Below are 56,697 nucleotides of genomic sequence, written 5' to 3' on the forward strand. Positions count from 1 at the left end.
GCCAGGACGGGATGATCGCCATCCCCAAGGCGTCGGATCCCGCCCACGTCCGCGACAACCGGGCCGCCGCCGATTTGCGGCTGGACGAGCAGGATCTCGCGGACCTCGACCGGGCCTTCCCGCCGCCCCGCGAGCCGCGCCCGCTGGAGATGCTGTAGCGCGGCGAAGCGCCGCGCTTGCGGTGGCGGACTCGATTTCCCTGGCCGAATGGCCTATGTATGCTGCATTGCGGAATCAGGCGTGCCTGAGCCCGCTATCGGTTTATCCGGGAATCGAAGCATGCTCGCCATCGTTCTTCTGTCCATGCTGCTGTCGGGCTTCGCCATCGTCGTGGCGCGGATTCTGACCGCCGAGGTCGCCACCGCCGGCATGCCGGTCCGCGATCCCTGGTCGCCCCGGCATCTCCGCCGGGTGAAGAAGGCGCGCAGGGTGCAGGAGGAGATCGAGGGCGGCCCGTCCTGGGCGTCCTTCCCGCGCGGGCTCTGACCGTTTCCCAAGAACTTTTTTCCCCACAAGCAAATCGGGCCGGGAAATTTCCCGGCCCGATTGCGTTCGTGTGCTGATGGTGCGTCCGGTGCCTTACTGGGCCGGCTCCGCCGCCAGCTTCGAGGTCGGCAGGCTCTCGTTGATCTGGCGGGCGCGCATCGGCTTCAGGACGAAGATGGCCAGCAAAGCGGCGATGCCGTTCACCGCGGCGGCGAAGAAGAACACCGCCTGCCAGCTGCCGGTCGAGGCCACCGCCACGTTGGCGAAGGGAACGACCAGCGACGCGGTGCCCTTGGCGGTGTACAGCAGGCCGGCGTTGGTGGTGGCGAACTTCGAGCCGAAGGAGTCGCCGCACAGCGCCGGGAACAGGCTGTAGATCTCACCCCAGGCGAAGAACACCAGACCCGTCAGGATCACGAAGGCGACGGGGTTGTGGCCCCACTGGTTCAGCGCCAGGATGCCGACGCACTCCAGGGCGAAGGCGATGAACATGGTGTTCTCGCGGCCGATGTGGTCCGACACCCAGCCGAAGAAGGGGCGGGTGACGCCGTTCAGCACGCGGTCGATCGACAGGGCGAAGGTCAGCGCCGGCAGGGTCAGGCCCATGATGCTGACGGGGACGCCGTCCAGGTGGAAGTCCTTGGCGATCGGGCCGAGCTGCGCGGTCGCCATCAGGCCGCCCGCCGCCACCATCACGAACATGGCGTACATGACCCAGAAGACCGGGGTCTTCAGCATCTGGACGGGGGTGTAGCTCTCGCGGGTCTGCGACACCGCCGAGCGGGTGACCTCCGGAACCTGCCCCTTCTTCGGCGACGCCAGGAACCACGCCAGCGCGAGGATCACCGCGCCCTGGCCGATGCCGAAGGTCATGAAGGTGGCTTCGTAGCCCGAGGAGTGGATCATGTTGGCGATGGGAACGACCGTGAGGGCCGAACCGGCGCCGAACCCGGCGGCGGTCAGGCCGGCGGCGAGGCCGCGGCGGTCGGGGAACCACTTCAGCGCGTTGCCCACGCAGGTGCCGTAGACGCCGCCGGCACCGATGCCGCCCAGCGCCGCGCCCAGATAGAGCATGGCGAGCGAGTCGGCCACCGAGTTGACCGCCCAGGCCACGGCGCAGAGCACGCCGCCGATCAGGACGACGATGCGCGGGCCGAACTTGTCGACGAACCAGCCTTCGACGGGAACCAGCCAGGTTTCCATGACGACGAAGATGGTGAAGGCCACCTGGATGGCCGCACGGCCCCAGCCATGCTTCTGGTCGATGGGCTCGACGAACAGAGTCCAGCCATACTGCAGGTTCGCGATCATCGACATGCAGATGACGCCGATGACGAGCTGGAACCAGCGGCCACCGAGGGGCCCCTTCGGGGCCTCCGTGAGGGCTTGGTGCATTTCTCTCCTCCTAGAAGCGATCTCTTTGCGAAGCGGTCTTTTGCTTTTTTGAGTCGGGTTGTTTTTGTTTTTTGACCGGAGGCGTTCCCGTGGTGTGCCGGGTCGTCTCCATTACCTTGGCCTGACCGTGGAACCGGCCGCTTGGTGTGGGCGGCTTGAACTCACGGGATGAGCGTTTTTGGCATTAGAGATATGGTATGCCAGATACAGTTTCCGGCGCAAGCTGTTTGTCAGCGTAACAAACAGACCAAGCGCGAGAGGGCCGGCCTACCACCTCCGGAAGTGTTGATAGCCCTTGTTCAAATGGGGACTCGCGGCGCTTGTCGGTGGGTAGCGCTGACGGTTCGTTAGCAAAGCGATTTTGCCCATTTTGGTATCTGGTATACATATAAGGCAAGGGCGCGCGTCGACCCGGTGTGCATGCCGCTCCCGCGCCGTCGCGCAATCACCCAGTTTCCAATGATTCGGTACAGGGGAGGAGACGACTCGATGACCACTGCCATATTCACCCATCCGGACTTCCTGGCGCACGACACCGGCCCGGGGCACCCGGAGCGTCCGGAGCGAATCGCCGTGGTGTGGGAGGTTCTGGACCGCGACGAATTCCGCGATCTGCCCCGCTTCGAGGCGCCGGAAGCAGAGGTCGAGCAGCTCCGCTGGGTGCATGACCCGGCCTATGTGGACGCCGTGCTGAACGCGGTACCGGACAGCGGCCATGTCCGGCTGGACGCCGACACCGTGCTGTCGCCCACCTCGCGCTCGGCGATCCTGCGCGCCGCCGGAGCGGTCTGCGCGGCGGTGGACGCGGTGCTGGACGGGACGGCGACGAACGCCTTCTGCGCCGTCCGCCCCTGCGGTCACCACGCCGAGCCGGCCCGCGCCATGGGCTTCTGCGTCTTCAACAATGTGGCGGTTGGCGCGGAGCACGCCCGCAAGCGGCGGGGCCTGACACGGGTGGCCGTGGTCGATTACGACGTGCACCACGGCAACGGCACCCAGGCGATGTTCTGGGACGACGCCGACCTGTTCTTCGCCTCGACCCACCAGTCGCCGCTCTATCCCGGCACCGGTGCGATGAGCGAGACCGGAGTCGCCGACAACATCGTCAACGCGCCGCTGCCGCCCCACGCCGGGACGGTGGAGTTTCGTCAGGCCATGGAGCGCCGCATCCTCCCCGCGCTGGAGGAGTTCCGGCCGGAACTGATCCTGATCTCCGCCGGATTCGACGCCCACGCCCGCGACCCGCTGGCGTCGCTGAACTTCACCGGCCCGGATTTCGAGTGGGCAACCCGCAAGCTGGTCGAGGCGGCGGACCGGCTGTGCGGTGGCCGCGTCGTGACGGTGCTGGAAGGCGGCTACGACATGGTGGGGCTCGCCGAAGGCTGCGCCGCCCATCTTCAAGCCCTGATGCGCGCCTGATCGCGGTTCGAACGGCGAAGCCCGGCTGATTTCGAGGGACTTTGCGCAGCCGCGTCATAAGGTCGGTTGCTTCCAGCACGGATTATCTGGTATACCAAATACCAGAGAGACGAACAGAGTCCCTCGAACACCAAAAAAAACGGGAGTTACGCACGATGGACCAGCGGATCGCCGAACAGAACGCCGCTCAGAACGCTGCCGACCAGCCCACCATCGAGATCACCCTGGCGAAGTCCGACGCCGACATCGCCGACAGCTACGCGGTGGTGAAGGAACTGCGCACCCACATGACCGACCCCGACGCCTACGCCGCCCAGATCCGCCGCCAGATGGAGGACGGCTACAACCTCGCTCTCCTGCGCATCGACGGCGAGGTGGCCGGCTGCGGCGGCTTCCGCGTTCACGAGACGCTGTCGCGCGGTCGCTATATGTATGTTGAGGATCTCGTCACCTCGCCGAAGCACCGTTCCTTCGGTCTGGGCGACAAGCTGTTCGATTGGCTGGCCGGTCAGGCCCGCGAAAAGGGATGCGCCCAGATGGAGATCATCTCCGGCGTCCAGCGCGGCGACGCGCACCGTTTCTATCACCGCAAGCGCATGACGGTTAAGGCGTTCCAGCTCGTCCTGCCGCTCACCTGATCCAGCGCACCGGATGGACCCGCGAACCGGGCGTCCGGACGGGCCGGGCGTCCGGTTTTCCATGCTCGAACTTTCGTTGGAAAACCCAGGATTCTCGCCCGATTCCGGATCATGTCCCTCCCTCGACAGGGTCTATTTTGCCAGTTGACATCTGGTATCTGGTATACCAAACTCCGTATTTGTTCGGTGTGCTGATTGATTGGGGTTACTGCAAAGGCTGCGCGGCGCGTGGCCGATAATTGGGGGAGAGGAAACGGGTTATGAAGATCTGCATCTTTGGGTCCGGGGCCATCGGCGGGTATCTGGGTGTGCGTCTCCACCAGGCCGGCGCGGATGTCAGCCTCGTGGCGCGCGGCGCCCATCTCACGGCCATGCGTGAGAACGGCGTGAAGCTGATCGTCGGAGAGGAAGAAACGGTCGTCCACCCCCGCTGCACCGACAACGCGGCGGAACTCGGCCCGCAGGACTACGTCATCATCGGTCTGAAGGCCCACTCCGTTCCCAGCGTCGTCGACGCCATCCAGCCGCTGCTCGGCAAGGACACCGCCGTGGTCACCGCGGTCAACGGCATCCCCTACTGGTACTTCTACAAGAACGGCGGAGAGTTCGAAGGCCGCGTGCTCGACACCGTCGATCCGGGCGGCATCCAGTGGAACGGCCTGGGGCCGGAGCGCGCCATCGGCTGCGTCGTCTACCCCGCGACGGAGGTCGTCGAACCCGGCGTCATTCAGCACATCTACGGTGACAAGTTCTCGCTGGGCGAACCGGACGGCAGCCAGTCCGACCGCGTGAAGAAGCTCAGCGCGGCCATGGAGGCCGGCGGCCTGCGCGCCCCAGTGCTCGACCGCATCCGCGACGAGATCTGGCTGAAGCTGTGGGGCAACCTCTGTTTCAACCCGATCAGCGCGCTCACCCACGCCACGCTGGACGTCATCTGCTCCGATCCGGAAACCCGCGCCGTCGCCAAGTCGATGATGCTGGAGGCCAAGGAGATCGGCGACCGTCTGGGCGTGCATTTCCGCGTGGATGTGGAGCGCCGCATCAACGGCGCCGGTGCGGTCGGCGCGCACAAGACCTCGATGCTTCAGGATCTGGAGCGCGGCCGCCCGATGGAAATCGACGCGCTGCTGTCGGTGGTCCAGGAGATGGGCCGCATGGTCGGCGTGGCGACCCCGACCATCGACGTGGTCCTGGCGCTCGTCCGCCAGCGCGGCGAGATCGCCGACTGCTACAGCCGCCCGCAGCGGGCATCGTCCGAGGCCGCACCCGCGGTCGCCGCCCAGTAGGGCGGACACCGTCCGGCCCCGCACACAGAAACCAACGCCCCCAACGACGCAGCGAAGCAACGCCGAGGGGCCGGACAATCGCTTCACAGGAGGAGCGTCATGAGGGTTGAAGACATTCTCCGCCGGAAGGGGACGCGCATCGGCACGGTGCGCATCAACGAAACCGTGGAAACGGCGTTGCGTCTTCTGAAGGCCGAAAACACCGGCGCGCTGGTGGTCAAGGACGTCTGCCGGACCGAGGGCAACACGGTCGTCGGGGTGATCTCCGAACGCGACATCGTGCGCAGCCTGACCGACCGCGGGCCGGGCATCCTGTCCCTGCCGGTCACGGCGGTGATGAGCCACCATCCCGTCTGCTGCACGCCCGGCGATTCCGTCCGCCGCGTGCTCCAGCTGATGGACGAGCATACCATTCGTCACATCCCCGTTCTGGACGGCGCCTCGCTCGTCGGCGTGGTCAGCGTGCGCGATCTCATTAAGGCGCAACTCGACGCCGCCCCGCCGGACGCCGAGCCGGGCGAAGTCGTCAGCTATCCCGTCGCCGCGGCCCAGTGACGGACGACGGCGTCCCGGGCCGTTGTGCCTGGGGCACCTTCCCATGACGGCGGCGGTGATCCGGAGGCGGTCACCCGCATCCATCCCGGGTGACCGCTCCGCCGCCCCGCGGACCAGACGCCGGACCATGCTCCGGCACCGACATCATTCGAGAATTTGACCGGCGGGCCGCCCGCCGAGGCCGCCCGCCGCCGAGGCCGGAGCGCTGACGCCTCGTCCTGCCGATTGCTTTGGGAGGCAATCAACAACCATGAAAATCGCCATACCCAGGGAGCGGCGCGCGGGCGAGAATCGCGTCGCGGCGTCTCCGGAAACCGTCAAGAAGATCAAGGGTCTCGGTCTCGACGTCGTGGTCGAGGCCGGCGCCGGTCTGGGCTCGAACCTGCCGGACCGGGTGTACCAGGACGCCGGCGCGGAGATCGCGCCGGATGCCGCGTCGGCGCTGGCCGACGCCGACATCGTGCTGAAGGTGCAGCGCCCGCTGCTGGCCGGGGAAGGGGACCTCGACGAGCTGGCGCTGATCAAGCGCGGTGCGCTGCTGTTCGCCATCCTCAACCCCTACAACAGCCGCGACCATGTGGCGGCCTACGCCGCGGCCGGAGTGAACGCCTTCGCCATGGAGTTCATGCCGCGCATCACCCGCGCCCAGGTCATGGACGTGCTGTCCTCCCAGGCCAACCTCGCCGGCTACAAGGCGGTGGTCGACGCCGCCAGCGAGTATGGCCGGGCCTACCCGATGATGATGACCGCGGCGGGCACCGTGCCGCCGGCGCGTGCCTTCATCATGGGCGTCGGCGTCGCTGGTCTGCAGGCGATCGCCACGGCCAAGCGGCTGGGCGCCATCGTCTCGGCCACCGACGTGCGCCCGGCGGTCAAGGAGCAGGTGCAGTCGCTGGGCGGCAGCTTCGTCGCGGTGGAGAACGAGGAGTTCAAGCAGGCCGAGACGGCGGGCGGCTACGCCAAGGAGATGTCCGACGACTACAAGCGCCAGCAGGCGGCGCTGGTGGCCGAGCACATCAAGAAGCAGGACATCGTCATCACCACGGCGCTGATCCCCGGGCGCAAGGCGCCGATCCTGGTGACGCGCGAGCATGTCGCGTCGATGAAGCCGGGCTCGGTGATCATCGATCTGGCGGTGGAGCAGGGCGGCAACGTTGAGGGCTCGGAACTGGGCAAGGTCGTCACCACGGAGAACGGGGTGAAGATCGTCGGCCACGCCAACTACCCCAGCCGCATCGCCGAGAGCGCCTCGCTCTTGTACGCCAAGAACCTCCTCGCTCTGCTGCAGTCGCTGCACGACAAGGAAAAGGGCATCGCCCTCAACTGGGACGACGAGATCGTGAAGGCCATCGCGCTTACCCGCGATGGGCAGGTCGTCCATCCCGCCTTCGCGGACGCGGTCCGCGAAGTCCAGACCGTCTGAGGAGGCGGCTTCCATGGAACATCCCGATCCCGCGAGCCAGATTGAGGCCTTCCGCCACTCGCTCCTCACCCTGACCAACCAGACGGCGGAGCTTCAGGTCCAGGTCGCCCAAATGACCCACGCGATGCCGATCCCGGCGCCCGTCCTGGAAGCGGCGAGCCACGGCAACTTCTTCATCACCGGACTGACGGTGTTCGTGCTGGCCTGCTTCGTCGGCTACTACGTGGTGTGGCGGGTGACGCCGGCGCTGCACTCGCCGCTGATGGCGGTGACCAACGCGGTGTCCTCGGTGATCATCGTCGGCGCCCTGATCGCCGCCGGCCCGGCCGGCTTCGGCTTCTCCAAGATCATGGGCTTCCTCGCGGTCATCCTGGCCAGCGTCAACATCTTCGGCGGCTTCCTGGTCACCCAGCGCATGCTGTCGATGTTCAAGAAGAAGGGCAAGTAACCATGGAAACCCTGTCCGCCCTTCTCTATCTGGTCGCCTCGGTCTGCTTCATCATGGCCCTGCGCGGCCTGTCCAGCCCGGAGACCTCCCGCCAGGGCAACTTCTTCGGCATGGCCGGCATGACCATCGCCGTGCTGACCACGCTGGCCCTGCCCATCGTCCAGTCCTACTGGATGATCGTGCTCGGCATCGCCATCGGCGGCGGCATCGGCTACGTCATCGCCAAGAAGATCGAGATGACCGCCCTGCCGCAGCTCGTCGCCGCCTTCCACTCGCTGGTCGGTCTGGCCGCGGTGTTCGTGGCGCTGTCGGCCTTCTACTCGCCCGAGGCCTACGGCATCGGCGTGCCCGGCGCCATCGCCAAGGGCTCGCTGGTCGAGATGGCGCTGGGCACCGCCATCGGCGCCATCACCTTCACCGGCTCGATCGTCGCCTTTGCCAAGCTGCAGGGTCTGGTCACCGGCAAGCCGCTGGTCTTCCCCTTCCAGCACCACCTCAACGCCGGCCTCGGCATCCTCACCATCCTCCTCATCGTCTGGCTGGTGCAGAGCAACGCCGATGCCCCGATGTGGCTGATCGTCGCCGTGTCGCTGGCGCTCGGCCTGCTGCTGATCCTGCCGATCGGCGGCGCCGACATGCCGGTGGTGATCTCGATGCTGAACAGCTACTCGGGCTGGGCGGCGGCGGGCATCGGCTTCACGCTGCAGAACAACCTGCTGATCGTCACGGGCGCGCTGGTCGGCTCGTCGGGCGCGATCCTGTCCTACATCATGTGCAAGGGCATGAACCGCTCGATCTTCAACGTCATCCTGGGCGGCTTCGGCGGCGACAGCGGGGCGGCGTCGGCGGCGGCCGGCGGCGGTGAGCGCGGCACGGTCAAGGCCGGCTCGCCGGAGGACGCGGCCTACATCATGAAGAACGCCCAGTCGGTGATCATCGTCCCCGGCTACGGCATGGCGGTGGCCCAGGCCCAGCACGCGCTGCGCGAGATGGCCGACCTGCTGAAGAAGGAAGGCGTCGAGGTCAAGTACGCCATCCACCCGGTGGCGGGACGCATGCCCGGGCACATGAACGTGCTGCTGGCCGAGGCCAACGTGCCCTACGACGAGGTGTTCGAGCTAGAGGACATCAACCGCGACTTCAGCACCGCGGACGTGGCCTTCGTGATCGGCGCCAACGACGTGACCAACCCGGCGGCCAAGACCGATCCGCAGTCGCCGATCTACGGCATGCCGATCCTCGACGTGGAGAAGGCCAAGACGGTGTTCTTCATCAAGCGCGGCATGGCCGCCGGCTACGCCGGCGTCGAGAACGAGCTGTTCTTCCGCCCCAACACCATGATGCTGTTCGGTGACGCCAAGAAGGTCACCGAAGAGGTCGTGAAGGCCACCGAGTAAAGCTCGGCCGAAAAGAAAAGCCCCTTCCTGGACGAACCGGGAAGGGGCTTTTTTGTTGCCGCATCGGCGATTGGCTCAGAAGCCGACCGCGCCTTCGGCGACATGATCCACGATGATCAGGTGATTTTCCACGCGGGTGACGCCGGGCGTATTCTCCGCGGCGACGCGAATGGCGTCACGCTGCGCCTCGGTGCGGACGCTGCCCCAGAGATGCACGACGCCGTTGCGCACCACGATGTTTTCGCTGATCTCCGGTGCCCAGGGCTGCGCCCGCAGGGTTTCCAGAAGCCGGTCGCGCACGACGCGGTCGTCCGCGGCGGCCGGGGAGACGTCCGGCGCGATGCTGGCGAGGACGTGCAGCAGGTTGGCGCGGCTGACGATGCCGACCAGCTTGCCGTTGTTCAGCACCGGAACGCGCTTGATGCGGTTGCCCTCCATCAGGCGGACCACCTCGTCGAGCGGGGTCTCCTCCGTGACGGAGATCAGCGACTCCGTCATCGCGTCGCGCACATGGCGGCCGTGGGACTTGGTGTAGTCGGCGGCCTGGTTCGGCGCGCCAGCGAACATGGCGAGCCACCAGGAGGCCCGGCGGACCGTGCCGGTCTCTGTCCGGCGCAACAGGTCGCCTTCGCTGATGACGCCGAGCAGGCGCCCGTTCGAATCGCAGACGGGCAGGCCGCTGATCCGGTTCTCCAGCATGCGCTTCGCGGCTTCGGTCACCGTGGCGTCGGGACCGATGGTGACCACCTGACGGGTCATGATGTCCGCAGCTTTCATGGCTTTCCTCCGTTTGCCTGATTCGTTGACCCAGCCAACATACACACACGAGAAGTGCGGTGAAACTGTCTGGTGTACGGTATACCAATTTGCCGCAGGGCGAAGTCCGCGGCGGGGCAAATTTTACAGGCGGGAAAAAAGAAGGCTCCGCTGGCAGGAAGCCGCGGAGCCGTCAGGTGGGGGAATCTACAGGGAGGAATGCGTGTAGTTCCAAGGACGTTTGTACCCCCAGCGATCCGCCTCAACCACAGTGGATTCGGTATACCAGTCATGCAGCATGTGGATACCGTATACGGTATTCCAAAAGGGCCTTAAGAGAGCAGACTTTCCAGGCTGCAGCAGAGGAATGGCCGCGTCGTCGTTCATCGAAGAAACAGTCCGCGATCCGAACATATCTGCTTGTCATGAACTGGCATCTGGTATACCGTATCACCAATCCAAGCCGCTTCCCTCTCCGGGGCAATGAAAGCGCGGCCCGAACCCCGTCAACCGGGGGAAACCCCGGATCATTCCGGGGCGGAGAGAGAGGGACGGGAACGCCAATGCAGATGATGAGTTTCTCGGTCGCACCCCTGGATCAGGGGATGAGCTTCAAGGCCAAGGCCTACCAGGCGCTGCGCCAGGCCATCACCCAGATGGACATCTACGGCGGGCCGAGCGAGATCCGCCTCGACGAGCGTCAGCTCTGCGAGGCGCTGGGCGTCAGCCGCACCCCGGTGCGCGAGGCCATGGCGCTCCTGGAGCAGGAGGGCTTCATCCGCTCCATGCCCCGGCGCGGCATCTTCGTCGTGCGCAAGACCAAGGCGGAGATCATCGAGATGATCACCGTCTGCGCCGCGCTCGAAGGCATGGCCGCCCGCCTCTTCGTCGAGCGCGCCGACGAGCGCGGCATGGCCGACCTGCACGCCACCTTCGACCGCTTCGCCGAAGGCGAGCTGGCCGACCACGTGCTGGAGTATTCCGACGCCAACGTCGCCTTCCACCAGTCGATCATCCAGGCCTCGGGCTGCACGCTCATCGCCGACCTGACCGACCGCTTCTTCATCCACATGCGGGCCATCCGCCGCGTCACCATGCGCCGCGGCGGCCGGGCCGAGACGTCCATCGTCGAGCACCGCGACATCATCGACGCCCTGACCCGGCGCGACGCCGACCTCGCCGAGCGGCGGGTGCGCGAGCACACGCTGGGGCTGGCCCGCCATGTCGAACAGCACTGCGATTTTCTCGATTGACCGATCGTGAACCGAATAAGAGTCGGGGAGGAGTAACCCTTATGTCAGCCGTCACAGTCCTCAACAACCAAGCCACGGCCGCCACCGATGCGGAACCGGCGCTGACGGATGGTTTCCAGCTCGTCATCGATGCCCTCAAGCTCAACGGCATCGAGAACCTCTACGTCGTGCCGGGCATCCCGATTTCCGACCTGCTGCGCATGGCCCAGGGCGAGGGGCTGCGGGTCATCTCCTTCCGCCACGAGCAGAACGCCGGCAACGCCGCCGCCATCGCCGGCTTCCTGACCAAGAAGCCGGGCGTGTGCATGACCGTCTCGGCGCCGGGCTTCCTCAACGGCCTGACCGCGCTGGCCAACGCCACCACCAACTGCTTCCCGATGATCCTGATCTCCGGCTCGTCGGAGCGCGAGATCGTCGACCTCCAGCAGGGCGACTACGAGGAGATGGACCAGCTGGCCATCGCCAAGCCGCTGTGCAAGGCGGCCTTCCGCGTGCTGCACGCCCAGGACATCGGCATCGCCGTGGCCCGCGCGATCCGCGCCGCGGTGTCGGGCCGGCCGGGCGGCGTCTACCTCGACCTGCCGGCCAAGCTGTTCTCGCAGGTGATGGACGCCGCCGAGGGCGCGCGCTCGCTGGTCAAGGTGGTCGACGCCGCGCCGGCGCAGCTGCCCTCGCCGGACTCGGTGGCGCGCGCGCTTGAGGTGCTGAAGGGCGCCAAGCGGCCGCTGATCATCCTCGGCAAGGGCGCCGCCTACGCCCAGGCCGACGAGGCGGTGCGCGAGCTGGTCGAGAAGAGCGGCATCCCGTTCCTGCCGATGAGCATGGCCAAGGGTCTGCTGCCCGACACCCACCCGCAGTCGGCGGGGGCGGCGCGCTCGATGGTTCTGAAGGACGCCGACGTGGTGGTCCTGGTGGGGGCGCGTCTGAACTGGCTCTTGTCGCACGGCAAGGGCAAGACCTGGGGCGAGCCGGGGTCGAAGACCTTCATCCAGATCGACATCGAGCCGCGCGAGATGGACAGCAACGTGGCGATCGTGGCGCCGCTGGTCGGCGACATCGGGTCGTGCGTGTCGGCGCTGACCGCCGGGATGGCCAAGGGTTGGACGCCGCCGCCGGCGGAATGGACGGGGGCCGTGGCGGCGCGCAAGGAGGCGAACATCGCCAAGATGGCGCCCAAGCTGATGAGCAACGCCTCGCCGATGAACTTCCACGGGGCGCTGGGCGCGCTGCGCCGGGTGGTGCAGGAGCGGCCGGACGCGCTGCTGGTGAACGAGGGTGCGAACACGCTGGACCTGGCGCGCGGGATCATCGACATGCACCAGCCGCGCAAGCGCCTGGACGTCGGGACCTGGGGCGTGATGGGCATCGGCATGGGCTTCGCGGTGGCCGCGGCTGTGGAGTCGGGCAAGCCGGTGCTGGCGGTTGAGGGCGACAGCGCCTTCGGCTTCTCGGGCATGGAGGTGGAGACGATCTGCCGGTACAAGCTGCCGGTGTGCATCGTGGTGTTCAACAACAACGGCATCTACAAGGGGACGGACGTGAACCCGACGGGCGGGTCGGACCCGTCGCCGATGGTCTTCGTACCGGACTCGCGCTACGACAAGATGATGGAGGCCTTCGGCGGCGAGGGCGTCAATGTGACGACGCCGGACGAGCTGTACCGGGCGGTCAGCGCGGCGATGGACAGCGGAAAGCCGACGCTGATCAACGCGGTGATCGACCCCAACGCCGGGTCGGAGAGCGGCAACATCGGCAGCCTCAACCCCACCAGCGCCGTCCGCAAGGGGCCCAAGACGTAACGATCAAGCGTTAACCAAGGACGCCGGTTCTCCGGTTCCAGGCCGGGCGGCCCTGCCAGCGAGGGGTGGGGCCGCCCTTTTCAGACACAGAGCACCACCGGGAGGAACGACGATGGGAAAAGCTCTTGAAGGCGTGCGGGTTCTGGACTTTACCCATGTTCAGTCGGGTCCGACCTGCACGCAGCTTCTGGCGTGGTTCGGCGCCGACGTGATCAAGGTCGAGCGTCCGGGCGAGGGCGACATCACGCGCGGCCAGCTCCGCGACGTGCCCGAGGCCGACAGCCTCTATTTCACCATGCTGAACCACAACAAGCGGTCCATCACGCTGGACACCAAGAACCCGGACGGCAAGCGCGTCCTGGAGGATCTGGTGCGCATCTGCGACGTGATGGTCGAGAATTTCGCCCCCGGCGTGCTCGACCGCATGGGCCTCACCTGGGAGCGCATCCAGGAGCTGAACCCCCGAATCATCGTCGCCTCGGTCAAGGGCTTCGGCCCCGGTCCCTACGAGGACTGCAAGGTCTATGAGAACGTCGCGCAGTGCGCCGGCGGCTCGGCCTCGACGACCGGTTTCGACGACGGCCCGCCGATGGTCACCGGCGCCCAGATCGGCGACAGCGGCACCGGCCTGCATCTGGCGCTGGGCATCGTCACGGCGCTCTACCAGCGCACCCAGACCGGGCGCGGCCAGAAGGTGCTGGCGGCCATGCAGGACGCCGTGCTGAACCTCTGCCGCGTCAAGCTGCGCGACCAGCAGCGGCTGGAGCGCGGCCCGCTGAAAGAGTACCCGCAGTACCCGAACGGCGAGTTCGGTGACACCGTGCCGCGCGCCGGCAACGCCTCGGGCGGCGGCCAGCCGGGCTGGATCCTGAAGTGCAAGGGCTGGGAGACCGATCCCAACGCCTACATCTACTTCATCACCCAGGCGCCGGTGTGGGCGAAGATCTGCGACGTCATCGGCAAGCCGGAATGGGTCACCGATCCCGACTACGCGACGCCCGCCGCGCGCCTGCCGCGCCTGAAGGACATCTTCGCGACCGTCGAGGAATGGACCATGACCAAGACGAAGTTCGAGGTCATGGAGATCCTGAACAAGTACGACATCCCCTGCGGCCCCATCCTGTCGATGAAGGAGCTGGCGGAGGACCAGTCGCTGCGCGAGACCGGCACCATCGTCGAGGTCGATCACCCGACGCGCGGCAAGTACCTGACGGTCGGCAACCCGATCAAGCTGTCGGACAGCCCGACCGAGGTCACGCGGTCGCCGCTGCTGGGTGAGCACACCGACGAGATCCTGCGCGAGGTGCTCGGCTTCGACGAGCGGCGCATTTCCGAGGTTCGCGACAGCGGCGCTCTGGGGCTGGTCGTTCCCCGCATGGCCGCCGAGTAAAGACAGCCGTGGCAGGGGCGTCCCGACGGGACGCCCGCTCCATGAGAGGCCGGTCCGCCGGCGCGCCGTCCCGGAGGTAGGACGCGTGGCCGCGGGCGTCCGGCGAGCCATCGGCTTACCCGCCCATTCTTCCACAGATTCAGCACAGGACGCAGGGTGCCGGCGCGGGACGCGTCAGCGCCGATGCCGGCCTGCGCCCCGCACCCTTCCATTTTAAACACCCGAAGACAGCCATGAACATCCATGAGTATCAGGCCAAGGGCCTGCTGAAGACGTACGGCGTCGCGGTGCCCCGCGGCGGCGTCGCGTTCTCTCCCGAGGAGGCCGAGGCCGTTGCCCGCGAGCTGGGCGGCCCGGTGTGGGTCGTGAAGTCGCAGATCCACGCGGGCGGCCGCGGCGCCGGCCGGTTCAAGGACAACCCCGAGGGCAAGGGCGGCGTCCGCGTCGTCAAGTCCGTCGAGGAGGTCGGCAAGAACGCCGGCGAGATGCTGAACCACGTGCTGGTCACCAAGCAGACCGGTCCGGACGGCCGCGAGGTCAAGCGCCTCTACGTCGAGGAAGGCGCCGACATCAAGCGCGAGCTGTATCTCGGCATGCTCGTCGACCGCGCCACCGGCCGCGTCACCATCATGGCGTCCACCGAAGGCGGCATGGAGATCGAGGAGGTCGCCCACAACACGCCGGAGAAGATCGTCAAGGTCGCCGTCGACCCGGCCACCGGCATCCAGGGCTACCACACCCGCAAGGTCGCCTTCGCCCTCGGCCTCGAAGGCAAGCAGGTCGGGGCGGCGGGGAAGTTCCTGACCGCCATGTACCGCGCCTTCACCGAGCTGGACTGCGCGATCGTCGAGATCAACCCGCTGATCGTCACCGGCTCGGGTGACATCCTGGCGCTCGACGCCAAGATGGCCTTCGACGACAACGCCCTGTTCCGCCACAAGAACGTGGCCGAGCTGCGCGACGTCGCCGAGGAGGACCCGGCCGAGGTCGAGGCCGCCAAGCACGACCTGAACTACGTCAAGCTCGACGGCAACATCGGCTGCATGGTCAACGGCGCCGGCTTGGCGATGGGCACCATGGACATCATCAAGCTGTACGGCGGTGAGCCGGCCAACTTCCTCGACGTCGGCGGCGGCGCCACCAAGGAGCGCGTCACCGCGGCCTTCAAGCTGATCCTCTCCGATCCCAATGTGAGCGGAATCCTGGTCAACATCTTCGGCGGCATCATGCGCTGCGACGTCATCGCCGAAGGCGTCGTCACGGCGGCCCGCGACGTGAAGCTGCATGTGCCTCTGGTCGTCCGTCTGGAAGGCACGAACGTCGAGCTGGGCAAGAAGATCCTTGCCGAGTCCGGATTGCCGATCCTGTCGGCCGACAACCTCGCCGACGCCGCCGAGAAGGTGGTCAAGGCCGTGAAGGAGGCCGCGTAAGATGGCTGTTCTCGTCGATAAGAACACGAAGGTGATCTGCCAGGGCTTCACCGGCGCCCAGGGCACCTTCCATTCCGAGCAGGCGATCGCCTACGGCACCAAGATGGTCGGCGGCGTCACCCCGGGCAAGGGCGGCACTAAGCACCTCGACCTGCCGGTCTTCGACACGGTGGCCGACGCGGTCGAGAAGACCGGCGCCAACGCCAGCGTCATCTACGTGCCGCCGCCCTTCGCGGCCGACGCCATCCTGGAGGCGATCGACGCCGAGATCCCGCTGGTGGTGTGCATCACCGAGGGCATCCCGGTGCTCGACATGGTGCGCGTCAAGCGCGCGCTGGGCAACTCCAAGACCCGGCTGATCGGGCCGAACTGCCCGGGCATCATCACGCCCGACGAGTGCAAGATCGGCATCATGCCGGGCCACATCCACAAGCGCGGCAAGATCGGCATCGTCTCGCGCTCGGGCACGCTGACCTACGAGGCGGTGGCGCAGACCACCGCGGCGGGGCTGGGCCAGACGACCTGCATCGGCATCGGCGGCGACCCGGTCAACGGGACGAACTTCGTGGACAGCCTGGAGCTGTTCCTGAAGGACCCGGAGACCGAGGGCATCATCATGATCGGCGAGATCGGCGGTGACGCCGAGGTCAAGGGCGCGGAGTTCATCCGCGACTCCGGGACCAAGAAGCCGGTCGTCGGCTTCATCGCCGGGCGCACCGCGCCTCCGGGCCGCCGCATGGGCCACGCCGGCGCGGTGATCTCCGGCGGCAACGACACCGCCGACTTCAAGATCGAGTTCATGAAGTCCGTCGGCATCGCCGTCGCCGACAGCCCCGCGAGCCTGGGTTCCACCATGCTCAAGGTCTTCAAGGGCTGATCCGTTTCCGTCGCAGTGGTGTTTCCCCGAAGTGACTGGCCGCGCCGGCAACGGCGCGGTTTTCTTTGTTGTGTATTCGGGCAGGGGAGGGGGCTGTTTCCGCAATGTGGAAAGCTGATAAAGAGGCGTTGCGGCGAGTGGTCTGACCAGTCATCTTGGTCTTGCACAGGGTGCTTCACCCTTTGTATCGGGCGGGTTGTTGCTCTGCATTTATGCGAGCCTCTCGAAATCACTGGCCGTGCTGGCAACAGCACGGCCATTTTTTTGCTCTTACCGATCGATTGTCCGGGCAAGGGTGAGGAAGCCGGCGATGTAGTCCACGCCCTCCTCGCCGCGGCGGACGCCGAGATGAATGCTCTTGCCGATCCCCTCGCTGCCCAGCCGCAGGCTGCGGACGGGTAGGCCGGCGCCGTCCTCCCGCACCAGCCAGTCCGGCAGAACGGTGACCCCGCGCCGGGCGGCGACGAGCTGGAGCATCAGGTCCGTCGACTCCGCGGTCTTGTGACGACGCGGCCGGCAATGGGCGGGGACGAGGAAGCGGGTGTAGACGTCCAGCCGTTCCAGGCTGACCGGGACCGTGATCAACTCCTCCGCACGCAGGTCTTCGGGCTGCGCCGCGCCACGCTCGGCCAGCGGATGCGTCTCGTGCACAACGAGGACGAGTTCGTAGTCGAAGACCGGCGTGAACAGGACGTCGGCGGTCTCGATGGGGTCGGGCGTGATCAGCAGATCAATCTCGTTGTCGAGCAGCGCAGCCAAGCCGTCGAAGCGGAAGGCGGTACGGACCTCGAAATCCACGTCCGGCCAGTGCGTGAGATAGCTGGCGGTCATCCGCATCAGCCAAGCCTGGCAGGGATGGCATTCCATGCCCACCCGGAAGGCTCCGCGGCGGCCCGATGCGAAATCGGCGAGAACCCGTTCGGCGTGCTCGAACTGCGGCAGCAGGCGTTGCGCCAGGACCAGAAGATGCTGCCCAGCCTGGGTGAAGCGGAGGCTCCGCCCCTTCTTCGTCCAGACCTCCACGCCGCAACGCTCCTCGAACTTGCGCACCGTGTGGCTCAGCGCCGACTGGCTGAGGTTTAGGCGTTCGGCAGCGGCGGTGACGCCGCCCACCCGGTCTACTTCCCGCAGGATCGTGAGAATCTGACGGTCAAGCATTCATGATCTCTGTTCATCCAATCATGAGAACATACCATTTTCATTCATGATGGCGGGTCGGTAGGTGTGGGGCAACCATCACTGAGCGATTTCCGGACACCGTCATGAGCCAAGCCGACAGCAACCCTTACACGCATGGTCCTTACGCGCATGGGACGGCGAACGTTCTGCGGCTGGCCACAGCGCAGGCGCTGGCCGGCGCCAACGCGGTGGTCGTCTACGCGACGGGGGCCATCGTCGGGAACACGCTGGCGCCCAGCCCAGCGCTGGCCACTCTGCCGCTCTCCGTCTTCGTTGTGGGCATGGCGGTCTGCACCATTCCCGCCGGGGCCATCGCCCGACGGTTTGGGCGTCGGGCCGCCTTCCTGGCGGGGACTGGCTGCGGCGTGCTCGTCGGGCTGCTCTCCGCCCTGGCGGTGCTTCTGGGGAGCTTTTGGCTGTTTTGCGCAGCGATGGTCCCCGGGGGCGCCTACGCTGCCGTGGTCCTGTCCTTCCGCTTCGCCGCCACCGATTGCGTCGAACCGGAGCGGCGGCCGAGAGCCATGTCGGCGGTGATGGCCGGCGGGGTGTTCGCCGGGGTCATCGGACCGCAGCTCGTCACCGTCACCATGGATGTCTGGCCGCCGCACCTGTTCCTGGCGACCTTCCTAGCCCAGGCCGCCGTGGCGGCGGTGTCCGCGCTGGTGCTGATCGGCGTGCGGCTGCCGATGCCGACCGCGGCGGAGTCCGCCGGGGGACGACCGCTCGGCGTCATTGTCCGCCAGCCGCGATTCCTCACCGCCGTGCTGTGCGGGGTTGTCTCCTATCTTCTGATGAACTTCATCATGACGGCGGCCCCGCTGGCGATGCGGCTGTGCGGCCTGTCGCAGGAGGTGTCAAACCTCGGTCTGCAGTGGCATGTGATCGCCATGTACGCCCCGAGCTTCGTCACCGGGCGGCTGGTTGAGCGCTTCGGCGCGTCTCGCATCGTGTTCGCCGGCTTGGGCCTGATCGCCGCCTCCGCCGTGGTCGGGCTGGGGGGCGTCGACGTGGCGCATTTCTGGGTCAGCCTGATCCTGCTGGGGGTCGGCTGGAACTTCGGCTTCCTCGGGGCCTCCACGCTCGTTCTGGCGTGCCACCGCCCGGAGGAGAAGACGCAGGTGCAGTCGCTCAACGACTTCATCGTGTTCGGCACGATGGCCCTGGGGTCCTTCGCGTCCGGCGGGCTGCTGGCGGCGTTCGGTTGGGATTCGGTGCTCTGGGTGTCCTTCGTGCCGCTGGCGGCGGCCATCGCGGCGCTTGCCATCACGGCCTCCTCCCGCGCCGCGTCCGCGACCGCCTGATGTCGGTCGACGCCTCGCTCATCCGGTCGTGAGAACGCCATGAGCCCCGCCCACGAGGCGGGGCTGACCCTCTCGGCCGTCCGGTTTTCCAAAGCCAGAAAAATTTTTGGATGAAAAGCGCGACGCGGCAAAAGTTCGTGTTGCCAACAATCATGTCTCTGGCATACCATATGCCGTATCTGGAGCGCCACGAACGCAGGGACGGCGTGACCGGCTCTCCAGCTCATCATTGAAGCATGACTCGCATCGGCACGGAACAAGGCCGCCCATGACGCGGCGATGCGGACGCTCGCTCGGACACCGCCTCGCCGGCTCAAGGGGACCCTCATGCCCGGTATCAAAGCGTCGCAATCCCACGGGAGGGAATGATGGTTGGATCGACAGAATCCCAGAGGCCAGCTTTTAACAGTTCCGGCGGCTCGCAGGCGCCCATTTCCGAAGGCGCGCGCTGGATGCAGATCGTCGTCGGCATCGTCTGCATGGTCGCCGCGGCCAACATCCAGTATGCCTGGACGCTCTTCGTGCCGGAAATCCAGGCCACCCATGGCTGGACCCGCGCCTCGATCCAGACCGCCTTCACCGTCTTCGTCGTCGTCCAGACCTGGCTGACCCCCATCGAAGGCTACTTCATCGACCGCTACGGCCCCCGCGCCATCGTCGCCTTCGGCGGCGTGATGACCGGCCTCTCCTGGATCATCGACAGCTACGCCGGCTCGCTCGGCATGCTCTATGTCGGTTCGGCCATCGGCGGCATCGGCGTCGGCTGCGTCTACGCCACCTGCGTCAACAGCGCGCTCAAGTGGTTCCCGGACAAGCGCGGCCTCGCCGTCGGTCTGACCGCGGGCGGCTATGGCGCCGGCTCGGCCGTGACGATCCTGCCGATCGCCAACATGATCCACTCCTCGGGCTATCAGGCGACCTTCTTCTGGTTCGGCCTGCTGCAGGGCACGATCATCCTCATCGCCGCCTTCTTCCTGCGCGCCCCGCAGAAGGATCAGGTGAAGGCCTCGACCAAAGTCCTGCAGTCCCGCCGCGACTACACGCTGAAGGAAGCGCTGCAGACGCCGGTCTTCTGGGTCATGATGCTGATGTTCATCTGCACCGTGTCGGGCGGTCTGATGGCGGTGGCCCAGCTCGGCGTGATCGCCCACGATCTGGGCGTGAAGGAAGCCCCGATCAGCCTGTTCGGCATCACCATGGCGGCGCTGCCCTTCGCGCTGATGCTCGACCGCGTGATGAACGGTATTTCCCGTCCGCTGTTCGGCTTCGTCTCCGACCACATCGGCCGTGAAGCGACCATGTTCATCGCCTTCACCTTCGAAGGCCTCGGCATCCTGATGCTCAGCCGCTTCGGCCACGACCCGATCATGTTCCTGATCCTGTCGGGTCTGGTGTTCCTGGCCTGGGGCGAAGTGTACAGCCTGTTCAGCGCGACCTCGGCGGACACCTTCGGCACCAAGCACGCGGCGAAGATCTACGGCGTGCTGTACTGCGCCAAGGGCGTCGCGGCGCTGCTGGTCCCGCTGGGCAACCTGCTGATGGAAGCCACCGGCACCTGGGCGACCGTGCTCTACATCTGCGCCACCATGGACCTCATCGCGGCCTTCTGCGCCATCGCGGTCCTGCGGCCCATGTTGCGCAAGCATCATGCCCGCAACGCCGAACTCGCCGCCCAGCAGGGTGCGGGTGGGCTGGCGGTGCAGCCCGGCCACTGATCGGCCCGCGAAGCTTCAGTTTCTTGTCTCGGACGACTTTATCTCGGATGACGGCCGCCGCGCGCACCCCGCGCGGCGGCCTTCTTTCATTCCAGGAAGAAGGGACGGTTGTGGCCCTCGCCGGACTGGTTGAAGCGGTCCGACGACCACAGGCCGTCCGGCTGCTCGTCCTGCGGATCGGAATTCCACTCGTCGTCCTCCCGCATCAGCAGGGTGAGGCCATGGCCCATCAGGCCGGCCAGGGCGACGAAGGCGATCAGTTGGGACTCGAGCATGGGACGGGCTCCGGGCACTCGGGAGGGGGCTTTGTTTTTTGTTGTGATGCAGCATAGCGGGCCGGCTCAGGCTGCGCAATAGGATTTTGTATACCAGATAATGGATACCAGAAGCACGCCAACTGCATTGATCGGGTGGGATTCGCCGTGAATAGCGCCGTGAATAGCGTTGACGTGGGTGGGGCGGATGGTTCAGCATGGCGACGTTCCAAGGGGAGCCCCATAGCACGGGGCTGAGATGATGCCGTAAGGCGCCGAACCCTTTGAACCTGATCCGGGTCGTACCGGCGTAGGGACAGGAACAAACGGGCCACGGTCATGCGCATCCCCATCGCGCACCTCTCCATGGGGACCGCTCCGGTCGTCCGTTCTGCCGCTCCGTCACACCCGGGTCTCCAACGATCCTATGTGCGATGGAGATCCACAGCAGATGCCCGACACTCTTCCCCCCGCTTCCCAGAAAGCCGCGCCGTCCGACCATTTCTCGGTGACGACCGGCCCGCTGCCGTCGTCCAGCAAGGTCCATGTGGCCGGGGAGCGCTTCCCCGACCTGCGCGTGGCGATGCGCGACATCCATGTCGGCGGCGGCGAGCCGCCGGTGCGCGTCTACGACACCTCCGGCCCCTACAGCGATCCCGCCGTGCAGACCGACATCCGCCGCGGCTTGGCGGAGTTGCGCCGCTCCTGGATCGAGGGGCGCGGCGACGTGGAGGCCTATGAGGGCCGCGAGGTCCGTCCGGAGGACGACGGGCTGCGCGCCGGCGAGACGCGCGCCGTGCCGGTCTTCGACCGCGCCGGGCGGCGTCCGCTGCGCGGCAAGCCGGGCCGGGCGGTGACGCAGATGGCCTACGCCCGCGCCGGCATCGTCACGCCGGAGATGGAGTACATCGCCGTTCGCGAGAATCTGGGCCGCCAGCGCCTGGCCGAGGCGGCGGCGCGGGACGGTGACGACTTCGGCGCCTCCATCCCCGACCATGTGACCCCGGAGTTCGTCCGCGACGAGGTGGCGCGTGGGCGGGCGATCATCCCATCCAACATCAACCACCCCGAATCGGAGCCGATGATCATCGGCCGAAACTTCCTCACCAAGATCAACGCGAACATCGGCAACTCCGCCGTCGCGTCCTCGGTGGGGGAGGAGGTCGACAAGATGGTCTGGTCGATCCGTTGGGGCGCCGACACCGTGATGGACCTGTCCACCGGCCGCAACATCCACACCACCCGCGAATGGATCCTGCGCAACAGCCCGGTCCCCATCGGCACCGTGCCGATCTATCAGGCGCTGGAGAAGGTCGGCGGCAAGGCCGAGGACCTGACCTGGGAGATCTTCCGCGACACGCTGATCGAGCAGGCGGAGCAGGGGGTGGACTATTTCACCATCCACGCCGGCATCCGTCTGGCGCACATCCCGCTGACCGCGAAGCGCACCACCGGCATCGTGTCGCGCGGCGGCTCGATCATGGCGAAATGGTGCCTGTCCCACCACCGCGAGAGCTTCCTTTACGAGCGGTTCGAGGAGATCTGCGAGATCATGAAGGCGTACGACGTCGCCTTCTCGCTGGGCGACGGGCTGCGCCCCGGCTCCATCGCCGACGCCAACGACGCCGCCCAGTTCGCCGAGCTGGAGACGCTGGGCGAGCTGACCAAGATCGCCTGGAAGCACGACGTGCAGGTGATGATCGAGGGGCCGGGCCATGTGCCCATGCACAAGATCAAGGCCAACGTCGACAAGCAGCTGGCGCTGTGCGGCGAGGCGCCCTTCTACACGCTCGGGCCGCTGACCACCGACATCGCGCCGGGCTACGACCACATCACCAGCGCCATCGGCGCCGCCATGATCGGCTGGTTCGGCACGGCGATGCTCTGCTACGTCACGCCGAAGGAGCATCTCGGGCTGCCGGACCGCGACGACGTCAAGGTGGGCGTGGTCACCTACAAGATCGCCGCCCACGCCGCCGACCTCGCCAAGGGCCATCCCGGCGCCCAGGAACGCGACGACGCCCTGTCACGCGCCCGCTTCGAGTTCCGCTGGCGCGACCAGTTCCACCTGTCGCTCGACCCGGAAACGGCGGAGCGCTTCCACGACCAGACCCTGCCGGCGGAGGGGGCGAAGGTCGCGCATTTCTGTTCGATGTGCGGGCCGAAGTTCTGCTCGATGAAGATCACGCAGGAGGTGCGGGAGTACGCCAACTCCGGCATGGCCGAGATGTCGGAGAGCTTCCGCGCCAAGGGCGGGGAGATCTATCTGGAGGAGGGGCAGGCGGCGGAGTAGCGTCCGAATCGAAAAGGGGGCGCCCTCGCGGGCACCCCCTCGCTTCGGCTCCTTCCCCAAGGCGGGGGGAGGGGAAGAGAGCGTCAGGACATGGCCTTTACGCGTCGGCCGTCACGCTCCGGCCGCTGTGCGCACCCAGCGACTCGGCGGCCATGCGGTTGCGCATCGGACGCAGGACGAAGAGCGCCAGGACCGCGGCCAGCGCGTTGACCGCGGCGGCCAGCAGGAAGACGGCGTGCCAGCTTCCTGTCGCGTCGGCGATGATGTTGGCGAAGGGGATCAGCAGCGCCGCCGTGCCCTTGGCCGTGTAAAGCAGCCCGGCGTTGCTCGCCGCGAACTTCGACCCGAAGGTGTCGGCGCAGCAGGCCGGGAACAGGCTGTAGATCTCGCCCCAGGCGAAGAAGACCAGACCGGTCAGCAGCACGAAGGCCACAGGGTCGCGGCCGTAGAGGCTGAGCGCGACGATGCCCACCGCCTCGATGGCGAAGGCGATGAACATGGTGTTCTCGCGCCCGATGTGGTCGGACACCCAGCCGAAGAAGGGGCGGGTCAGCCCGTTCAGCACGCGGTCGATCGACAGGGCGAAGGTCAAAGCGGGCAGGGTCAGGCCGAGGATGCTGACCGGCGCGTGGGCCAGCCCGAAATCCTGGGCGATCGGGCCGAGCTGCGCCGTTGCCATCAGCCCGCCGCCGGCCACCATGACGAACATGGCGTACATGACCCAGAAGACCGGCGTGCGGACCATCTGGCTCGGCGTGTATTGCCGCTGCGCGGGCGGGGCGGCGAAGCCGCCGCGGGCGAGGGGAGCGGAGGGCGGGGCGACCAGCAGCCAGGCGAGCCCGAAGACCACCAGCCCCTGGCCCAGACCGAAGGCCATGAAGGTCGCCTCGTAGCCCGAGGTCTCGATCATCGTGGCGATGGGCACCACCGTCAGGGCGGAGCCGGCGCCGAAGCCCGCCGCGGTGATGCCGGCCGCCAGACCGCGCCGGTCGGGGAACCATTTCAGCGCGTTGCCCACGCAGGTGCCGTAGACGGCGCCCGCCCCGATGCCGCCGATGGCCGCCGCGACGTAGAGTACGAGCAGCGAGTCCGCCACCGCGTTCAGCGCCCAGGAGGCGGCGCAGAGCACCGAGCCGAACAGTACGACGATCCGCGGGCCGAAGCGGTCGACGAACCAGCCCTCGACGGGCACCAGCCATGTTTCGGTGACGATGAAGATGGTGAAGGCCACCTGGATGGCCGCACGGCCCCAGCCGTGCTTGTCGTCGATGGGTTCGACGAAGAGGGTCCACCCGTACTGGAGATTGGCGATCATCGACATGCAGATGACGCCGGCAAGCAACTGCATCCAACGCCCGCCGACAGGCAGGGCGCTCCGCGCACCGGTTTGGCGCATATGGTTCCTCCCGGATGGGTCCGCTATCTCGTTTTTGTCCTGGCGCGCGCGGGGTGCGTTCGGTGCCCGACCGCTTCGCTTTGTCCTTCGAACGGGCCTGTCTGGTTGCATGATGTTGGCATGCCAGACGCCGTATTCGTGATGCCTTGACGATGAGTGTGGCGGATAATCCGTGGAGTCAGCAACAAATTTTCGTGAGCGGGCGCCGCTCTGGCCATAAGTGATATATTAAATCGGCCGGCGGCGCCCCGCCCTTCAAAGGACCAGGACGGCGCGGAAGTCGTTGACGTTGGTCAGGGTCGGTCCGGTCACCAGCAGGTCGCCGAGCGCGCTGAAGAAGCTGTAGCCGTCGTTGTCGGCCAAGCGCTCCTTGGCATTGACGCCGGCCTCGGCGGCGCGGGCCAGCGTGTCGGGGGCGAGCAGGGCGCCGGCGTTGTCCTCCGTCCCGTCGATGCCGTCGGTGTCGGCGGCCAGGGCGTGGACGCCCTTCATCCCGTCCAGTGCCACGGTCAGCGCCAGCAGGAACTCGGCGTTGCGTCCGCCGCGGCCCTTGCCGCGCACGGTCACCGTGGTCTCGCCGCCGGAGAGCAGGACGCAGGGCTTGGCCGCCGGCTGGTCGTGCTCGACGATCTGGCGGGCGATGCCGGCGTGGACGAGCGCCACCTCGCGCGACTCACCCTCCAGCGCGTTGCCGAGGATGACGGGGGTGACGCCGGCCTTGCGGGCGACCTCCGCCGCGCGTTCCAGCGCCATTTGCGGGGTGGCGACGAGGATCGTGCTGACGCGCTCCAGCCGCGGGTCGCCGGGCTTCGGGCTCTCGTCGCGCCCGGCCAGCAGATGGTCCATGACCGGTTGCGGCGGGGTGATGCCGTACTTCTCCAGCACGGCCAGCGCGTCGGCGTAGCTGGTCGGGTCGGGCACGGTGGGGCCGGAGGCGATCACCGACAGGTCGTCGCCCGGCACGTCGGAGATGACCAGCGAGACCACCCGCGCCTTGGTCGCCGCGGCCAGCCGTCCGCCCTTGATGGCGGACAGGTGCTTGCGCACGCAGTTCATCTCGGTGATGTTCGCGCCGGAGCGGAGCAGCGCCTTGGACACCGCCTGCTTGTCGGCCATCGAGATTCCGGGGGCCGGCAGGGCGAGCAGGGCGGAGCCGCCGCCGGAGATCAGGCAGAGCATCAGGTCGTCGGGGCCGAGCGACGCGGCGATGTCGAGAATGCGCTTGGCGGCCTGCTGGCCGGCCTCGTCGGGGACGGGATGCGACGCCTCGACCACCTCGATCCGCTCGCAGGGCACGTTGTGGCCGTAGCGGGTGACGACCAGACCGGACAGCGGACCCTTCCAGTGATCCTCCACCGCCTTCGCCATGGAGGCCGCGGCCTTGCCGGCACCGACGACGACCGTGCGGCCCTTCGGCGGTTCCGGAAGATGCGGCGGCACGCACAGCGCCGGCTGCGCCGAAGCGACGGCGGCGCGGAACATGTCGGTCAGGAGCGCGCGGGGGTCGGTGGTCGTCATGGTCTGGTTCTGTCCCTTCCCTAAGCCGCGCCGTTCACCGGCGCCGGTCCTCATGTGCTGGGAATGCTAACGGATTTGGCGCGGGGGGCAATGGGGAGGGTGAGGGGGATGTGCGTGGCGGTACGTCCGGCACAAGCGCAACCCCCTCACCCCAACCCTCTCCCCAGGGGGGAGAGGGAGATAAAGCGCAGCCTCACTCCGCGGGTTCGGTCACGCGGTGGTTCTGGCCGATCTCGTGGTTGGCGAGCAGCTCCAGCGCGCGGACCATGCCGGAGTGGTCCCAGGCCTTGCCGCCCTGGGCCGCGCAGGCGTTGAACAGCTCCTGGCAGGTCGCCGTGTTGGGCAGCGACACGCCGAGCGCGCGGGCGCCGGACAGGGCCAGATTCAGGTCCTTCTGGTGCAGCTCGATGCGGAAGCCCGGATCGAAGGTGCGCTTCACCATGCGCTCGCCGTGCACCTCCAGGATGCGCGAGGAGGCGAAGCCGCCCATCAGGGCCTGACGAACCTTCGCCGGGTCGGCGCCGGCCTTGGACGCGAACAGCAGGGCCTCGCCCACCGCCTCGATGGTCAGGGCGACGACGATCTGGTTGGCGACCTTCGTCGTCTGGCCGTCGCCGTTGCCGCCGACCAGCGTGATGTTCTTGCCCATCTTCTCGAACAGCGGCTTCACCGTCTCGAAGGCCTTGTCGGGACCGCCGACCATGATGGTCAGCGAGGCAGCCTTGGCGCCGACCTCGCCGCCGGACACCGGGGCGTCGAGGTAGTCACAACCCAGCTCGTTGATGCGCTGGGCGAAGGCCTTCGTCTCGATCGGGGAGATGGAGGACATGTCAACCACGATCTTGCCGGCCGACAGACCCTCGGCGACGCCGTTCGGACCGAACAGGGCGGCCTGCACATGGGGGGTATCGGGGACCATCGTGAAGACGATGTCGGCCTTCTGCGCCACCTCGCGGCTGGAGCCGCAGGCCGTGGCGCCCTTGGCGAGGAGGTCTTCCGGGGCCGGGTTGATGTCGTAGACGAACAGGGTGTGGCCGGCGTCGGCCAGATGACCGGCCATGGGGCGGCCCATGATGCCGAGACCGATGAATCCAACGTTCATGGCTGTGTCCTCAAATCTTCTGTGTTCGGGCGGTCGAAATGGGGTGGGCGATCAGGTGGCGGCCATTAGGCGGCGGCCCTCAGGCAGCTACGGTCTCGCCGGGGGTGGCGGCGCGCATCCAGCCCAGCCCTTCGCTGGTCCCCTTGGCCGGCTTGTACTCGCAGCCGACCCAGCCGTCGTAGCCGATCCGGTCGAGCGCCGCGAAGACGAAGGGGTAGTTGATCTCGCCGGTGCCCGGTTCGTTGCGGCCCGGATTGTCGGCGATCTGGACATGCGCGATCTTCGGCAGCAGGCGCTGGATGGTCGGGACGAGATCGCCCTCCATGATCTGCATGTGATAGACGTCGTACTGGATGAAGAGGTTGTCGGAGCCGACGGCCTCGAGAATCCGTTCCGCCTGCGCGGTGTTGGTCAGGTAGAAGCCCGGAATGTCGCGGGTGTTGATCGGCTCGATCAGGAAACGGATGCCGGCCTGCTTCAGCGCCTTGGCGGCGAAGGACAGGTTGTCGACGAAGGTGCGCTCCAGCGCGTCCGCCGCCGCGCCCGCCGGGGCCTTGCCGGCGAGGCAGTTGATCTGCTTGCAGCCCAGCGCCGTGGCGTATTCGATGGCGCGGCCCACCCCGTCCTGGAACTCGCCCACGCGGTCCGGCAGGACGGCGATGCCGCGCTCGCCCGCGTCCCAATCGCCCGCCGGCAGGTTGTGCAGGACCTGGGTCAGCCGGTTGGCGGCCAGCCGCTCGGCCAGCGCGTCCTTCTCGAAGGCGTAGGGGAACAGATACTCGACGCCGGTGAAGCCGTCCTTCGCCGCCGCGGCGAAGCGGTCGAGGAAGGGCAACTCGTTGTAGAGCATCGTCAGGTTGGCGGCGAACTTGGGCATGTCTCTCTCCCGGATGGTCGTTTCGGGCTTGGCCGTTTGGCTCAGGATCGGAGGGTGATGGCGGAGGCGTCAACGCGACGGCCGCCTTTTTTCACCCTGCGGAACTGTGGATCTGGGGAGGCTGCTTGCCCCCTCCCTGACCCTCCCCCGCTCACGCAGGGGAGGGGATTTGAGTCCCTCCCCTGCGTGAGCGGGGGAGGGAGGGGACCCACGAAGTGGGGAGGGTGGGGGCAATCGGCTGCCGATCAGACCCGCACCAGCTCCGGCTCGTCCGCGGGCACGTCCAGCACGTCCTCGAACTCGGTGATGTTGTTGATCTCCGTGCCCATGGCGATGTTGGTGACGCGCTCCAGGATGACCTCGACGACCACCGGGACCTGGAACTCGTCCATCCACTGCTGCGCTTGCGCGAAGGCGGATTGCAGGTTGTCCGGGTCGGTGACGCGGATCGCCTTGCAGCCCAGCCCCTCGGCCACCGCGACGTGGTCCACGCCGTAGACGCCGATCTCCGGGGCGTTGATGTTCTCGAAGGAGAGCTGGACCTGGAAGTCCATCTGGAAGGCGCGCTGCGCCTGCCGGATCAGCCCGAGATAGCTGTTGTTCACCAGGACGTGGATGTAGGGCAGCTTGAACTGGGCGCCGACCGCCAGCTCCTCGATCAGGAACTGGAAGTCGTAGTCGCCGGACAGCGCGACGATCTTGCGCTTCGGATCGGCCACCCGCACGCCGAGCGCCGCCGGCAGGGTCCAGCCGAGCGGGCCGGCCTGGCCGCAGTTGATCCAATGGCGCGGCTTGTAGACGTGCAGGAACTGCGCGCCGGCGATCTGCGACAGGCCGATGGTCGAGACGTAGCAGACGTCCTCGCCGAAGGCGCTGTTCATCTCCTGATAGACGCGCTGCGGCTTGATCGGCACGTTGGCGAAGTCCGACTTGCGCAGCATGGAGCGCTTGCGGACCTGGCAGGTCTTCACCCACTCCGACCAGTCGCGCAGCTTGCCGGCGGCCTTCCATTCCTTCGCCACCTCGATGAAGAGGTCGAGCGCGGCCCCGGCGTCGGACACGATGCCCAGGTCCGGCGCGAAGACGCGGCCGATCTGGGTCGGCTCGATGTCCACATGCACGAACTTGCGGCCCTTGGTGTAGACGTCGACCGAGCCGGTGTGGCGATTGGCCCAGCGGTTGCCGATGCCCAGCACGAAGTCCGACGCCAGCATGGCGGCGTTGCCGTAGCGGTGGGCGGTCTGCAGGCCGACCATGCCGGCCATCAGCGGGTGATCGTCCGGAATGGCGCCCCAGGCCATCAGGGTCGGGATGACCGGCAGGCCGGCGACCTCGGCGAACTCGACCAGACGGTCGCTGGCGTCGGCGTTGATGATGCCGCCGCCGGCCACCAGCAGCGGACGCTCCGCCGCGTTCAGCATGGCCAGCGCCTTCTCCACCTGGGCGCGGGTCGCCGCCGGCTTGTAAGTGGGCAGCGGCTGGTAGGCGTCGGGATCGAACTCGATCTCGGCCATCTGCACGTCGATCGGCAGGTCGAGCAGCACCGGGCCGGGCCGGCCGGAGCGCATCAGGTGGAAGGCCTGCTGGAAGGCGTAGGGGACCTGCCCAGGCTCCAGCACGGTGACCGCCCACTTGGCGACCGGCTTGGCGATGGACGGGATGTCCACGGCCTGGAAATCCTCCTTGTGCAGGCGGGCGCGCGGCGCCTGGCCGGTGATGCACAGGATCGGAATGGAGTCGGCGGAGGCCGAGTAGAGGCCCGTGATCATGTCGGTGCCGGCGGGGCCGGAGGTGCCGATGCAGACGCCGATGTTGCCGGCCTTGGCGCGTGTGTAGCCCTCGGCCATATGGGACGCGCCCTCGACATGGCGCGCAAGAACGTGGCCGATGCGGCCGTTGCGTTGCAGCGCCGCGTAGAACGGATTGATGGCCGCTCCGGGGACGCCAAAGCAAACGGACACGCCTTCCTTTTCCAGGACGTGCACCGCCGCTTCAATCGCCATCATCCTAGCCATGGCTTGGTCTCCTCCCTCGCGTAACGGGTCGCTGTTGCGTTGGATTGAGCTTTCATCAGCGGGGCGGCTATTGGCAAAGTGTTGGCGAATCCTTTCCGCGTGATGGAAATCGCGCCGAACGGGGCAGTCCTTCACGGCGCTGCGGACAATTATGCTGCACTTGCACAGTCCCGATGGCGCTGTCATCGTGAGCGGATGATGGCGATCCCGAGTCCCCGCCTGTTGGCGATCACGGACCGGCGGCAGGCGGCGCAGCCCTTGCCGGATCTGGCGGCGCGTCTGTTCGCCGGCGGGTTGCGCTGGCTGTCGCTGCGCGAGAAGGATCTCGACGACTCCCGGCAGATCGCCTTGGCCCACGCGCTGGTCGAGCGGGCGCGGCCCTGGGGAGCGGTGGTCACGCTGCACGGCGATCCGGACCTGGCGCTGGCCGCGGGGACGGACGGGGTGCATCTGCCGGAAGGAGCCGATGTGGCGGCGGCGCGGCGGCGGCTCGGCCCCGGCGCGCTGGTCGGGCTTTCGACCCACGACGCGGAAGGGATTCGGCGGGCCGTCGCGGGCGGGGCGGACTACGTCACGCTGTCGCCCATCTTTCCGTCGCCGAGCAAGCCGGGCTACGGCCCGCCGCTCGGGGTTGAGGGGCTGAGACGCTTGGCCGCGGAGGCTCCGCTGCCGATCATCGCGCTCGGCGGCGTGGAGTCGGGCAACATTGGAGGCTGTCTGGCCGCGGGAGCGGCCGGAGTGGCGGTCATGGGAACGGTGATGCGGACACCGGACCGCCTGTCCGACCTGCTCAAGGCCTTGAAAGCCGGACAACCGTAAGGACAAGAGGCAGGCGGGGGCGCCCAATCTTTATCGTGGTTCTGGACTTTTCAGCCCGAAATGTGCATCTGGTATCTCATATACGAAAACGATGCGATGCCTTTCGCACGACCGGGCCGGCGCACAGTGGGGTGTTTCCGGACGGCCAGCATTGAGGAACGGTGCCGACCATGAACCCTCCGCCGATCAACGTCCAGCCGCTCGACACCGGAACGACCTTCCGCAGCCAAGCGTACCATGCGTTGAAGCAAGCCATCTCGCAAATGGACATTTACGACCATAACGACGAGATCCGGCTTGAGGAGCGGCAGCTCAGCGAGTTGCTGGGCGTCAGCCGGACGCCGATCCGCGAGGCGCTGACCCTGCTGGAGCAGGAGGGGTTCATCCGCCTCCAGCCGCGCCGGGGCATCTTCGTCATCCGCAAGACCAAGGCCGAGATCGTCGAGATGATCCAGGTCTGGGCGGCGCTGGAGAGCATGGCCGGGCGCATGGTCGCGACGCAGGCCACCGACGAGGACATCCGCACCCTGTGGGACCTGTTCCGCAACTTCGAGATGCGGAACCCCAAGGAGCATGTCAACGAATACTCCGACGCCAACATCGCCTTCCACAAGAGCATCATCCGGCTCAGCGGGTCCAAGCTGATCCAGGAGATGACCGACAACCTGTTCATCCACATCCGCGCCATCCGCAAGCTGACCATCGGCCAGGACAACCGGGCGGAGCGGTCGATCAACGACCACAAGGAAATCATCAAGGCCCTGGAGCGCCGCGACGTCGATCAGGCCGAACACCTGATCCGCGACCACACGCTGGGTCTGGCGGCGCACGTCGAGAAGCATTGCGATTTCCTGGAGTGAGGGGCGATTTCCTGGAGTGAGGGTGCCCCGCCCCCGGTGAGGGGGGAAGGGCACGCAGGGGTGGTCAGGCCGGCTCGTGGAGCTGTGCGGTCGTCACGCTGTTCAGACCGTTCGCGGTGATCGTGACCACGCGCAGGCTGTTGGTGGTGCCGGGCGTTCCGAAGGGGACGCCCGCCGTCACGATCAGCGACTGGCCGGGGGCGCCGATGCCCTCCTGGGCGGCGACGAGGCTGGCCCGCTCGACCATTTCCGCGAAGTTCGCCACGTCGGCGGTCCAGACGGGGTGCACGCCCCAGGCCAGCGACAGCAGGCGGGCGGTGCCGCGTTCGGCGCTGAGGCCGAGGATCGGCACGGTCGGCCGCTCGCGCGAGGCGCGCCGCGCGGTGGAGCCGGTGCTGGTGAAGGTGGCGATGCCGGCGGCCGAGATGGTCTCGGCGATCTGGCGGGCCGCGGCGGACAGGGCGTCCGGGGTGGTCGCCTCCGGGCTCGGATGCTCGGAGTCCATGATGCGGCGGTAGAGGGGATCGCGCTCGACCCGGCGGATGATGCGGTCCATCATCGCCACGGCCTCCACCGGGTGCTTGCCCGACGCCGATTCCGCCGACAGCATCACGGCGTCCGACCCGTCATAGACGGCGGTCGCCACGTCCGACGCCTCGGCGCGCGTCGGCGTCGGCTCGGTGATCATGGATTCCAGCATCTGGGTGGCGACGATCACCGGCTTGCCGGCGGCGCGGCTCAGGCGGATCATCCGCTTCTGCAGGCCGGGCACGTCCTCCGGCGGCAGCTCCACGCCCAGGTCGCCGCGGGCCACCATCACCGCGTCCGACAGGGCGATGATCTCCTCCAGCCGGGGCAGGGCGGCCGGCTTCTCCACCTTGGTCATGATGTGGGCGCGGTCGCCGATCAGGGCGCGCGCCTCCAGGATGTCCTCGGGCCGCTGCACGAAGCTGAGGCCGATCCAGTCCACGCCCAGCGTCAGGCCGAACTGCAGGTCGCTGCGGTCCTTCTCCGACAGGGCGCTGAGGGCCAGCGTGGTGCCGGGGACGTTCATGCCCTTGCGGTCGGACAGGGTGCCGCCGACCATGACCTCGGTCTCGGCGTGGTCGGGGCCGCAGCTCAGCACGCGCAGGCGCATCCGTCCGTCGTTCAGCAGAAGCTCGTGACCCGGCTCCAGGCTGGCGAAGATCTCCGGATGCGGGACGCAGACGCGGCTGCGGTCGCCGGGGGTCGGGTCGAGGTCGAGGCGGAAGCGGTCGCCGCCGGCCAGGATCACCGCCACTTCCTTGAAGGTGCCGACGCGCAGCTTCGGACCCTGAAGATCGAGAAGCACGCCGATGGGGCGCCCGACCGTCTCCTCGACCGCGCGGATCTGGCGGTAGCGTTCGGCGTGGTCGCGCTGCGTGCCGTGGCTGGCGTTCAGGCGGAAGACATCCACGCCGGCCTCGGCGAGGGCGAAGATCTGGCTGTAGGTCGAGCTGGCCGGCCCCAGAGTGGCGACGATCTTGGTGCTGCGGTTGCGCTGCATGGCGCGGGCCTCCTGAGAGGGCGATGACTTGACAATGACTGGGTGGTGCTTGGGGTGATGCTGCGACCGGGGCGGGGCGGGGGTCAAACCGCCGCTATGGCTTTTCCACATAGCGGGAAGTCACACGGTTGGTTTGACCGGGGGTGAGCCCTGGGCGGACACTGGACGCCCGCGACCAGACAGGACGATGCCATGAACACGCCTGCCATCAACACGCCTGTCGAGCCGCTTTCCGCCGCCGGCCTGATCCTTCTGCGCGACAGCGTGGATGGGCTGGAGGTCTTCATGATCCAGCGCCACCGCGACCTTCGCTTCGCGCCCGGCGCCACGGTGTTTCCCGGCGGACGGCTGGACGCGGAGGACAGCGAGCTGCCCTGGCGGGAGCTGTCGCTGCCGCTGACCGACGACATGCCGCAGCGGATGGCCGCGATCCGCGAGGCGTTCGAGGAATGCGGGCTGCTGATGACCGGCGGCACGGTGGACGCCGCCCTTCTCGACGGGCTGCGCAACGCGTCGGGCAGAACCTTCCTCGACCGGCTGCTGGCGGCGGGGCTGGAGCCGGACGTGGCGGCGCTGGTGCCCTTCGCCCGCTGGGTCACGCCGGAGAGCGTGTGGCGGCGCTACGACACCCTGTTCTTCCTCGCCAAGGCGCCGCCGCGCCAGACCGCCGTGGTCGACGGGGTGGAGGCGGTCGCCGGATTCTGGGGCACGCCGCGGGCCATCCTGGCCGAGGCGGAGGCGGAGCGGCTGTCGCTGGTCTTCGCCACCCGCATGACCCTGCTGCGTCTGGCCGGCTGCCGCACGGTCCGCCACGCTATGGAGGAGGCCGCGCGCTTCCATCCCCTGACGCCCATCCTGCCCCGTCCCGCCGACACCCCCGAGGGGCCGGCGCTGTGCATCCCGGACGGGCTCGGCTATCCCCTGACGCAGGTCCCGCTGGAGCAAGCGCGGCTGGGCTGACCGCCTGAGATCGCCGCGCATTTCCAACCAGAATTTCCGGGCAACAATTCGCCTAAAATTCCGCTATGCGGAATTTCCCGTGCCTTTTTTCGCCGCCGAAGCGTTATCGTCGCAAATGCGACTATTTGTGCATTGCACTCAGTTCGTAAAGTGGCAATATGAGGAAATAAGATATCGGTTTGACCGGAGAAATTTTCCGTTCATGTCCACAAGGTGCCTGAACACCACGCCGACGCGAGGATAGGTCCATGCTCCACCAGTCCATCATCCAAGGCTCCACCGACACCAGCGGCGCCATCGCCGTCGGTGCCGCCGTGGTTGCCGGGCACGCGGCGCTGCCGGCGGCCGGTGGACAGGTGGCCGGTGGACCGCGCTGGGTCTACGCCTTCGGCGGCGGCGGTGCGGAAGGGCACGGCGGCATGCTGGCGGAGCTGGGCGGCAAGGGCGCCGGGCTGGCCGAGATGGCGCGGCTGGGTGTGCCGGTGCCGCCGGGCTTCACCATCGTGGCGGAGGCCAGCCGCCGGCACCGCGCCGGGCAGGGCGGCTTTCCCGCCGGGCTGACCGCCCAGGTCGAGGAGGCGCTGACCCGGCTGGAAAGCGTTGCGGGCGCGCGCTTCGGCGGGTCGGAGACTCCGTTGCTGGTGTCCGTGCGGTCAGGAGCGCGGGCGTCGATGCCCGGCATGATGGACACGATCCTGAATCTCGGCCTGACCGACGCGACGGTGAAGGGGCTGGCCGCGCGCAGCGGCGACGCCCGCTTCGCCTACGACTGCTACCGTAGGCTGATCCAGACCTACGGCACGGTGGTGCAGGGGGTGGGCGCCCACGTCTTCGACGCGGCGCTGGAGGCCCACAAGGAGGCGCGCGGGCTGACCCGCGACGCCGACCTGACCGCCGCCGACTGGCGCGCCGTGGCCGCCGCCTACCGCGACGTGATCGAGCGCGAGGCGGGGGAGCCCTTCCCGCAGGACGCGCGGACCCAACTCTTCGCCGCCATCGGGGCCATTTTCCGCTCCTGGAGCAACGCCCGCGCCGTGGCCTTCCGGGCGGTGCACGGCATTCCCGACGATTGGGGCACCGCGGCGACCGTGCAGGCGATGGTGTTCGGCAACCGCGGCGGCGCTTCCGGCACCGGCGTCGCCCACAGCCGCGACCCGTCCACCGGCGAGGCCGCGCTGTGCGGCGAGTTCCTGGCCGACGCCCAAGGCGAGGACATCGTGTCGGGACTGCGCACCCCGGGGCCGCTGGCCGGTACCGACGCCTCCCTGGAGGCGGTCGCCCCCGAGGCCTTCGCCGAGCTTGGCCGCATCGCCGACCGTCTGGAGCGCCATTTCGGCGACATGCAGGAGATCGAATTCACCGTCCAGCAGGGGCGCCTGTTCATCCTCCAGTCACGCGCCGGCAAGCGGACGCCGGAAGCCGGGGTGCGCATCGCCACGGAGATGGCGCAGGCCGGCATCATCTCGCGGGACGAGGCGGTGCGGCGCGCCGACCTGCCGGCGCTGGCGGACAGCCTGCGCCCCATCCCCGACCCCGACGCCCCCCGCGAGGTGATCGCCCGCGGCCTGCCGGCCTCCTCCGGCGCCGCCACGGGTGTGCTGGTCTTCACGTCGGACGAGGCGGTCCGGCTGGCGGCGGAGGGCGTGGCGGTGGTGCTGTGCCGTCCGGAAACCTCTCCCCACGACGTGCACGGCATGCAGGCGGCCTGCGCGGTGGTGACCGCCCGCGGCGGAGCGACCAGCCACGCCGCCACCGTCGCCCGCGCCATGGGGCTGCCCTGCGTCACCGGAGCGCGCATGCTGCGCGTCGATCCGGCGGCCGGCGTGATGACCGTGGGCGACCTGACCGTCCGGGCGGGGGAGATCATCACCGTGGACGGCGGGGCGGGCCATGTGATCCTGGGCAGCGTGCCGATGATCCGCCCCGAGCCGCCGGAAGCCGTGGCTCTGCTGCTGCGCTGGGCCGGGGGCGCCGGCGAATGACGGGGCGAGTGATGGTTTGAGGCCATGAGGAAAGGCCCGCCGTCCGATGGGACGACGGGCCTTTTGGCTGGGGCCTTTTCGCTTCCGCCGGGCCTTGGTCAGTGGGCGTAGACCGGGGTTTCCTGCGCCGGGGGCTGGGTGTGGGCGACCATCTCGGTAAGCTGGAGCTTGGTGAAGTCGCGGGCGCTGACGACGCCGACCAGCGTGGAGCCGTCGAGCACCGGCAGGTGCCGGATGTGGTGGCGGTCCATCAGCTCAAGCGCGTGGACGAGGCTGTCGTCGGGCGAGCAGGTCTGCGGTGCGCGCGACATCAGCATGAAGACCGGCGTCTTCAGGACCGACGCGCCGCGCTCCAGCAGCGCGTAGACGACGTCGCGTTCCGACAGCATGCCGGCCACGGCGTTGCCCTCGGTCCGGCAGACATCCTTGACCACCAGGGCGCTGATGTTCTCCGACTTCATCAGCCGGATCGCCTCCTCGATGGTTTCGCCGGAGCGCACGGTGACGACGCGGGATTCCTTGGTCCGAAGAATGTCGGCGACTTTCATGGCGAGCCCTCCACCAGACAGCGGGTTGCGTAAGCGCGCCCTGCACGGAAACCCCCGCGGGGGGCCGGAGCTTGACCGGTGGAACCGCGTCGGACCGGTCGAAGGCCGTCGGCGGCACCTGGGCATCGGGCAGTGGCAGGCGATGGATATTTGGTATACCAGATGCCACGGCGCGTCAATGGCTAATATAGCAAACAATCAGCGAAATCGCATTTTCGCGCGACGGCATCGTTGAATCGCGCGGCCACAGCCGAGGCGTTCACCGGCCCCCCTATGGCGTTTGTCAGGGTGCCCACAACGCTTGATGGTATGCCAAATACATGGGTTGGCTGATGGTGGGGGTGCGATGCTTGCCATGGTGCTGCTGATGGTCGCCGCGTTCGCGTCGGGCGTTCTCAACGCCGTCGCCGGTGGCGGGGCCTTCATCACATTCCCGGCGCTGCTGTTCGCCGGGGTGCCGCCGGTCAGCGCCAACGTGTCGAGCACGGTCGCCCTGTTCCCCGGCCAGATGGCCAGCGCCTGGGCCTACCGCAACGAGATCCGCGGCGTGACGGAGGTCAGCGTCACCGCCTTCTCCATTGTCAGCCTCGTCGGCGGGGTGGTCGGGGCGATCCTTTTGCTGACCACGCCGGACCGCGCCTTCGCCGGGCTGGTGCCCTGGCTGCTGCTGTTCGCGACGGCGGTCTTCGCGGTCGGCAGCTTCATGCCGGCGCTGGCCGCCCGGCTGCGGCTGAACGGTCGCTCGGTTCTGGTCGTGCAGTTCGTCATCGCCATCTACGGCGGCTATTTCGGCGGCGGGATCGGCTTCCTGATGCTGGCGGCGCTGACCCTGTTCGGCCTGCGGGACATCCATGCCATGAACGGGCTGCGCATCCTGCTGGCCGCGCTGATGAACGGCGCGGCGGTGGCGGCCTTCTGCCTGTCCGACGCGGTGTCCTGGCCGGAAACCGTCGTCATGGCGGTGTCGGCCATCGCCGGCGGCTATGCCGGCGCCCACGCGGCAAAGCGGGTCAGCCGCGACGTGATGAAGTGGGTGGTGGTGTCGATCGGCGTGGGGCTGACCCTGTACTTCTTCATCAGGGGGGCCGGAGCCTGAGGGCGCCCCACGCCGGCTCTTGTCAGGGCTGGCCTGGGACGGTGCCGGGAACGTTGATCGGGCGCAGCCCCTTGGCGTAGCTCTTCCACCGCTGCTGGTAGACGGCGGCGGGGGCGCGCATGCGCTCCACATCCTCGTCCGACAGCGTGCGCACCACCTTGCCCGGCGCGCCGAGCACCAGCGAGCGGTCGGGGATCTCCTTGCCCTCGGCGATGAAGGCGTGGGCGCCGATCAGACAGTCGCGGCCGATGCGCGCGCCGTTGAGCACCGTGGCGCCGATGCCGATCAGGCTGCCGTCGCCGACGGTGCAGCCATGCACCATCGCCAGATGGCCGATGGTCACGTTCCTGCCGATGAGCAGAGGGAAGCCGGGATCGACGTGGAGGACGGCGTTGTCCTGGACGTTGCTGCCGGCGCCGATGTGGATGCGCTCCTCCTCGGCGCGCATGACCGCGCCCCACCAGACGGACACGTCCTCCTCCAGCAGGATGTCGCCGACGACGGTGGCGCTGGGGGCCACCCAGCAGTGGGGCGACAGTTGCGGGACCTTGTCGTTGAAGGCGTAGATCACCCGTTCCTCCTTCATTCTTCGCTTGGGCCTTCGTATCGGCATCCTACCGCGGAACAGACCGGCGGCGTGAGAATGCTGCACTGCGCTATACCCATAAGAAAATTACGTGATAGGATGGGCGCGCCTGGTTCCCGACCCGTGTGAGGACTCCCATGCCGCTCTACTCCTACCGCTGCACCGCCTGCGCCCACGACTTCGAAGCGCTGGTGCGCTCGTCGGACACGCCCGTCTGCGCCTCCTGCGGGTCGGCGGCGCTGGAGCGCAAGGTGGCGCGCATCGCGCCGGACACCAAGGCCGACAAGTTCCTGAACACCGCCCGCCGCGCCGCCGCCGCGGAGGGCCACTTCAGCAACTACAGCAAGGCGGAACGCTCGCGCATTTAGCGCGGCGCTCACGTCCCGTCCGGTATCCCGTACTTGCGCAGCTTGTTCGCGATCATCGTGTGCGAGGTGTGGAGGCGGGCGGCCAGCTTGCGGCTGGACGGGTAGCGCGGGTAGAGGCGGCGCAGCAGGCCGCGCTCGAACGCCGCCGCCGCCTCGTCCCAACTGGACGGCTCGGCGGGCTCGCCGCCGGTTTCGGCGTCCATGCGCGCTCCGGCCAGTTCCAGGTCGGCGGCGTCGAGATAGGCACCGTCGCTCATCGTCACGGCGCGGAAGATGACGTTCTCCAACTGGCGGACGTTGCCTGGCCAGGGGTTGGCGAGCAGGGCGGCGCTGGCCGCGACGGTCAGGCGGCAGGGCGGGCGGCGGGCCTGGGCGCAGGCGCGGGCGATGAAGTGCCGGGCGAGCAGAAGGATGTCGTCGCCGCGCTCGCGCAGCGCCGGGACCTGGAGCGACAGCACGTTCAGCCGGTAGAACAGGTCTTCGCGGAAGCTGTGCTCGGCGACCATGGCGTCGAGGTCGCGGTGGGTGGCGCTGACCACGCGGACGTCCACCGTCTGCTCGCGGTCGCCGCCGACGCGGCGGAAGCGCCCGTCGTTCAGGAACCGCAGCAGCTTGGCCTGGAGGTAGGGCGACATCTCCCCGATCTCGTCGAGGAAGACGGTGCCGCCGTGGGCGAGTTCCAGCAGACCGGGCTTGCCGCCGCGCTGCGCCCCGGTGAAGGAGCCGGGGGCGTAGCCGAACAGCTCGCTTTCCGCCAGATTCTCCGGCACGGCGGCGCAGTTCAGCGCCAGGAAGGGCTTGTCGCGGCGCGGGCTGGCGCGGTGGCAGGCGTGGGCGATCAGCTCCTTGCCGGTGCCCGTCTCGCCCAGGATCAGCAGCGGCGCGTCCACCGCCGCGACCCGCGCCGCCCGCGCCTTCAGCGCGCGGACCGGGGCGGAGTCGCCGAGGATGCGGTCGAAGCCCCCCTCGTCGAAGTTTTGCAGCGCATTCAGCCGTTCGCCCAGCCGGCTCGGCGCGAAGAGGGTGACCACCCCACCGGCCGGCCGTCCGTCCTCCACGATGGGGGTGGCGTCCAGCAGGAAGGGCTGGCCGTTCAGCGTCACCTCCTGCCCGGCGGCGAGGCGGAATCCGTTGTCCACCAGCAGGTCGGACAGCTCGGCATCGCCGAACAACCGTCCGAAGTCGGCGCCGGTCAGGGCGGCCTCGCTGCGCCCGGCGACCGTCGCGGCGGCGGCGTTCGCCACCACGATGCGTCCTGCGCGGTCCACCGCCAGAACCGGGTCGGGCAGGGCGGCCAGCAGGGCGTCCAAATGCAGCCGTCGCCGTGTGCCGGGCAGAATGTCGATGGGGGTGACGGATTCCACGCCGAGCACGGCGCGCAGCGCGGCGTCGAGCGCCCCGAAGCCCGGCACGTCCAGTTCCGGCGCGTCGATGTGGATGTGCGGCGGGTCCACCTCCACCGCCACGACGTTCAAGCGCCGCTTGGCGAGAACGGCCAGGACCTCATGGGCGATGCCGACCCGGTCGGCGAACAGGACGTCGATGCGCATGGCTCTCCCCGGTGGTGGGGTGAGTGTACCACGATGGGCGCATCTGTAAACATCCGTGTACGCCGTAACGATTTCTGTACAGATAAAGCAATCATCTGTTTTTAAAGGGATTATTATGCGTCCAAGGAGCGCATCGCGAATCGCGTGTAACGATTTATGTACGGCTTCGTCCGGCGCGCAACCGTCCGCCCCAGCGTTTCCGCGAGTTCCGGCACTTGGCATCGCGTTTGCCAATGGGATGCGAACAAATCCGTGATCTCGGGAGCCTTCACATGCGCGTCATCGTCCTCGGCAGCGGCGTCATCGGCGTTTCCACCGCGTATTTCCTGGCGAAGGCCGGGCACGAGGTCACGGTGGTGGACCGGCAGCCCGGCCCGGCGCTGGAGACCAGCTACGCCAACGCGGGCGAGGTGTCGCCGGGCTATTCCGCCCCCTGGGCGGCGCCGGGCCTGATGGCGAAGGCGGTGAAGTGGATGCTGATGAAGCATTCCCCGCTGGTGATCCGGCCCAAGATGGACCCGGCCATGTGGTCCTGGTGCCTGAAGCTTCTGGCCAACGCCAACGAGCGCTCCTACGAGATCAACAAGGGCCGCATGGTCCGGCTGGCCGAATACAGCCGCGACTGCCTGCGCGCCCTGCGCGACGAGACCGGCATCCGCTACGACGAGCGCGCCAAGGGCACGCTCCAGGTCTTCCGCACGCAGAAGCAGGTGGACGCCGCCGCCACCGACATGGCCGTCCTCGACCGCTTCAAGGTGCCCTACAGCCTGCTGGATGTGGAGGGCTGCGCGGCCGTTGAACCGGCGCTGCGGCTGGTCAAGGAGAAGATCGTGGGCGGCCTGCTGCTGCCCGGCGACGAGACGGGCGACTGCTTCCGCTTCACCAACGCGCTGGCCGCGCTGGCGACGGAGATGGGGGTGGAGTTCCGCTACAACACCGCCATCCGCAAGCTGGAGAGCGACGGGCGCCGCGTCACCGGTGTGGTGACCGACGCCGGCACGCTGACCGCCGACTCCTACGTCGTGGCCATGGGCAGCTATTCCCCGATGCTGGTGAAGCCGTTCGGGCTGGACCTGCCGGTCTATCCGGTGAAGGGCTATTCGCTGACTCTGCCCATCGTCGATCCGGCGGGCGCCCCGGAATCCACGGTGATGGACGAGACGCACAAGATCGCGGTGACCCGCCTCGGCGACCGCATCCGCGTCGGCGGCACGGCGGAACTGACCGGTTTCGACCTGACGCTGCGTCCGGGCCGCCGCGGTCCGCTCGACCATGTGGTGAGCGACCTGTTCCCGACGGGCGGCGACCTGTCGAAGGCGGAGTTCTGGACCGGCCTGCGGCCCAACACGCCGGACGGAACCCCGATCGTCGGCCAGACCCCGGTGCGCAACCTGTTCCTGAACACCGGCCACGGCACGCTGGGCTGGACGATGGCTGCGGGCTCGGGCCGGGTGGTCGCCGACGTGGTCGGCGGGCGTCAGACGGAGATCGACATGGACGGTCTGACCGTGGCCCGTTACGGCCGGTCCGCCGCCGCGACCGGCCGCCCCACGGTGGGCGGCGTGGCCCGCCCGGCGGCCCGATAAGCGCTGTCCCGAGCGTGGCTCACTCCTGACGCGCCTGGGCCCCCTGGTTCAGGCGCGCCGTGTTGAACTCCTTCATGCGCGCCGCGTCGAAGGAGCCGAGCGCCTTCACCTGCTCCGGCGTCGCCTGCAGCGTGACGGAGGTTAGGCCCGGTTCGAGCGCCGCCGCTTTCCAGGCGACGGCGTAGGGGCCTTCACCCTCCGGCTCGGGCGTGACCACGACGGCCTTGAGCGCGCCGTTGCGGTCGAACACTAGATCCTCCACCGTGCCGAAGAAGCCGGCCTCGGTCGCGTCGCCCGCCGTGTTCGCCGGCTGGCCGATCAGGGCGGAGACCCGCCAGTCGCCGGGGCGGCTGGCCGCCTGCTGCTGGCGGCGGATCAGGTCCAGCGTGTCGGGGCCGGTGACCGGATAGGCCAGCACGCCGTCCACCGATCCGGGCATCAGCTGGTGCCAGGGCACGGTGAAGCGCGCCTCGCCGACGTCCAGCATGCCGCTCGCCTCGATCACCGCGCTTTCCAGCCGCCCGTCCGGGCCGACGACGAGATCCACCACCTGCCCAAGCTCCTCGCCGAGCAGTCCCTCGACATCCGTCCCGACGATCACGCCGGCCCGCCAGCCCTGGTAGAGCCGGGGGTAGGACGCTTCCGTGGTTCGCGCGGCGTCCGCGGCTTGGACAGGTTGAGGAACGCCCAAAGTCAGGGACGTGGCGATGGCGAACGCGGCGAGGATGCCCGCCGAAGTGCCGCTGTAACGCATGGGTCTGTGCTCCCGATTGTGACGCGCGGTCCGTCAAAGGGAACATGGGAGGTGCGTGGCGGTTCCGGAGGGAACTCCCCAGAGGTACGCCGGTTGCTGACCGGACAGGCCAACCGAGGAGGTGACCCCATGGCAGGAAAACTTGAGAAGAAGACCGTCGCGGTTCTGGCGACCGACGGCTTCGAGCAGGTCGAATTGACCGAACCGGTGAAGGCGCTGCGCAACGAAGGCGCCGAGGTGCGGATCGTGGCGCCTCAGGGCGGCCAGATCCAGGGCTGGAACCACCACGACAAGGCCGACCGGGTGGATGTGGACGTCACGCTCGATCAGGCGGATCCCGGCAGCTTCGACGCGCTGGTTCTGCCGGGCGGAGTCATCAACCCCGACACGCTGAGGCTGGAGCCCAAGGCCATCGATTTCGTGCGCAGCTTCGTCCAGTCGGGCAAGCCCATCGCCGCGATTTGTCACGGCCCCTGGACGCTGATCGACGCGGGCGGCGCCAAGGGCAAGCGGATGACCTCCTGGCCGTCGCTGAAGGCCGATCTCGGCAACGCCGGAGCGAAATGGGAGGACAGTGAGGTGGTCACCGATCAAGGGCTGGTGACCTCGCGCAAGCCGGACGACCTGCCGGCCTTCTGCCGCAAGATGGTGGAGGAGTTCGCCGAGGGCCGCCATGGCGGCCACCGCCACGCGGCGGAGTGACGATCCACCGTCCCCTCTCCCCTGTGCCGGGAGAGGGGACAAACTCTTTAGACGGACGCCAGCGGCGACAGACCGTTTTGGATCGCCCACACCGCGGCTTGCGTGCGGTTCTGGGCGTTGATCTTCCTCATCACGTTCTTGAAATGCATCTTCACGGTCGATTCCGTGATGTGCAGGTTGCGCGCGATGGCTTTGTTCGACTGCCCGGCGAGCAGACAGCGCAGAATCTGGACTTCGCGCTTCGACAACTCGTTGTTGGCGGGCTGGGCGCGCTCCGGCTGCGGACGCTCGCTGTTGGCGTTGGCGATCAGCAGGCTGGCGACGTGGGTCGGATAGACCACCTCGCCCAGCATCACCAGCTGCAGGGCGCGCAGCAGGGATTCGCTCGACATCGACTTGTTCAGATAGGCGTCGGCGCCCGCCTTCAGCGACAACGACAGAGTGCGGTCGGCGATGGCGTCGGCCAGCACGGCGATGCGCGCGCTCGTCGCGGCGCGCAGGCGCTTCACCCCGCCGGCCTCGTCGTTCGTCGCGTCCCCCAGGGCCACCACGATCAGGTCGGGCTGCACGCCCTGCGCAATGGCCGCCTCGGCATCCTCCACCGTTGTGGCGTGGTGGCTCACGCGGAAGGGACCGCCGCTGATGAGCGTTCCCAGGGCCGCCGAAAACAACCGGTCATGGTCCACGAGCATGACGTTCCAGGTTCTCATCGAAACTCCTCCACGACGCCACCCGTGACGAGCAGCGCACAACGCCAATCGTTGTCCGTTTCGCCTGGGAAAAGGGAAAAAAGCCGCCTTTATTGTATCGAAAAAGCGTGCTTTACGCTGGTTGTCCCGATGATTTATACGGATGGTCAGGGAGCGGCGCAAGATGCTTGGAAGAAGCTCGATACGAATGAATCATAAATGGCTTCTAAGCGATAGAAATTCGCACGGCGCTGCTTCTGCAAAGTCCAAAAGAGGTATCTTTATACTTTTCCGCTGGACAGAAAGCCGAGCTGGATTGGGGCGTTTTTGTTTTCCAAGTCGGCTTTCGGCGGCTTGATGGGGTAGCAAAGCAATGGAAGTTCAGCTGCAGACGCGCGGCAAGGAGCGGTCGGTGGCCGGCAGGGCGCAAAAGTTTCTGGTGGTGGACGACCACCCCCTGGTCCGGCACGGCTTCGCCCTCTCGGTGGGGGAGATCCACCCGGACGCGCAGGTGCTGGAGGCTGGCTCGCTGGATGAGGCGATGGCCATCGCCGACCGCACGCCGGATCTGACGCTGGTCCTGTTCGACCTCAACCTGGGCGACCGCACCGGGCGCGACGGGGTGCGCCGCATGGTCGAGGTGCTGGGGAACCGCCCGCTTCTGGTCATCTCCGGGTCGGACGAGGTCGCGGACATCGTGGACAGCGTCCGGTTGGGGGCCAGGGGCTACATTCTGAAGACCAGTTCCACCGCGGTGCTGGAGCACGCGATCTCCCTGGCGCTGACCGGGGAGACGTTCCTGCCGCTGCCGCGCGCCGTCCTGTCCGGCAACGTCGCGACCGAGGCCGCGCGCCCCTCGGGCCAGATTCTCGACCGGCTGACCGACCGGCAGCGCGACGTGTTCCAGCTTCTGCTGGCCGGTCACTCCAACAAGGAGATCGCGCGGGAGCTGGGCGTGCTGGAAGGCACCGTGAAGGTTCATGTGCGGGCCATCATGCAGAAGCTGGGCGTGCGCAACCGCACCCAGGTCGCCGTCGTGGCCGCCCGCAGCGGATGCTTCCCCGAGGACGCCTGACTCCCTCCGGCGCCGTTTATCCATCCGAACCATGCCTTTATGGCTAGACGGCCGGCCCGCCATTGCGGCCTGCCGCGGCTTTCCGGCACTATGACGGAAACGCCCGACAGGAGGGACAATGACGGGCTCTGTGCGTTTCGTGCTCGGCGGACGGGTGGTGGAGGTGCGGGACGCCGATCCCACCACCACGGTGCTGAACTGGCTGCGCGCCAACGGGCGCCCCGGTTCCAAGGAGGGCTGCGCCGAGGGGGATTGCGGCGCCTGCACGGTGGTGCTGGGCGATCTCACCACGGACGGGCGCGTTCGCTACCGCGCCGTCAACGCCTGCATCCTCTTCCTGCCGATGATCGATGGCAAGCTGCTGCTGACCGTCGAGGATCTGGCCGGCGAGGACGGGCAACTGCACCCCGTCCAGGCGGCGATGGTGGACAAGCACGCCTCGCAATGCGGCTTCTGCACCCCCGGATTCGTAATGGCGCTGTTCGCGCTCCACCATGTCGGACGCGTCGCGTCCGGCGGCCTGACCGACGGGGCCATCCACGACGCGCTGGCCGGCAACCTGTGCCGCTGCACCGGCTACCGCCCGATCCTCGACGCCGCCCGGACCATGGCGGCGGAGCGGAGCGACGACCGCTTCGACCGGGCGGAGGAGGGCATCGCCACCCTGCTGCGCTCCATCCAGCGCGATGGGGCGCTGACCGTCACCCGGGGCAGCGCCAGCTTCCACGCGCCGCGGAGCGTCGAGGAGCTGGCGTCGGTGTGCGCCGCGCATCCGAACGCCACGCTGGTCGCCGGGGCGACCGACGTCGGGCTGTGGGTGACCAAGCAGGGCCGCAGCCTGCCCACGCTGATCCACCTCGCCCAGGTGCGGGAACTCCACCGGATCGACGAGGGGGCCGAGGCGCTGGAGATCGGCGCGGCGGTGACCTACACCGACCTGCTGCCGGTTCTGGAGCGCCGCCTGCCCGAGCTGGCCGCTCTGGTCACCCGCATCGGCGCGGCGCAGGTGCGCAATTCCGGCACGCTGGGCGGCAACATCGCCAACGGCTCGCCCATCGGGGACAGCATGCCGGCCCTGCTGGCGCTCGGCGCTTCGCTGGTGCTGAACCGGGGCGGGGTGCGGCGGGAACTGCCGCTGGATGGCTTCTACCACGGCTACCGCAGGAACGACCTGAAACCGGGCGAGTTCGTCGAGCGCATCCGCATTCCCCTGCCGCGAGAGGGCCAGCGCTTCGCCACCTGGAAGGTGTCCAAGCGGCGGGACCAGGACATCTCCGCCGTCTGCGCCGCCTTCCTGCTGACGCTGGACGGGGAGGGGCGGGTGGCCGGGCTGCGCGCCGGCTACGGCGGCATGGCGGCGACCCCGGCCCGCGCCCCGGCGCTGGAGGCGGCGCTGGCCGGGCAGCCCTGGACGGCGGACGCCGTGGCGGCGGCCCTGCCGGCGCTCGACGGCGACTTCCGCCCCATGACCGACATGCGGGCCAGCGACCGCTACCGGGCGCTGGTGGCGAAGAACCTGCTGATGCGCTTCCTTCTTCACACCACCGGGGCCGAGTTGCCCTCCCTGGAGGCCGTGCATGGCTGACGGCGGCACCATCCAACCGATCCGCGGTGGCGTCCACCGGGGCATCGAGCATGAAAGCGCCCGCAAGCATGTGATGGGCGCCGCGGCCTACACCGACGACATTCCGGAACTGCCCGGCACGCTGCACGTCGCGGTGCGGCTGTCCGAGCGGGCGCACGCGCGCATCCTGGGCATGGACTTGGCGCGGGCGAAGCAGGCGCCGGGCGTCCACGCGGTCCTCACCTACGCCGACGCTCCGGGGGACGGCGACATCGGCACCATCCAGCGCGGCGATCCCATCCTGGCCGACGATGTGGTGACCTACGCCGGGCAGGCGGTGGTCGCCGTGGCGGCGGAAACGCTGCTGCAGGCCCGCGCCGCCGCCCGGCTGGTGGAGATTTATTATGAGGACTTGCCGGCGGTGCTGACCGCCGAGGCGGCGCTGGACAAGGGCAGCTTCGTCTCGCCGCCGCTGACCTTCCGGCGCGGCGACGCGGCGGCGGAGGTCGCCGGGGCGCCGCACCGGCTGACCGGTACTCTGGAGGTCGGCGGGCAGGATCACTTTTACTTGGAAGGCCACATCGCCTACGCCATCCCCAAGGAGGACGGCGACCTGCTGGTCCATTCCTCGACCCAGCACCCGTCGGAGGTCCAGCACGCCGTCGCCCAGGTGCTGGGGCGCCCGATGCACGGCATCGCCGTGGAGTGCCGGCGCATGGGCGGCGGCTTCGGCGGCAAGGAGAGCCAGCCGGCGCAGATCGCCGCCATCGCCGGCCTGCTGGCCAACGCGACGAAGCGGCCGGTGAAGTTCCGCCTGGACCGCGACGACGACATGCTGATGACCGGCAAGCGCCACGACTTCTTCGTGCGCTACGACGTCGGCTTCGATGATGAGGGGCGCATCCAGGGGCTGGAGATGGACCTCGCCGGGCGCTGCGGCATGTCGCTGGACCTGTCCAACGGCGTGGTCGACCGCGCCATGTTCCACGCCGACAACGCCTACTACCTGCCGACGGCGCGGGTGACCGGGCACCGCTGCAAAACGAACACGGTGTCCAACACCGCCTTCCGCGGCTTCGGCGGGCCGCAGGGCGTCATCGCCATCGAGCATGTGGTGGACGAGATCGCCCGCTCCCTCGGCAAGGACCCGCTCGACGTGCGCCGCGCCAATCTCTATGGCGGGCCGGGCCGCGACACCACCCATTACGGGATGCCGGTGGAGGAGCCGGAAATCCTCGCCGAGCTGATGGACCGGATCGAGAGGGACGGCGACTACCGCCGCCGCCGCGAGGCGGTCGACGCCTTCAACACTCGCAGCCCGGTGCTGAAGAAGGGTCTGGCGGTGACCCCGGTGAAGTTCGGCATCTCCTTCACCGTCAAGCACCTGAACCAGGCGGCGGCGCTGGTCCATGTCTACACCGACGGCTCCGTCCAGGTGAACCACGGCGGGACGGAGATGGGGCAGGGCATCCACACCAAGATGGCCCAGATCGCCGCCCAGGAGTTCCAGATCGACGTGGAGCGGGTGCGGGTCACCGCCAGCGCCACCGACAAGGTGCCGAACGCCCCGCCCACCGCGGCGTCGGCCGGCACCGACCTGAACGGCATGGCGGTGCGCATCGCCGTGGGGACGATCCGCGACCGTCTGGTGGCGTTCCTCGCCCAGCACTGTCACACCACGCCGGACAAGGTGGAGTTCCGCGACAACGCCGTCTTCGCCGGCAACCACGCCATGACCTTCGCGGAGGTGGCCAAGCTCGCCTATCTGAACCGGGTGTCGCTGTCCTCCACCGGCCATTACGCCACGCCGAAGATCTGGTGGGACCGCGAGAAGTGCGAAGGGCGGCCCTTCTTCTACTTCTCCTGCGGCGTCGCGGTGACCGAGGCGCTGATCGACACGCTGACCGGCGAGTACAGCTTCCCCCGCGCCGACGTGCTGCACGACTGTTCCGGCAGCATCAACCCGGCCATCGACCTGGGCCAAGTGGAGGGCGCCTTCGTCCAGGGGCTGGGCTGGGTCACGTCGGAGGAGCTGTGGTGGGACGGCGAGGGACGCTTGCGCACCCACGCGCCCAGCACCTACAAGATCCCGACCTCGCGCTCGCTGCCGGAGGATTTCCGGGTGGCGCTCTACACCGACCGCCCCAACCGGGAGGACACGGTGTTCCGCTCCAAGGCGATCGGGGAGCCGCCGCTGATGCTCGGCATCTCGGCGTGGCTGGCGCTGAAGGACGCCGTCGCGGCGGTGGGCGGCCACCGGCTGCCGGTGCGCCTCGACGCCCCGGCGACGCCGGAGCGCGTGCTGCTGGCGGTCGAGGATGTGAAGGCCCGGGATATCAAGGCAAGGATGGGTTCCGCTGGTGGCTGACGCGTTGATGAAGAAGGTCGCCGTCCACGGTGCGGCGACCGTGCGGTTCGAGCATCGCCATGGGGCCACGCGCCTCGCCACGCTCTACCACCACGACCCGCTGCGGGTGCTGCTGCCCGACCCGCGGGCGGGAGACCTGCCCATCGCGGTGCTGGTCACCACCTCCGGCGGGCTGGTCGGCGGCGACCGGCTGGACGTCGCCCTCTCGGCGGGGCCGGGGGCGGCGGCGCTGGTGACGACGCAGGCGGCGGAGAAGGTCTACCGTTCCGCCGGGCCGGACTGCCGCATCGACACACGCGTGACGGTGGAGGCCGGCGGCTGGCTGGAATGGATGCCGCAGGAGGCCATCGTCTTCGAGGGCTCCCGCCTGCGCCGCCTGACCCGGCTGGAGCTGGAGGGCGACGCCCGCCTGATCGCCGGGGAGATGCTGGTCTTCGGGCGCGCCGCCTTCGGCGAGACGGTCACCCGCGGCCTCGTCCGCGACGCCTGGGAGGTGGTGCGCGACGGCCGCCTCGCCTGGGCCGACGCCCTGCACATGGACGGCGACCTCGCCGAGACGTTGGCCCATCCGGCGGGCTTCGGCGGGGCCGGGGCCTGCGCCACGCTGCTCTTCGTGGCCCCCGACGCCGGGAGCCGGCTGGACGCGTTGCGCGCGGCGGCGGAGGGGCTGGAGGGCGTGCGGGTCGGCGCCACGGCCTTCGACGGGCTGCTGGTCGTCCGCATCCTGGGCGGCGAGGCGCGGTCGGTGCGTGGCGCCTACGCGGCGCTGTGGTCCCATCTGCGCTCGGCGGCGGCGGGCCTCCCGGTCAGATTGCCGCGGCTGTGGGAGGTCTGAGCCCCCTTGTCAAAGGGGGAGTGCCGGCGTAGCTCCGGTTCCATGCGCTTCACCATCGTCACCTACGGCTCCCAGGGCGACATCCGCCCCTACGTCGCCCTTGGGAAGGGCCTGCGGGCGGCCGGACACTCCGTCGCCTTTCCCGCCGACCGCGAGTTCCGCGGCCTGATCGAACGGCATGGCCTGGACTACAGCCCGCTGTCCGGCGACCTGCGCGCCGTGACCGGCAGCCGGGAGGCGGACGGGCTGTTCCGCGAGGGGATCAACCCCGTCAAGATGATGCGGGCGCTTCTCCGTCTCGGCCAGGACCACGCGCTGGACTGGATGCGGGAATATTGGGAGGCGGCGCGGGGAAGCGACGCGATCATCGCCTCCGGACTCGCCTTCTACGCGGGCGTGGCGGTGGCGGAGAATCTGGGCGTTCCGGTCGTCGGGACGGCGTTGCAGCCGATGGCGCCGACGCGCGCCTTCCCGCCGCCGATGATGCCGCCCCGGCGCTTTCCCGGCGTCGTGAACTACGCCCTGCATCTGGCGATGATGCAGCTCGTCTGGCAGACCTTTCGGGCGCCGACCAACCGGGCGCGGCGCGCGGTGTTGGGGCTGAAGCCTTCCTTCATCGGGCCGGGACCGTTGCTGATGACGGCGAAATGGCCGATGCCCTACGCCTTCTCGACCCACGCGCTGCCGCGGCCGGACGATTGGCCGGACTTCATCCGGGCGACCGGCTTCTGGTTCCTGGACGAGGCCGACGCCTACACGCCGCCGCCCGACCTCGCGGCCTTTCTGGAAGGCGGCCCGCCGCCGGTCTATGTCGGATTCGGCAGCATGGCCGGGTTCGATCCCGCCGAAACGACGCGGCTGGTCGTCGCGGCCCTGAACGGGCGGCGCGCCGTGCTTTCCGCCGGGTGGGGCGGGATCGACCGGGCGGCCCTGCCGGAGACGGTCCATGGATTGGAGTCGGCACCGCACGACTGGCTGTTTCCGCGCGTGTCCGCCGTCGTCCATCACGGCGGCGCCGGCACCACGGCGGCGGGGCTGCGCGCCGGCGTTCCGGCGGTCGTGGTCCCCTTCATGGGCGACCAGCCCTTCTGGGGCGCCCGGCTCCACGATCTCGGCGTCGCGCCGCCGCCGATTCCCCGCCGGACGCTGACCGCCGAGGGGCTCGCCCGCGCCATCGCGGCGACCGGCGACCCGGGCATGCGCGGCCGGGCCGCGGCGCTCGGTGAGCTTATCCGGGCCGAGGATGGTGTCGGAAACGCGGTGCGATTCATCGAAGAGGGATTGGCGCACCGCAGCAACGTGGCATAATCCCGCCAACCCAATGGGAAGGCGGAGAGACAGCCCCATGAACCTGACACCGCGCGAGAAGGACAAGCTTCTCGTGGCCATGGCCGCCATGGTGGCGCGCCGCCGGCTGGAGCGTGGCGTGAAGCTGAACCATCCCGAGGCGGTGGCCCTCATCACCGATTATGTGGTGGAGGGCGCGCGCGACGGACGCACCGTGGCCGAGCTGATGCGCGACGGCGCGACGGTGATCACCCGCGATCAGGTGATGGACGGCATCCCCGAGATGATCCACGAGATCCAGGTCGAGGCGACCTTCCCCGACGGCACCAAGCTCGTCACCGTCCACCAGCCGATTCGCTAAGGGGAGCCCCGATGAAACCCGGTGAAATCATCCCCGCCGCGGGTGAGATCGAACTCAACGCCGGCCGCGACACGGTGGAGCTGGACGTCGCCAACGCCGGCGACCGCCCGATCCAGGTCGGCTCGCACTATCACTTCGCCGAGACGAACGGGGCGCTGACCTTCGACCGCGAAAAGGCGCGCGGCTTCCGGCTGGACATCCCCGCCGGGACGGCGGTGCGCTTCGAGCCGGGGCAAACGCGCCGCGTGCGGCTGGTCGCCTACGCCGGCAACCGCGTGGTCATCGGCTTCAACGGCAAGGTCAACGGCAGCCTGTAAAAGGCGCCAGCGGAGGGCATCAGACAATGGCGCATCGCATCGACCGGGCCGAATACGCGGCTCTCTACGGCCCCACCGTGGGCGACCGCGTGCGGCTGGCCGACACCGACCTGATCGTGGAGGTCGAGAAGGACCACACCGTCTACGGCGAGGAGGTCAAGTTCGGCGGCGGCAAGGTGATCCGCGACGGCATGGGGCAGGCCCAGACCTCGCGCCAGGGCGGCGCGGTCGACACCGTCATCACCAACGCGTTGATCATCGACCACTGGGGCATCGTCAAGGCCGACATCGGCATCATCGGCGGGCGCATCGCCGGCATCGGCAAGGCCGGCAACCCGGACGTCCAGCCGGGCGTGACCATCGTCGTCGGGCCGGGGACCGAGGTCATCGCCGGCGAGGGCAAGATCATCACCGCCGGGGGCATCGACGCCCACATCCACTTCATCTGCCCGCAGCAGGTGGACGAGGCGCTGAACAGCGGCGTCACCACCATGCTGGGCGGCGGCACCGGCCCGGCGGCGGGCACGTCGGCCACCACCTGCACGCCGGGGCCGTGGCACATGGCCCGGATGCTCCAGGCGGCGGAGGGGCTGCCGATCAACCTGGGCTTCTTCGGCAAGGGCAACGCCAGCCGTCCCGACGCGCTGCTGGAGCAGATCGCCGCCGGCGCCTGCGGCATGAAGCTGCACGAGGACTGGGGCACCACCCCGGCGGCCATCGACACCTGCCTGACGGTGGCGGAGGAGACGGACATCCAGGTGGCGATCCACACCGACACGCTGAACGAGTCGGGCTTCGTGGAGAACACCATCGCCGCCTTCAAGGGCCGCAACATCCACGCCTTCCACACCGAGGGGGCGGGCGGCGGCCACGCGCCGGACATCATCAAGGTGGCCGGCCTGCCCAACGTGCTGCCCAGCTCCACCAACCCGACGCGACCGTTCACGGTGAACACGGTGGACGAGCATCTCGACATGCTCATGGTCTGCCACCACCTGTCGCCCCGCATCCCGGAGGACGTGGCTTTCGCCGAAAGCCGCATCCGGCGCGAGACCATCGCGGCGGAGGACATCCTGCACGACCTCGGCGTCTTCTCGATGCTGAGTTCGGACAGCCAGGCCATGGGCCGGGTCGGCGAGGTGATCATCCGCACCTGGCAGACCGCGCATAAGATGAAGGTTCAGCGCGGGCGTCTGGCCGAGGAGACGGGCGAGAACGACAACTTCCGCGTCAAGCGCTACGTTGCCAAATACACGATCAACCCGGCCCTGTCGCATGGCATCGCCCATGTCGTCGGCTCGGTCGAGGTCGGCAAGCTGGCCGATCTGGTTGTCTGGTCGCCGGCCTTCTTCGGCGTGAAGCCGGACATGGTGCTGAAGGCCGGGACCATCGCGGCGGCGCTGATGGGCGACCCCAACGCCTCCATCCCGACGCCGCAGCCGGTGCATTACCGCCCGATGTTCGGCGCCTACGGCCGCGCGATGCAGGCCAGCTCCCTGACCTTCGTCAGCAAGCTGTCGCTGGAGAACGAGGCGTTGCGCTCGCTCGGCCTGCGGCGCGAGCTGGTCGCGGTGACGGGCGTGCGGGCCATCGGGAAGAAGCAGATGATCCACAACGATTCCACACCCCACATCGAGGTCGATCCGGAAACCTACGAGGTGCGCGCCGACGGTCAGCTTCTGACCTGCGAGCCGGCGGACGTGCTGCCCATGGCGCAGCGGTACTTCCTGTTCTGAGGTGAGAATGGAACATTTCCCTCTCCCGACCCGGGAGAGGGTGCCCGCGAAGCGGGCGGGTGAGGGTCGTTCGAGGATCAGGGCGCCGATCCTTGTCGGCACCCTCACCCTCCCACCGCTTCGCGGTGGGTCCCTCCCTCTCCCGGGCGGGAGAGGGAATTCGAGGCAGAGGGTGAAGCGTTCGTGATTGGTGTCTTCGATTCCGGGCATGGCGGTCTGACGGTGCTGCGCGCGCTGGTGGCCGCCGCTCCCGGGCGTCCCTTCGTCTATCTCGGCGACCATGCCGCCGCTCCCTATGGTCCGCGCAGCGAGGAGGACATCTACCGCCTGACGGTCCAGGGGTGGAACGGCTGTTCGCCCAGGGCTGCGGGCTGGTCGTCCTTGCCTGCAACACGGCGGCGGCGGTGGCCCTGCGGCGGATGCAGCAGACGTGGCTGCCCGTGGCCCATCCGGGCCGCAACGTGCTGGGCGTCCTGGTGCCGATGGTCGAGGCGATCACCCGCGTGCCGTGGATGCAGGACGGCCCCGCCGCCGACTGGCGTCCGGAGCCGCGGACGGTCGGCGTCTTCGCCACTCCGGCCACCGTCGCGTCGGGGTCCTTCCCGCGCGAGATCGGCAAGCGGGCGCCCGACGTGCGGGTGGTGCAGCAGGCCTGCCCGGACCTCGTCCCGCTGATCGAGCGGGGGCGGGGACGCGGAGCTGGCTCCGGCGGTGCGCGGCTATGTGCGGGCGCTGCTGGCGCAACTCGGCGGCCAGCCGCTGGACGCGGCGGTGCTCGGCTGCACGCATTACCCGCTGGTGGCGCATCTGTTCGCGGAGGCCCTGCCGCCGGGGGTGGAGGTGCTGTGCCAGCCCAGTCTGGTCGCCCGCTCGCTGGACAACTACCTGGAGCGCCACCCCGAATACGCTCCAGTGGCGGCCCCGGCCGCGGCGGGGCGGCGGGCGCCCTTCGTTTCTTCACCACGGGAGCGGCGGAACCGGTCGGCGCCCTCGCGGGACGTTTCTTCGGCCGGCCCACACCCTTTGAACGGCTTTCTCCATGACCGACACGCTCCGCCGCGCCACCCGAGTTCACGCCCGCGGCCATTGGCCCGCCGAGCGCGAGGCCGGCACGGTGACCCTCGCCTTCGACGACCGCCACCGGCGGCGCATGGTGATGACGGACGACGCGGGGCCGACTTCCTGCTGGACCTGCCGCGCGCGGTCGCGCTCGACCATGGCGACGGGCTGGAACTGGGCGACGGCGCCTACCTGCGCGTGGTCGCCGCCGACGAGGACCTGATGGAGGTGCGCTGCGGCGGCGGGACGGAGGGCTTCGCCCGCATCGCCTGGCACCTCGGCAACCGCCACCTGCCGGTGCAGATCGTCGGCGAGACCATCCGCCTGCGCCGCGACCATGTGATCGAGGACATGCTGAAGGGCTGGGCGCCAGCGTCGCCGCCATCCACGCGCCCTTCGCGCCGGAAGGCGGGCGTATTCGGGCAGGGGCATGGCCATTCGCACGGCCATGGGCATGGGCATGATCACGATCATGGTCATTCGCATTCCCACGGCACTCCCATTCCCACGGGCACTCGCATGACTGAGGGCGCTTGCCCCCTCGCTAACCCTTCCCAGCTTCGCGAGGGAGGGGACCTGGGCGAGGAGAGGCACCCTCTCCCGCGCAGCGGGGAAGGTCGGGTGGGGGCTCGTCTCGGCCGTCCACCTCACCAAGCTCCTGGCTTGGCTGTCGCCGTCCTTCCCGGTCGGCGGCTTCTCCTACAGTCACGGCATCGAGGCGGCGGTGGAGCAGGGCCTCGTCCGCGACCGCGACACGCTGGCGCGCTGGATGGACGGCATCCTGCGCCACGGCGCCGGGCGGACCGACGGTATGCTCTTCGTCGCTACCCACCGCGCCGTTCTGGCCGGCGACGAGGCGGCCTTCGCCTGGGCCGTCGAGCGCGCCGACGCCATGCGCGCCACCTCCGAAACCGCGCTGGAGAGCCGCGCGCAGGGGCAGCCTTCCTCATCGCCGTGCGCGCCGCCTGGCCGCTGGAGGGGATGGAGCGCTGGGACCGGGTGATCGCCGACACCGGCCGCCCGGTTGCTTACGCCGTCGCCGTGGCGCTGGCCGCCGCGCTGATCGGCGTGCCGGAGGGACCCGCCCTGTCGGCCTATCTGCACGCCTTCGCCGCCAACCTCGTCTCGGCCGGGGTGCGGCTGGTGCCGCTGGGGCAGACGGACGGGCAGAAGGCCCTGGCGGCGCTCGATTCCGTGGTGCACTCTGCGGCGGAGGCCGCGCTGGCCGCCCCGCTCGACGACCTGGGCAGCCGCGCCATGGCCGTCGATTGGACCTCCATGATCCACGAAACCCAATACACGAGGTTGTTCCGCTCATGACCGCCCCGATTTCCAAGAGCCATGGTGGCCCCCTGCGCGTGGGCATCGGCGGGCCGGTCGGCTCCGGCAAAACGGCGCTGACCGACGCGCTGTGCAAGCGCATGCGCGACGACTGGGAGGTCGCGGCGATCACCAATGACATCTACACCAAGGAGGACGCCGAGTTTCTCACCCGCTCGGGCGCGCTGAAGCCGGACCGGATCATGGGGGTGGAGACCGGCGGCTGCCCGCACACGGCGATCCGCGAGGATGCCTCGATCAACCTCGCCGCCGTCGACGAGATGAACCGCAAGTTCCCGAATCTCGACCTGATCTTCGTGGAATCGGGCGGCGACAATCTGGCGGCGACCTTCTCGCCGGAACTGGCCGACCTGACCATCTACGTCATCGACGTGTCGGCGGGCGACAAGATCCCGCGCAAGGGCGGGCCGGGCATCACCCGGTCGGACCTGCTGGTCATCAACAAGATCGACCTCGCCCGCTGGTCGGCGCCAGTCTGGAGGTGATGGACCGCGACGCCAAGAGGATGCGCGGCGACCGGCCCT

The 56,697-nt window shown here is 68.5% G+C and carries 49 protein-coding genes, 3 pseudogenes and 1 riboswitch (2 of these 53 running past the window's edge); of the genes and pseudogenes, 37 read left to right on the forward strand and 15 right to left on the reverse strand.

Features of this window, described 5'->3' with window-relative positions; translation table 11 throughout:
• Positions 1-158 carry the 3' end of an aldo/keto reductase gene (locus tag D3869_RS13735; RefSeq protein ID WP_137140477.1) on the forward strand. Its footprint begins 682 nt before the window's first position, so only the last 158 of its 840 coding nucleotides appear in the window; the start codon falls outside the window, past its left edge; its stop codon occupies positions 156-158.
• Positions 159-279: 121 nt separating this feature from the next.
• On the forward strand, positions 280-486 hold the full coding sequence (locus tag D3869_RS13740) for a hypothetical protein (RefSeq protein WP_137140478.1): 207 nt from the start codon (positions 280-282) through the stop codon (positions 484-486).
• Between the two features lie 93 nt (positions 487-579).
• Here D3869_RS13740 and oxlT (D3869_RS13745) read toward each other — a convergent pair whose 3' ends face one another.
• Entirely contained in the window at positions 580-1,881 is a 1,302-nt protein-coding gene (gene oxlT, locus D3869_RS13745; protein WP_137140479.1) for an oxalate/formate MFS antiporter, read from the reverse strand.
• Between the two features lie 489 nt (positions 1,882-2,370).
• On the opposite strand from oxlT (D3869_RS13745), the gene D3869_RS13750 reads away from it, so the two are divergent.
• The 7 genes from D3869_RS13750 (at position 2,371) to D3869_RS13780 (ending at position 9,047) form a co-directional block, all read left to right on the forward strand.
• Positions 2,371-3,300 carry a histone deacetylase family protein gene (locus D3869_RS13750; RefSeq protein WP_137140480.1) on the forward strand — a complete coding sequence of 310 codons (930 nt, stop codon included), beginning with the start codon at positions 2,371-2,373 and terminating at the stop codon, positions 3,298-3,300.
• A gap of 155 nt (positions 3,301-3,455) precedes the next feature.
• Positions 3,456-3,938 carry a GNAT family N-acetyltransferase gene (locus D3869_RS13755; protein WP_137140481.1) on the forward strand — a complete coding sequence of 161 codons (483 nt, stop codon included), beginning with the start codon at positions 3,456-3,458 and terminating at the stop codon, positions 3,936-3,938.
• Between the two features lie 260 nt (positions 3,939-4,198).
• Positions 4,199-5,224 (forward strand): 2-dehydropantoate 2-reductase, encoded by a 1,026-nt coding sequence (locus D3869_RS13760; RefSeq protein WP_137140482.1) that lies wholly within the window; start codon positions 4,199-4,201, stop codon positions 5,222-5,224.
• A gap of 99 nt (positions 5,225-5,323) precedes the next feature.
• A complete protein-coding gene (locus tag D3869_RS13765; protein WP_137140483.1) occupies positions 5,324-5,779 on the forward strand; it encodes a CBS domain-containing protein in 456 nt (151 codons plus the stop codon).
• 250 nt (positions 5,780-6,029) lie between these two features.
• A complete protein-coding gene (locus D3869_RS13770) occupies positions 6,030-7,202 on the forward strand; it encodes a Re/Si-specific NAD(P)(+) transhydrogenase subunit alpha (RefSeq protein WP_137140484.1) in 1,173 nt (390 codons plus the stop codon).
• Positions 7,203-7,242: 40 nt separating this feature from the next.
• Positions 7,243-7,650, forward strand: coding sequence for an NAD(P) transhydrogenase subunit alpha (locus tag D3869_RS13775; protein WP_432613413.1), 408 nt, complete (start codon positions 7,243-7,245; stop codon positions 7,648-7,650).
• A gap of 2 nt (positions 7,651-7,652) precedes the next feature.
• Complete coding sequence (locus D3869_RS13780; RefSeq protein ID WP_137140486.1) at positions 7,653-9,047, forward strand: NAD(P)(+) transhydrogenase (Re/Si-specific) subunit beta; 1,395 nt, start codon at positions 7,653-7,655, stop codon at positions 9,045-9,047.
• A 75-nt stretch (positions 9,048-9,122) separates the two neighbouring features.
• Here the strand turns inward: D3869_RS13780 and D3869_RS13785 are convergent, their stop codons facing one another.
• Positions 9,123-9,824 (reverse strand): CBS domain-containing protein, encoded by a 702-nt coding sequence (locus D3869_RS13785; protein WP_014240280.1) that lies wholly within the window; start codon positions 9,822-9,824, stop codon positions 9,123-9,125.
• A gap of 542 nt (positions 9,825-10,366) precedes the next feature.
• Here D3869_RS13785 and D3869_RS13790 point away from each other — a divergent pair.
• From D3869_RS13790 to sucD, 5 genes are all read left to right on the forward strand, one after another.
• On the forward strand, positions 10,367-11,056 hold the full coding sequence (locus D3869_RS13790) for a GntR family transcriptional regulator (RefSeq protein ID WP_109469155.1): 690 nt from the start codon (positions 10,367-10,369) through the stop codon (positions 11,054-11,056).
• Between the two features lie 41 nt (positions 11,057-11,097).
• The gene (gene oxc, locus D3869_RS13795) at positions 11,098-12,855 is read left to right on the forward strand and encodes an oxalyl-CoA decarboxylase (protein WP_137140487.1); all 1,758 of its coding nucleotides are present in this window, start codon (positions 11,098-11,100) and stop codon (positions 12,853-12,855) included.
• A gap of 112 nt (positions 12,856-12,967) precedes the next feature.
• Complete coding sequence (frc, locus tag D3869_RS13800) at positions 12,968-14,245, forward strand: formyl-CoA transferase (protein ID WP_137140488.1); 1,278 nt, start codon at positions 12,968-12,970, stop codon at positions 14,243-14,245.
• Positions 14,246-14,478: 233 nt separating this feature from the next.
• The gene (gene sucC / locus D3869_RS13805; protein ID WP_137140489.1) at positions 14,479-15,675 is read left to right on the forward strand and encodes an ADP-forming succinate--CoA ligase subunit beta; all 1,197 of its coding nucleotides are present in this window, start codon (positions 14,479-14,481) and stop codon (positions 15,673-15,675) included.
• A 1-nt stretch (position 15,676) separates the two neighbouring features.
• Positions 15,677-16,552, forward strand: coding sequence for a succinate--CoA ligase subunit alpha (sucD, locus tag D3869_RS13810; protein WP_014241630.1), 876 nt, complete (start codon positions 15,677-15,679; stop codon positions 16,550-16,552).
• A gap of 270 nt (positions 16,553-16,822) precedes the next feature.
• Here sucD and D3869_RS13815 read toward each other — a convergent pair whose 3' ends face one another.
• Positions 16,823-17,710, reverse strand: a complete 888-nt coding sequence (locus D3869_RS13815) for a LysR family transcriptional regulator (RefSeq protein WP_137140490.1) — start codon at positions 17,708-17,710, stop codon at positions 16,823-16,825.
• 104 nt (positions 17,711-17,814) lie between these two features.
• On the opposite strand from D3869_RS13815, the gene D3869_RS13820 reads away from it, so the two are divergent.
• A complete protein-coding gene (locus tag D3869_RS13820) occupies positions 17,815-19,032 on the forward strand; it encodes an MFS transporter (RefSeq protein WP_137140491.1) in 1,218 nt (405 codons plus the stop codon).
• A gap of 452 nt (positions 19,033-19,484) precedes the next feature.
• A complete protein-coding gene (gene oxlT, locus D3869_RS13825; protein WP_109138472.1) occupies positions 19,485-20,747 on the forward strand; it encodes an oxalate/formate MFS antiporter in 1,263 nt (420 codons plus the stop codon).
• Between the two features lie 86 nt (positions 20,748-20,833).
• Here oxlT (D3869_RS13825) and D3869_RS13830 read toward each other — a convergent pair whose 3' ends face one another.
• Positions 20,834-21,022 (reverse strand): hypothetical protein, encoded by a 189-nt coding sequence (locus tag D3869_RS13830; RefSeq protein ID WP_137114423.1) that lies wholly within the window; start codon positions 21,020-21,022, stop codon positions 20,834-20,836.
• 201 nt (positions 21,023-21,223) lie between these two features.
• A riboswitch (TPP riboswitch) is annotated at positions 21,224-21,336 on the forward strand.
• 116 nt (positions 21,337-21,452) lie between these two features.
• Between D3869_RS13830 and thiC the strand changes: the two genes are divergently transcribed.
• Positions 21,453-23,294 carry a phosphomethylpyrimidine synthase ThiC gene (thiC, locus tag D3869_RS13835; protein WP_137140492.1) on the forward strand — a complete coding sequence of 614 codons (1,842 nt, stop codon included), beginning with the start codon at positions 21,453-21,455 and terminating at the stop codon, positions 23,292-23,294.
• A 97-nt stretch (positions 23,295-23,391) separates the two neighbouring features.
• On the opposite strand, the gene oxlT (D3869_RS13840) is transcribed toward thiC, so the two are convergent.
• The 5 genes from oxlT (D3869_RS13840) to gcl all read right to left on the reverse strand — a co-directional run bounded on the left by oxlT (D3869_RS13840) (position 23,392) and on the right by gcl (position 30,202).
• Positions 23,392-24,690, reverse strand: coding sequence for an oxalate/formate MFS antiporter (gene oxlT, locus D3869_RS13840; RefSeq protein WP_137140493.1), 1,299 nt, complete (start codon positions 24,688-24,690; stop codon positions 23,392-23,394).
• 255 nt (positions 24,691-24,945) lie between these two features.
• Positions 24,946-26,208 (reverse strand): glycerate kinase type-2 family protein, encoded by a 1,263-nt coding sequence (locus D3869_RS13845; protein ID WP_137140494.1) that lies wholly within the window; start codon positions 26,206-26,208, stop codon positions 24,946-24,948.
• A 193-nt stretch (positions 26,209-26,401) separates the two neighbouring features.
• The gene (glxR, locus tag D3869_RS13850; protein ID WP_014240287.1) at positions 26,402-27,310 is read right to left on the reverse strand and encodes a 2-hydroxy-3-oxopropionate reductase; all 909 of its coding nucleotides are present in this window, start codon (positions 27,308-27,310) and stop codon (positions 26,402-26,404) included.
• Between the two features lie 79 nt (positions 27,311-27,389).
• A complete protein-coding gene (hyi, locus tag D3869_RS13855; protein WP_137140495.1) occupies positions 27,390-28,187 on the reverse strand; it encodes a hydroxypyruvate isomerase in 798 nt (265 codons plus the stop codon).
• A gap of 245 nt (positions 28,188-28,432) precedes the next feature.
• Positions 28,433-30,202 carry a glyoxylate carboligase gene (gene gcl / locus D3869_RS13860; protein ID WP_137140496.1) on the reverse strand — a complete coding sequence of 590 codons (1,770 nt, stop codon included), beginning with the start codon at positions 30,200-30,202 and terminating at the stop codon, positions 28,433-28,435.
• Positions 30,203-30,424: 222 nt separating this feature from the next.
• Here gcl and D3869_RS13865 point away from each other — a divergent pair, with 222 nt between their 5' ends.
• Both D3869_RS13865 and D3869_RS13870 read left to right on the forward strand, forming a co-directional pair.
• Positions 30,425-31,021, forward strand: a complete 597-nt coding sequence (locus D3869_RS13865; protein ID WP_247895654.1) for a thiamine phosphate synthase — start codon at positions 30,425-30,427, stop codon at positions 31,019-31,021.
• Between the two features lie 170 nt (positions 31,022-31,191).
• A complete protein-coding gene (locus D3869_RS13870) occupies positions 31,192-31,881 on the forward strand; it encodes a GntR family transcriptional regulator (protein WP_014240292.1) in 690 nt (229 codons plus the stop codon).
• Between the two features lie 64 nt (positions 31,882-31,945).
• Here the strand turns inward: D3869_RS13870 and pyk are convergent, their stop codons facing one another.
• Positions 31,946-33,409 (reverse strand): pyruvate kinase, encoded by a 1,464-nt coding sequence (gene pyk, locus D3869_RS13875; protein ID WP_137140498.1) that lies wholly within the window; start codon positions 33,407-33,409, stop codon positions 31,946-31,948.
• A 192-nt stretch (positions 33,410-33,601) separates the two neighbouring features.
• On the opposite strand from pyk, the gene D3869_RS13880 reads away from it, so the two are divergent.
• Entirely contained in the window at positions 33,602-34,369 is a 768-nt protein-coding gene (locus D3869_RS13880; protein ID WP_137140499.1) for an NUDIX hydrolase, read from the forward strand.
• 248 nt (positions 34,370-34,617) lie between these two features.
• On the forward strand, positions 34,618-36,351 hold the full coding sequence (locus tag D3869_RS13885; protein WP_137140500.1) for a PEP/pyruvate-binding domain-containing protein: 1,734 nt from the start codon (positions 34,618-34,620) through the stop codon (positions 36,349-36,351).
• A 98-nt stretch (positions 36,352-36,449) separates the two neighbouring features.
• Here D3869_RS13885 and D3869_RS13890 read toward each other — a convergent pair whose 3' ends face one another.
• The gene (locus D3869_RS13890; RefSeq protein ID WP_137140501.1) at positions 36,450-36,899 is read right to left on the reverse strand and encodes a CBS domain-containing protein; all 450 of its coding nucleotides are present in this window, start codon (positions 36,897-36,899) and stop codon (positions 36,450-36,452) included.
• A 346-nt stretch (positions 36,900-37,245) separates the two neighbouring features.
• On the opposite strand from D3869_RS13890, the gene D3869_RS13895 reads away from it, so the two are divergent.
• Positions 37,246-37,995, forward strand: coding sequence for a sulfite exporter TauE/SafE family protein (locus D3869_RS13895; protein WP_137140502.1), 750 nt, complete (start codon positions 37,246-37,248; stop codon positions 37,993-37,995).
• A 22-nt stretch (positions 37,996-38,017) separates the two neighbouring features.
• Here D3869_RS13895 and D3869_RS13900 read toward each other — a convergent pair whose 3' ends face one another.
• Positions 38,018-38,581 (reverse strand): gamma carbonic anhydrase family protein, encoded by a 564-nt coding sequence (locus D3869_RS13900; protein ID WP_137140503.1) that lies wholly within the window; start codon positions 38,579-38,581, stop codon positions 38,018-38,020.
• A 137-nt stretch (positions 38,582-38,718) separates the two neighbouring features.
• On the opposite strand from D3869_RS13900, the gene D3869_RS13905 reads away from it, so the two are divergent.
• Positions 38,719-38,949, forward strand: a complete 231-nt coding sequence (locus tag D3869_RS13905) for an FmdB family zinc ribbon protein (RefSeq protein WP_137140504.1) — start codon at positions 38,719-38,721, stop codon at positions 38,947-38,949.
• A gap of 8 nt (positions 38,950-38,957) precedes the next feature.
• Here the strand turns inward: D3869_RS13905 and D3869_RS13910 are convergent, their stop codons facing one another.
• Positions 38,958-40,499, reverse strand: a complete 1,542-nt coding sequence (locus tag D3869_RS13910; protein ID WP_137140505.1) for a sigma 54-interacting transcriptional regulator — start codon at positions 40,497-40,499, stop codon at positions 38,958-38,960.
• Between the two features lie 272 nt (positions 40,500-40,771).
• On the opposite strand from D3869_RS13910, the gene D3869_RS13915 reads away from it, so the two are divergent.
• Positions 40,772-42,085, forward strand: a complete 1,314-nt coding sequence (locus D3869_RS13915) for a D-amino acid dehydrogenase (RefSeq protein ID WP_137140506.1) — start codon at positions 40,772-40,774, stop codon at positions 42,083-42,085.
• A gap of 19 nt (positions 42,086-42,104) precedes the next feature.
• Here D3869_RS13915 and D3869_RS13920 read toward each other — a convergent pair whose 3' ends face one another.
• A complete protein-coding gene (locus tag D3869_RS13920) occupies positions 42,105-42,839 on the reverse strand; it encodes a PRC-barrel domain-containing protein (RefSeq protein WP_137140507.1) in 735 nt (244 codons plus the stop codon).
• 129 nt (positions 42,840-42,968) lie between these two features.
• Between D3869_RS13920 and D3869_RS13925 the strand changes: the two genes are divergently transcribed.
• Complete coding sequence (locus D3869_RS13925) at positions 42,969-43,541, forward strand: type 1 glutamine amidotransferase domain-containing protein (protein ID WP_137140508.1); 573 nt, start codon at positions 42,969-42,971, stop codon at positions 43,539-43,541.
• Between the two features lie 47 nt (positions 43,542-43,588).
• On the opposite strand, the gene D3869_RS13930 is transcribed toward D3869_RS13925, so the two are convergent.
• A complete protein-coding gene (locus D3869_RS13930) occupies positions 43,589-44,251 on the reverse strand; it encodes a LuxR C-terminal-related transcriptional regulator (protein ID WP_137140509.1) in 663 nt (220 codons plus the stop codon).
• Positions 44,252-44,603: 352 nt separating this feature from the next.
• Here D3869_RS13930 and D3869_RS13935 point away from each other — a divergent pair, with 352 nt between their 5' ends.
• From D3869_RS13935 to ureG, 12 genes and pseudogenes are all read left to right on the forward strand, one after another.
• Positions 44,604-45,305 carry a LuxR C-terminal-related transcriptional regulator gene (locus D3869_RS13935; RefSeq protein WP_137140510.1) on the forward strand — a complete coding sequence of 234 codons (702 nt, stop codon included), beginning with the start codon at positions 44,604-44,606 and terminating at the stop codon, positions 45,303-45,305.
• A gap of 118 nt (positions 45,306-45,423) precedes the next feature.
• The gene (gene xdhA, locus D3869_RS13940) at positions 45,424-46,890 is read left to right on the forward strand and encodes a xanthine dehydrogenase small subunit (protein WP_137140511.1); all 1,467 of its coding nucleotides are present in this window, start codon (positions 45,424-45,426) and stop codon (positions 46,888-46,890) included.
• On the forward strand, positions 46,883-49,237 hold the full coding sequence (xdhB, locus tag D3869_RS13945) for a xanthine dehydrogenase molybdopterin binding subunit (RefSeq protein ID WP_137138438.1): 2,355 nt from the start codon (positions 46,883-46,885) through the stop codon (positions 49,235-49,237). The genes xdhA and xdhB overlap by 8 nt, the downstream gene beginning before the upstream one ends.
• Positions 49,230-50,072, forward strand: coding sequence for an urease accessory protein UreD (locus D3869_RS13950; protein WP_247895655.1), 843 nt, complete (start codon positions 49,230-49,232; stop codon positions 50,070-50,072). The genes xdhB and D3869_RS13950 overlap by 8 nt, the downstream gene beginning before the upstream one ends.
• 42 nt (positions 50,073-50,114) lie before the next feature.
• On the forward strand, positions 50,115-51,380 hold the full coding sequence (locus tag D3869_RS13955) for a glycosyltransferase (RefSeq protein WP_137138439.1): 1,266 nt from the start codon (positions 50,115-50,117) through the stop codon (positions 51,378-51,380).
• Positions 51,381-51,417: 37 nt separating this feature from the next.
• Positions 51,418-51,720: an urease subunit gamma gene (locus D3869_RS13960; protein WP_014240308.1), complete on the forward strand. Its 303-nt coding sequence runs from the start codon at positions 51,418-51,420 to the stop codon at positions 51,718-51,720.
• A gap of 11 nt (positions 51,721-51,731) precedes the next feature.
• Complete coding sequence (locus tag D3869_RS13965) at positions 51,732-52,037, forward strand: urease subunit beta (RefSeq protein ID WP_035673497.1); 306 nt, start codon at positions 51,732-51,734, stop codon at positions 52,035-52,037.
• A 26-nt stretch (positions 52,038-52,063) separates the two neighbouring features.
• Positions 52,064-53,773 (forward strand): urease subunit alpha, encoded by a 1,710-nt coding sequence (gene ureC, locus D3869_RS13970; RefSeq protein WP_137138440.1) that lies wholly within the window; start codon positions 52,064-52,066, stop codon positions 53,771-53,773.
• Positions 53,774-54,812: 1,039 nt separating this feature from the next.
• Positions 54,813-55,055 (forward strand): hypothetical protein, encoded by a 243-nt coding sequence (locus D3869_RS33740; RefSeq protein ID WP_247895656.1) that lies wholly within the window; start codon positions 54,813-54,815, stop codon positions 55,053-55,055.
• A pseudogene (locus D3869_RS33745) lies at positions 55,055-55,264 on the forward strand (urease accessory protein UreE); the annotation flags it as partial. The gene D3869_RS33740 and the pseudogene D3869_RS33745, both read left to right, overlap by 1 nt.
• A gap of 337 nt (positions 55,265-55,601) precedes the next feature.
• A pseudogene (locus D3869_RS13985) lies at positions 55,602-56,152 on the forward strand (urease accessory protein UreF).
• Positions 56,149-56,697, forward strand: a pseudogene (ureG, locus tag D3869_RS13990) (urease accessory protein UreG); it runs 89 nt beyond the window's last position. Before D3869_RS13985 ends, ureG begins: the two co-directional pseudogenes overlap by 4 nt.

Source organism: Azospirillum brasilense, assembly GCF_005222205.1.
Lineage (GTDB): Bacteria > Pseudomonadota > Alphaproteobacteria > Azospirillales > Azospirillaceae > Azospirillum > Azospirillum brasilense_G.

Bases quoted from the DNA above. Each gene is read 5' to 3' on its own strand.
- D3869_RS13740 (WP_137140478.1), top strand. From the start codon at position 280: ATGCTCGCCATCGTTCTTCTGTCCATGCTGCTGTCGGGCTTCGCCATC.
- oxlT (WP_137140479.1), bottom strand. From the start codon at position 1,881: ATGCACCAAGCCCTCACGGAGGCCCCGAAGGGGCCCCTCGGTGGCCGC.
- D3869_RS13750 (WP_137140480.1), top strand. From the start codon at position 2,371: ATGACCACTGCCATATTCACCCATCCGGACTTCCTGGCGCACGACACC.
- D3869_RS13755 (WP_137140481.1), top strand. From the start codon at position 3,456: ATGGACCAGCGGATCGCCGAACAGAACGCCGCTCAGAACGCTGCCGAC.
- D3869_RS13760 (WP_137140482.1), top strand. From the start codon at position 4,199: ATGAAGATCTGCATCTTTGGGTCCGGGGCCATCGGCGGGTATCTGGGT.
- D3869_RS13765 (WP_137140483.1), top strand. From the start codon at position 5,324: ATGAGGGTTGAAGACATTCTCCGCCGGAAGGGGACGCGCATCGGCACG.
- D3869_RS13770 (WP_137140484.1), top strand. From the start codon at position 6,030: ATGAAAATCGCCATACCCAGGGAGCGGCGCGCGGGCGAGAATCGCGTC.
- D3869_RS13780 (WP_137140486.1), top strand. From the start codon at position 7,653: ATGGAAACCCTGTCCGCCCTTCTCTATCTGGTCGCCTCGGTCTGCTTC.
- D3869_RS13785 (WP_014240280.1), bottom strand. From the start codon at position 9,824: ATGAAAGCTGCGGACATCATGACCCGTCAGGTGGTCACCATCGGTCCC.
- D3869_RS13790 (WP_109469155.1), top strand. From the start codon at position 10,367: ATGCAGATGATGAGTTTCTCGGTCGCACCCCTGGATCAGGGGATGAGC.
- oxc (WP_137140487.1), top strand. From the start codon at position 11,098: ATGTCAGCCGTCACAGTCCTCAACAACCAAGCCACGGCCGCCACCGAT.
- frc (WP_137140488.1), top strand. From the start codon at position 12,968: ATGGGAAAAGCTCTTGAAGGCGTGCGGGTTCTGGACTTTACCCATGTT.
- sucC (WP_137140489.1), top strand. From the start codon at position 14,479: ATGAACATCCATGAGTATCAGGCCAAGGGCCTGCTGAAGACGTACGGC.
- sucD (WP_014241630.1), top strand. From the start codon at position 15,677: ATGGCTGTTCTCGTCGATAAGAACACGAAGGTGATCTGCCAGGGCTTC.
- D3869_RS13815 (WP_137140490.1), bottom strand. From the start codon at position 17,710: ATGCTTGACCGTCAGATTCTCACGATCCTGCGGGAAGTAGACCGGGTG.
- D3869_RS13820 (WP_137140491.1), top strand. From the start codon at position 17,815: ATGAGCCAAGCCGACAGCAACCCTTACACGCATGGTCCTTACGCGCAT.
- oxlT (WP_109138472.1), top strand. From the start codon at position 19,485: ATGCAGATCGTCGTCGGCATCGTCTGCATGGTCGCCGCGGCCAACATC.
- D3869_RS13830 (WP_137114423.1), bottom strand. From the start codon at position 21,022: ATGCTCGAGTCCCAACTGATCGCCTTCGTCGCCCTGGCCGGCCTGATG.
- thiC (WP_137140492.1), top strand. From the start codon at position 21,453: ATGCCCGACACTCTTCCCCCCGCTTCCCAGAAAGCCGCGCCGTCCGAC.
- oxlT (WP_137140493.1), bottom strand. From the start codon at position 24,690: ATGCGCCAAACCGGTGCGCGGAGCGCCCTGCCTGTCGGCGGGCGTTGG.
- D3869_RS13845 (WP_137140494.1), bottom strand. From the start codon at position 26,208: ATGACGACCACCGACCCCCGCGCGCTCCTGACCGACATGTTCCGCGCC.
- glxR (WP_014240287.1), bottom strand. From the start codon at position 27,310: ATGAACGTTGGATTCATCGGTCTCGGCATCATGGGCCGCCCCATGGCC.
- hyi (WP_137140495.1), bottom strand. From the start codon at position 28,187: ATGCCCAAGTTCGCCGCCAACCTGACGATGCTCTACAACGAGTTGCCC.
- gcl (WP_137140496.1), bottom strand. From the start codon at position 30,202: ATGGCTAGGATGATGGCGATTGAAGCGGCGGTGCACGTCCTGGAAAAG.
- D3869_RS13870 (WP_014240292.1), top strand. From the start codon at position 31,192: ATGAACCCTCCGCCGATCAACGTCCAGCCGCTCGACACCGGAACGACC.
- pyk (WP_137140498.1), bottom strand. From the start codon at position 33,409: ATGCAGCGCAACCGCAGCACCAAGATCGTCGCCACTCTGGGGCCGGCC.
- D3869_RS13880 (WP_137140499.1), top strand. From the start codon at position 33,602: ATGAACACGCCTGCCATCAACACGCCTGTCGAGCCGCTTTCCGCCGCC.
- D3869_RS13885 (WP_137140500.1), top strand. From the start codon at position 34,618: ATGCTCCACCAGTCCATCATCCAAGGCTCCACCGACACCAGCGGCGCC.
- D3869_RS13890 (WP_137140501.1), bottom strand. From the start codon at position 36,899: ATGAAAGTCGCCGACATTCTTCGGACCAAGGAATCCCGCGTCGTCACC.
- D3869_RS13895 (WP_137140502.1), top strand. From the start codon at position 37,246: ATGCTTGCCATGGTGCTGCTGATGGTCGCCGCGTTCGCGTCGGGCGTT.
- D3869_RS13900 (WP_137140503.1), bottom strand. From the start codon at position 38,581: ATGAAGGAGGAACGGGTGATCTACGCCTTCAACGACAAGGTCCCGCAA.
- D3869_RS13905 (WP_137140504.1), top strand. From the start codon at position 38,719: ATGCCGCTCTACTCCTACCGCTGCACCGCCTGCGCCCACGACTTCGAA.
- D3869_RS13910 (WP_137140505.1), bottom strand. From the start codon at position 40,499: ATGCGCATCGACGTCCTGTTCGCCGACCGGGTCGGCATCGCCCATGAG.
- D3869_RS13915 (WP_137140506.1), top strand. From the start codon at position 40,772: ATGCGCGTCATCGTCCTCGGCAGCGGCGTCATCGGCGTTTCCACCGCG.
- D3869_RS13920 (WP_137140507.1), bottom strand. From the start codon at position 42,839: ATGCGTTACAGCGGCACTTCGGCGGGCATCCTCGCCGCGTTCGCCATC.
- D3869_RS13925 (WP_137140508.1), top strand. From the start codon at position 42,969: ATGGCAGGAAAACTTGAGAAGAAGACCGTCGCGGTTCTGGCGACCGAC.
- D3869_RS13930 (WP_137140509.1), bottom strand. From the start codon at position 44,251: ATGAGAACCTGGAACGTCATGCTCGTGGACCATGACCGGTTGTTTTCG.
- D3869_RS13935 (WP_137140510.1), top strand. From the start codon at position 44,604: ATGGAAGTTCAGCTGCAGACGCGCGGCAAGGAGCGGTCGGTGGCCGGC.
- xdhA (WP_137140511.1), top strand. From the start codon at position 45,424: ATGACGGGCTCTGTGCGTTTCGTGCTCGGCGGACGGGTGGTGGAGGTG.
- xdhB (WP_137138438.1), top strand. From the start codon at position 46,883: ATGGCTGACGGCGGCACCATCCAACCGATCCGCGGTGGCGTCCACCGG.
- D3869_RS13955 (WP_137138439.1), top strand. From the start codon at position 50,115: ATGCGCTTCACCATCGTCACCTACGGCTCCCAGGGCGACATCCGCCCC.
- D3869_RS13960 (WP_014240308.1), top strand. From the start codon at position 51,418: ATGAACCTGACACCGCGCGAGAAGGACAAGCTTCTCGTGGCCATGGCC.
- D3869_RS13965 (WP_035673497.1), top strand. From the start codon at position 51,732: ATGAAACCCGGTGAAATCATCCCCGCCGCGGGTGAGATCGAACTCAAC.
- ureC (WP_137138440.1), top strand. From the start codon at position 52,064: ATGGCGCATCGCATCGACCGGGCCGAATACGCGGCTCTCTACGGCCCC.
- D3869_RS33740 (WP_247895656.1), top strand. From the start codon at position 54,813: ATGACCGACACGCTCCGCCGCGCCACCCGAGTTCACGCCCGCGGCCAT.